At 69.2% G+C, this 57,671-nt stretch carries 46 protein-coding genes (1 of these 46 running past the window's edge); 12 read left to right on the forward strand and 34 right to left on the reverse strand.

The features are described from left to right. The 3 genes from ACTIE5_RS11180 to ACTIE5_RS11190 form a co-directional block, all read right to left on the reverse strand. Positions 1-1,248 (reverse strand): CsgG/HfaB family protein (locus ACTIE5_RS11180; RefSeq protein WP_439549776.1); only part of this gene is annotated, 1,248 nt, incomplete at its 3' end. A 149-nt stretch (positions 1,249-1,397) separates the two neighbouring features. Beyond that, the gene (locus ACTIE5_RS11185) at positions 1,398-1,856 is read right to left on the reverse strand and encodes a hypothetical protein (protein WP_439549777.1); all 459 of its coding nucleotides are present in this window, start codon (positions 1,854-1,856) and stop codon (positions 1,398-1,400) included. Next, positions 1,853-2,809 carry an OmpA family protein gene (locus ACTIE5_RS11190; RefSeq protein ID WP_439549778.1) on the reverse strand — a complete coding sequence of 319 codons (957 nt, stop codon included), beginning with the start codon at positions 2,807-2,809 and terminating at the stop codon, positions 1,853-1,855. Before ACTIE5_RS11190 ends, ACTIE5_RS11185 begins: the two co-directional genes overlap by 4 nt. 266 nt (positions 2,810-3,075) lie before the next feature. Between ACTIE5_RS11190 and ACTIE5_RS11195 the strand changes: the two genes are divergently transcribed. Continuing rightward, entirely contained in the window at positions 3,076-3,900 is an 825-nt protein-coding gene (locus ACTIE5_RS11195) for a glycosyltransferase family A protein (RefSeq protein WP_439549779.1), read from the forward strand. An 86-nt stretch (positions 3,901-3,986) separates the two neighbouring features. Here ACTIE5_RS11195 and ACTIE5_RS11200 read toward each other — a convergent pair whose 3' ends face one another. From ACTIE5_RS11200 to ACTIE5_RS11245, 10 genes are all read right to left on the reverse strand, one after another. Then, entirely contained in the window at positions 3,987-4,997 is a 1,011-nt protein-coding gene (locus ACTIE5_RS11200) for a tetratricopeptide repeat protein (protein WP_439549780.1), read from the reverse strand. An 81-nt stretch (positions 4,998-5,078) separates the two neighbouring features. Then, positions 5,079-6,857 (reverse strand): ATP-grasp fold amidoligase family protein, encoded by a 1,779-nt coding sequence (locus ACTIE5_RS11205; protein ID WP_439549781.1) that lies wholly within the window; start codon positions 6,855-6,857, stop codon positions 5,079-5,081. A gap of 65 nt (positions 6,858-6,922) precedes the next feature. Then, positions 6,923-8,041, reverse strand: a complete 1,119-nt coding sequence (locus ACTIE5_RS11210; protein WP_439549782.1) for a rhamnan synthesis F family protein — start codon at positions 8,039-8,041, stop codon at positions 6,923-6,925. A 38-nt stretch (positions 8,042-8,079) separates the two neighbouring features. Beyond that, positions 8,080-8,616 (reverse strand): helix-turn-helix domain-containing protein, encoded by a 537-nt coding sequence (locus ACTIE5_RS11215; RefSeq protein ID WP_439549783.1) that lies wholly within the window; start codon positions 8,614-8,616, stop codon positions 8,080-8,082. 37 nt (positions 8,617-8,653) lie between these two features. Continuing rightward, positions 8,654-9,766 carry a glycosyl hydrolase family 8 gene (locus ACTIE5_RS11220; RefSeq protein WP_439549784.1) on the reverse strand — a complete coding sequence of 371 codons (1,113 nt, stop codon included), beginning with the start codon at positions 9,764-9,766 and terminating at the stop codon, positions 8,654-8,656. A gap of 99 nt (positions 9,767-9,865) precedes the next feature. Beyond that, a complete protein-coding gene (locus ACTIE5_RS11225; protein WP_439549785.1) occupies positions 9,866-11,689 on the reverse strand; it encodes an ATP-binding protein in 1,824 nt (607 codons plus the stop codon). 307 nt (positions 11,690-11,996) lie between these two features. Beyond that, entirely contained in the window at positions 11,997-16,937 is a 4,941-nt protein-coding gene (locus ACTIE5_RS11230; protein WP_439549786.1) for a beta strand repeat-containing protein, read from the reverse strand. Between the two features lie 94 nt (positions 16,938-17,031). Next, complete coding sequence (locus tag ACTIE5_RS11235) at positions 17,032-19,689, reverse strand: beta strand repeat-containing protein (RefSeq protein WP_439549787.1); 2,658 nt, start codon at positions 19,687-19,689, stop codon at positions 17,032-17,034. A gap of 296 nt (positions 19,690-19,985) precedes the next feature. Continuing rightward, positions 19,986-22,169 (reverse strand): S8 family serine peptidase, encoded by a 2,184-nt coding sequence (locus ACTIE5_RS11240; protein ID WP_439549788.1) that lies wholly within the window; start codon positions 22,167-22,169, stop codon positions 19,986-19,988. A 336-nt stretch (positions 22,170-22,505) separates the two neighbouring features. After that, a complete protein-coding gene (locus ACTIE5_RS11245; RefSeq protein WP_439549789.1) occupies positions 22,506-23,264 on the reverse strand; it encodes a hypothetical protein in 759 nt (252 codons plus the stop codon). A 265-nt stretch (positions 23,265-23,529) separates the two neighbouring features. Here ACTIE5_RS11245 and ACTIE5_RS11250 point away from each other — a divergent pair, with 265 nt between their 5' ends. Genes ACTIE5_RS11250 through ACTIE5_RS11265 form a run of 4 tightly spaced genes read left to right on the forward strand, consistent with a single transcriptional unit; the run spans position 23,530 to position 27,839 of the window. Continuing rightward, positions 23,530-24,729, forward strand: a complete 1,200-nt coding sequence (locus ACTIE5_RS11250) for a response regulator (RefSeq protein ID WP_439549790.1) — start codon at positions 23,530-23,532, stop codon at positions 24,727-24,729. Continuing rightward, on the forward strand, positions 24,726-26,864 hold the full coding sequence (locus tag ACTIE5_RS11255) for an ATP-binding protein (RefSeq protein ID WP_439549791.1): 2,139 nt from the start codon (positions 24,726-24,728) through the stop codon (positions 26,862-26,864). The genes ACTIE5_RS11250 and ACTIE5_RS11255 overlap by 4 nt, the downstream gene beginning before the upstream one ends. Then, on the forward strand, positions 26,854-27,621 hold the full coding sequence (locus tag ACTIE5_RS11260) for a response regulator (RefSeq protein ID WP_439549792.1): 768 nt from the start codon (positions 26,854-26,856) through the stop codon (positions 27,619-27,621). Before ACTIE5_RS11255 ends, ACTIE5_RS11260 begins: the two co-directional genes overlap by 11 nt. Beyond that, positions 27,621-27,839: a hypothetical protein gene (locus ACTIE5_RS11265; protein WP_439549793.1), complete on the forward strand. Its 219-nt coding sequence runs from the start codon at positions 27,621-27,623 to the stop codon at positions 27,837-27,839. Before ACTIE5_RS11260 ends, ACTIE5_RS11265 begins: the two co-directional genes overlap by 1 nt. Here ACTIE5_RS11265 and ACTIE5_RS11270 read toward each other — a convergent pair. The 16 genes from ACTIE5_RS11270 to ACTIE5_RS11345 all read right to left on the reverse strand — a co-directional run bounded on the left by ACTIE5_RS11270 (position 27,836) and on the right by ACTIE5_RS11345 (position 46,409). Further along, entirely contained in the window at positions 27,836-28,564 is a 729-nt protein-coding gene (locus tag ACTIE5_RS11270; protein ID WP_439549794.1) for a chloramphenicol acetyltransferase, read from the reverse strand. The two genes, ACTIE5_RS11265 and ACTIE5_RS11270, sit on opposite strands and share 4 nt — an antisense overlap. Continuing rightward, positions 28,534-29,298 carry a phosphonate ABC transporter, permease protein PhnE gene (gene phnE / locus ACTIE5_RS11275; RefSeq protein ID WP_439549795.1) on the reverse strand — a complete coding sequence of 255 codons (765 nt, stop codon included), beginning with the start codon at positions 29,296-29,298 and terminating at the stop codon, positions 28,534-28,536. Before phnE (ACTIE5_RS11275) ends, ACTIE5_RS11270 begins: the two co-directional genes overlap by 31 nt. Beyond that, on the reverse strand, positions 29,295-30,158 hold the full coding sequence (gene phnE, locus ACTIE5_RS11280) for a phosphonate ABC transporter, permease protein PhnE (protein WP_439549796.1): 864 nt from the start codon (positions 30,156-30,158) through the stop codon (positions 29,295-29,297). Before phnE (ACTIE5_RS11280) ends, phnE (ACTIE5_RS11275) begins: the two co-directional genes overlap by 4 nt. Continuing rightward, positions 30,155-31,078, reverse strand: coding sequence for a phosphate/phosphite/phosphonate ABC transporter substrate-binding protein (phnD, locus tag ACTIE5_RS11285; RefSeq protein ID WP_439549797.1), 924 nt, complete (start codon positions 31,076-31,078; stop codon positions 30,155-30,157). Before phnD ends, phnE (ACTIE5_RS11280) begins: the two co-directional genes overlap by 4 nt. Positions 31,079-31,102: 24 nt before the next feature. Then, the gene (locus ACTIE5_RS11290; protein WP_439549798.1) at positions 31,103-32,485 is read right to left on the reverse strand and encodes an esterase-like activity of phytase family protein; all 1,383 of its coding nucleotides are present in this window, start codon (positions 32,483-32,485) and stop codon (positions 31,103-31,105) included. A 454-nt stretch (positions 32,486-32,939) separates the two neighbouring features. Next, positions 32,940-34,379, reverse strand: a complete 1,440-nt coding sequence (locus ACTIE5_RS11295; RefSeq protein WP_439549799.1) for an alkaline phosphatase family protein — start codon at positions 34,377-34,379, stop codon at positions 32,940-32,942. A 9-nt stretch (positions 34,380-34,388) separates the two neighbouring features. Next, on the reverse strand, positions 34,389-35,258 hold the full coding sequence (locus ACTIE5_RS11300) for an ABC transporter permease (protein ID WP_439549800.1): 870 nt from the start codon (positions 35,256-35,258) through the stop codon (positions 34,389-34,391). Between the two features lies 1 nt (position 35,259). Continuing rightward, positions 35,260-36,201, reverse strand: coding sequence for an ABC transporter permease (locus tag ACTIE5_RS11305; RefSeq protein WP_439549801.1), 942 nt, complete (start codon positions 36,199-36,201; stop codon positions 35,260-35,262). Between the two features lies 1 nt (position 36,202). Next, positions 36,203-37,198: an ABC transporter ATP-binding protein gene (locus ACTIE5_RS11310; protein ID WP_439549802.1), complete on the reverse strand. Its 996-nt coding sequence runs from the start codon at positions 37,196-37,198 to the stop codon at positions 36,203-36,205. Then, positions 37,195-38,175, reverse strand: coding sequence for an ABC transporter ATP-binding protein (locus ACTIE5_RS11315; RefSeq protein ID WP_439549803.1), 981 nt, complete (start codon positions 38,173-38,175; stop codon positions 37,195-37,197). Before ACTIE5_RS11315 ends, ACTIE5_RS11310 begins: the two co-directional genes overlap by 4 nt. Continuing rightward, on the reverse strand, positions 38,172-39,776 hold the full coding sequence (locus tag ACTIE5_RS11320; RefSeq protein ID WP_439549804.1) for an ABC transporter substrate-binding protein: 1,605 nt from the start codon (positions 39,774-39,776) through the stop codon (positions 38,172-38,174). Before ACTIE5_RS11320 ends, ACTIE5_RS11315 begins: the two co-directional genes overlap by 4 nt. A gap of 4 nt (positions 39,777-39,780) precedes the next feature. Beyond that, positions 39,781-41,406 (reverse strand): ABC transporter substrate-binding protein, encoded by a 1,626-nt coding sequence (locus ACTIE5_RS11325; RefSeq protein ID WP_439549805.1) that lies wholly within the window; start codon positions 41,404-41,406, stop codon positions 39,781-39,783. Between the two features lie 6 nt (positions 41,407-41,412). Further along, a complete protein-coding gene (gene pehA, locus ACTIE5_RS11330; protein WP_439549806.1) occupies positions 41,413-42,975 on the reverse strand; it encodes a phosphoric/sulfuric ester hydrolase PehA in 1,563 nt (520 codons plus the stop codon). A gap of 179 nt (positions 42,976-43,154) precedes the next feature. Next, a complete protein-coding gene (locus tag ACTIE5_RS11335; RefSeq protein ID WP_439549807.1) occupies positions 43,155-44,135 on the reverse strand; it encodes a tripartite tricarboxylate transporter substrate binding protein in 981 nt (326 codons plus the stop codon). Beyond that, positions 44,132-44,998 carry an amidohydrolase family protein gene (locus tag ACTIE5_RS11340; protein ID WP_092959641.1) on the reverse strand — a complete coding sequence of 289 codons (867 nt, stop codon included), beginning with the start codon at positions 44,996-44,998 and terminating at the stop codon, positions 44,132-44,134. Before ACTIE5_RS11340 ends, ACTIE5_RS11335 begins: the two co-directional genes overlap by 4 nt. 1 nt (position 44,999) lies before the next feature. Beyond that, positions 45,000-46,409: a phenylacetate--CoA ligase family protein gene (locus tag ACTIE5_RS11345; protein WP_439549808.1), complete on the reverse strand. Its 1,410-nt coding sequence runs from the start codon at positions 46,407-46,409 to the stop codon at positions 45,000-45,002. A gap of 101 nt (positions 46,410-46,510) precedes the next feature. Here ACTIE5_RS11345 and ACTIE5_RS11350 point away from each other — a divergent pair, with 101 nt between their 5' ends. After that, positions 46,511-47,284 carry an IclR family transcriptional regulator domain-containing protein gene (locus ACTIE5_RS11350; protein ID WP_439549809.1) on the forward strand — a complete coding sequence of 258 codons (774 nt, stop codon included), beginning with the start codon at positions 46,511-46,513 and terminating at the stop codon, positions 47,282-47,284. Between the two features lie 37 nt (positions 47,285-47,321). On the opposite strand, the gene ACTIE5_RS11355 is transcribed toward ACTIE5_RS11350, so the two are convergent. The 3 genes from ACTIE5_RS11355 to ACTIE5_RS11365 form a co-directional block, all read right to left on the reverse strand. After that, positions 47,322-48,797, reverse strand: coding sequence for a hypothetical protein (locus ACTIE5_RS11355; protein ID WP_439549810.1), 1,476 nt, complete (start codon positions 48,795-48,797; stop codon positions 47,322-47,324). A 137-nt stretch (positions 48,798-48,934) separates the two neighbouring features. Next, positions 48,935-49,594: an FCD domain-containing protein gene (locus ACTIE5_RS11360; RefSeq protein ID WP_439549811.1), complete on the reverse strand. Its 660-nt coding sequence runs from the start codon at positions 49,592-49,594 to the stop codon at positions 48,935-48,937. Continuing rightward, positions 49,591-50,313 (reverse strand): GntR family transcriptional regulator, encoded by a 723-nt coding sequence (locus ACTIE5_RS11365; protein ID WP_439549812.1) that lies wholly within the window; start codon positions 50,311-50,313, stop codon positions 49,591-49,593. Before ACTIE5_RS11365 ends, ACTIE5_RS11360 begins: the two co-directional genes overlap by 4 nt. A gap of 180 nt (positions 50,314-50,493) precedes the next feature. Here ACTIE5_RS11365 and dctP point away from each other — a divergent pair, with 180 nt between their 5' ends. Genes dctP through ACTIE5_RS11385 form a run of 4 tightly spaced genes read left to right on the forward strand, consistent with a single transcriptional unit; the run spans position 50,494 to position 53,713 of the window. Beyond that, positions 50,494-51,483: a TRAP transporter substrate-binding protein DctP gene (dctP, locus tag ACTIE5_RS11370; RefSeq protein WP_439549813.1), complete on the forward strand. Its 990-nt coding sequence runs from the start codon at positions 50,494-50,496 to the stop codon at positions 51,481-51,483. Between the two features lie 9 nt (positions 51,484-51,492). Continuing rightward, positions 51,493-51,966: a TRAP transporter small permease gene (locus tag ACTIE5_RS11375; RefSeq protein ID WP_439549814.1), complete on the forward strand. Its 474-nt coding sequence runs from the start codon at positions 51,493-51,495 to the stop codon at positions 51,964-51,966. Positions 51,967-51,968: 2 nt separating this feature from the next. Further along, positions 51,969-53,264: a TRAP transporter large permease gene (locus tag ACTIE5_RS11380; RefSeq protein WP_439549815.1), complete on the forward strand. Its 1,296-nt coding sequence runs from the start codon at positions 51,969-51,971 to the stop codon at positions 53,262-53,264. Positions 53,265-53,269: 5 nt separating this feature from the next. Then, entirely contained in the window at positions 53,270-53,713 is a 444-nt protein-coding gene (locus ACTIE5_RS11385) for a type II 3-dehydroquinate dehydratase (protein WP_439549816.1), read from the forward strand. A 4-nt stretch (positions 53,714-53,717) separates the two neighbouring features. On the opposite strand, the gene ACTIE5_RS11390 is transcribed toward ACTIE5_RS11385, so the two are convergent. After that, positions 53,718-54,668 carry a D-2-hydroxyacid dehydrogenase gene (locus ACTIE5_RS11390; protein ID WP_439549817.1) on the reverse strand — a complete coding sequence of 317 codons (951 nt, stop codon included), beginning with the start codon at positions 54,666-54,668 and terminating at the stop codon, positions 53,718-53,720. Continuing rightward, complete coding sequence (locus tag ACTIE5_RS11395; RefSeq protein WP_439549818.1) at positions 54,665-55,696, reverse strand: 5-methyltetrahydropteroyltriglutamate--homocysteine methyltransferase; 1,032 nt, start codon at positions 55,694-55,696, stop codon at positions 54,665-54,667. The genes ACTIE5_RS11390 and ACTIE5_RS11395 overlap by 4 nt, the downstream gene beginning before the upstream one ends. Before the next feature lie 206 nt (positions 55,697-55,902). Between ACTIE5_RS11395 and ACTIE5_RS11400 the strand changes: the two genes are divergently transcribed. Both ACTIE5_RS11400 and ACTIE5_RS11405 read left to right on the forward strand, forming a co-directional pair. Continuing rightward, positions 55,903-56,661: a GntR family transcriptional regulator gene (locus tag ACTIE5_RS11400; RefSeq protein WP_439549819.1), complete on the forward strand. Its 759-nt coding sequence runs from the start codon at positions 55,903-55,905 to the stop codon at positions 56,659-56,661. A 94-nt stretch (positions 56,662-56,755) separates the two neighbouring features. Beyond that, positions 56,756-57,671: the 5' portion of a Bug family tripartite tricarboxylate transporter substrate binding protein gene (locus ACTIE5_RS11405; protein ID WP_439549820.1), read on the forward strand. Its footprint extends 74 nt past the window's final position; 916 of the gene's 990 nt are visible here — the first part of the coding sequence; its start codon is at positions 56,756-56,758; its stop codon lies off the right edge, out of view.

Below are 57,671 nucleotides of genomic sequence, written 5' to 3' on the forward strand. Positions count from 1 at the left end.
GGGCGGTGGCGTGGCGGCCGTTGCCGTCGCGGCCGTTACCGTGGCGGGCGGTGGCGTGGCGGCCGTTGCCGTCGCGGCCGTTACCGTGGCGGGCGGTGGCGTGGCGGCCGTTGCCGCCGCGGCCGTTGCCGTGGCGGACGGTGGCGTGCCGGAAGCCGCAGGGCCGTTATGCGCTGGGCTGGCCGCCGTGCCGGCATCGTTAGCCGGGGCTGCGGCAAAGAGGCGTGCGATTGCGCTCATCAGCGACGGTCGCGCCACCTGCTCCGCAACCACCGTCCGCGCCGCCGCAGGCGGTGGCGGAATCGCGTCGGGCGGTGCGGCGCGCGACTGCTGCTGTGCCGCAGGGGGGGATTGCTGGGCGACAGGCTGCCCGGGGGCGGTCTGCTCGAACTGGAGGATGTCGGCAGGCGCAGGCGCGGCCGGGGACGCAGGCGCGGGAGCGGCCCCGGGAGTGGCGCCTGGGACGGCCGCGGGCGATGACGGGCGGCGCGGATCGCCTGCTTCCCGCGCATTGCTGCCCGGATCATAGCCCGGGACCAGCCTGTCGCAGGCCTCACTGCGTCCGAACAGCTCGGACAGGATGTCGTAGGCCCCAGTCTCAATCACCCAGCGCAGCGCCGCCTGGACCGGTTCGTTCTGCCGCTGGCCGATATTGGCCTCGAACAGCTCCGTCCGCGTGTTGCCAACCGACATATCGAGGAAGCGGAAGACGCCGACACCGACTTCCTGGCCGACAAGCTGCTTGCCGTAGGACCGCGCGAGCCGAACCTCGGTCGTCGTGGAACGCGTGACGACCAGGTCCACCGCGACCGAGACGCGGTAGCTCCGCCGGCCCGCGGTAACGCCGAATATCCCGGCTTCCTGCACGTCGCTGTAGATGTTGTAGTTGTATTCTGTAACGGCGCCACTGACGTAGAAGCTCGACCCCACGATCTCCCCCACCCGGACTGGCCGGAAGGGAAAGGTCGTGTCGCCCACTCGCGCCTCGCGCCCCTCACCGAGCCGCCGCGCCATCGCCTCACGCATCTCCCACTCCACCACGCCGATGGAGGTGCGGTTCACCAGCCGCGCGCCAGCGCGGCTCATCGCGACAAGCAGCATGAGGTCGGGACGCTGCGTCACCATGCGGCCGGCATTGTCACCCTCACCGAGCGACGCGCCCGTGCCATCCACGAGGTCCGCGATGCCGATGCGGATATCCTCCTGCCGCGCGAGCTGCGACCGCATGCAGGTCAGCGCCTCGCTCATCGGCGTGGTGTTCCGGTACGGCGCGGGCCCGTTGATGAGGGGGGCATTGTCGCGCGCCCTGACGGGCGCGCATGCCGCAAGCACCATGAGCAGAAAAATGCAGGTAGGCCGCCACATGTCCCGGTCAACCCGCCTGCCATGACCGATGTTCAACGAGCCACGACAGGGCGATTGGTCAGGGGCTGGCTGGCGGTGGTGCTGTCCGTTGTGTTGGTGGCCTGCTGCCGCGTGCCGGAGGAGGTCTGCCCGGCATTGAGCACATCGCCGACCGACACGGTGCTGCCGCTGCCCGGTACCGCCACATTGATGGTGCTGTTGTCGTAGTACTGCACGACGTTGTTCATCCCCGTGGTGGCCTGCGACCGCGTATCCAGGGACGACGCGCCGCTCGCGCCGCCGGAAATGCCGGCCTGCTGACGCGCCGTGAACTGCAGGGACAGGCTCTGCCGCGTAGCCTCGCGCGACAGCCTCGTATTCGTGTCCTGGCCGTGCACGCGGAAGGGCAGCCCACGCTGTTCGCCATACCCCTGCGCCAAGGCAGCATGCGGCTGGAAGCCCGCGCACAGCGCGAGGCACACCAACGCAGGGGCGAGACCGCGGGCGATCACCGGACCGATGCCGTGCGGTTTACGGCCCGGTCACTCGCAGCCGGCGCTTGGCCGGGCGTTCCGGCTGCCCCGCCCTCGAGGAAGACCTCGACCCGCCGGTTCACGGGCGCGGCCGGGAAGCGGGTATCGGCAGGCCGCGTCATGCCGAAGCTTTCGACGAGCACGCGGGACGCATCGATTCCCGATCGCTCGACGATGTAGTCGCGCACCGCCGCCGCCCGCCGCATGGCCAGCTCGAAGTTATAGCCCTGCCCGCCGCGCGGATCAGCGAAGCCGGCGATGCGCAGGTTGGTCCCAGGCGGCAGCCGCGGCGTCTGCCCCGCCTCCACCCGCGTGACGACGCGCAGATCGGCCAGAAATCCATCGAGGATCAGGCGCCACTCCGCCTTCAGGACGGCGCGATCCGTCTCGAACAGCACCCGCCCGACCGGAGGCGCGCCATCCAGCACAGGGATCGCGTTCACGGCAACAGGATAGAAGCCACCGCCCGGAAACAGGCGCATCGTGAACGAATCCGGACCGTCATAGCCGGGCGACGCGCGATACATCACCAGGGAGCGGTTCGACGACGTGAACAGCCGCACCTCGCCATTCGCCGGCGCCTCGACCATCAGATGCGTGTCGAAGCGACGCGCGGACGGGCTGTCAGGACCCGGCGGGGAGAGTGACGCCGCGACGCCCGAGACATGGTTGAGGAAGAATCCGCACCAAAGCCCCTCGTTGGTGGTCGTCATCGCCGTCTCGCGCCCGGTCGCGAGCTGGAAGGTCTCCGGCGCCGCCACGCGGCAAACAGAAGGTCGATCCGACGCCAGGCGCAGGGCCTCGGCCTCATCGCCAGGCTGAAGTGCGCCGCATGCCGCCAATCCAGTGGTCGCGACCAACAGCAAGGCGCGCCGCACCAGGGCGCCAGCGTTTCTGGAGGAGCGGCAATAGGCCCGCGAGTTTCGGCTCATTATCTTCGACCACCTGCGACCGTCATTCTTCTCGCCGCATTCTGACGCGCCTGAAGACCCACCTCCATGAGAGTCCTGTAGAGCATTCGTGGACCAATGCGCGCGGCGACGACGAGCATTGCCCGCCGCGTCGCAGCGCGCATATCGCTTTTCGGCCCACGAAGCGGCTCCACACGCCAGCACAAACAACGACAATACGCGGGCTATCCAGGCGAAGCGCGATTTCCTTCTATGGGCGTAGCAACTTCACGCTCTGGGATTGTTCCGTGTTCCCCACGCTCGACGCCCTGCCTGCCGAGGATTGCCTCGTCGCCGTCCTTGTTCTCGCCCCGCCGGGCACGCCCGCGTGGGAAGCCGCGCTCGGCTGCATAGCGCGGCAAACGCTGCTGCCTGCCGAGATCATCTTTGCCGTGCAGGACGTGGAAGGCTGTGGCGACCTTGTCCCTGCCAGCCTGTCCGCCTCTGTCGCCGTGCGACGTGTCGGCGTCCCGCATACCGACATCATGGGCTCGCGGCTCGCGCTGCTCTGCGACGAGGCCAGGAGTCCGCTGGTCGCCGTGTTCGACACGCATGATCGCTGGGGACCGGATTATCTCCGCGCCGCCCAGGATCGCTTCCACGAAGCGGATGCCGCCACCCTGGCGGCCATCGCCGTGCCCACCAGCGGCACAGAGGTTGCCCTGTCGTCGCGAGTCGAGGTGGAACTCGAGGATGCGCTGCAAGGCATTGGCGAGACCGCCCACGCCTTTGTCTATCGGCGGGAAGCGCTGGAACGGGTCGGCGGCTGGGACCCCAATCTCGGCCAGGCCGCCGCGTGGGATCTGCAGCTGCGCTTGCTCATCGAGTGGCGCATCGGTCTTCTGGCCGGCGACGCCGCCTGGCGCGACGGGCTGAGGGGCGGGATGCAGCCGGATGATCGCGCCGCCATCCGCAGCCGGATGCTTCGCCGCACCTTGCGCCGGTCGCCGGATCTGATCGGGTTGCTGATGCTGCGAGCCCAGGAGCCTGACACGTCCCTGCATCCGGTCGCCGACGGAAGTGGGGCTACGACGCGCGATCGTCGCGGGGTGTGGGCCGCTCGCCCCGCCTAGGCTGCACTGACAAGCGGCGCGCGGCGCCGCCTCCGCGGCACGCCACGCGCCTGGCCATCATGATGATCGGTAGGAATAACGCACCGTCATGCAGCGCCCTGCGCTCGCATGGCGGCATCCCGGTTCGCGATCGCCGCCGCGTGGGCGGGCTGCAGGCGCAGCGCGTGGTCATAGCTTGACAGCGCTTCCTCATGCCGGCCGAGCGCCTCCAGCACGTTCGCGTAGTTCACCAGGGACTGCAGGTGGCCCGGGGCCAAGCGCAAGGCGTCCTCCAGATCGATCAGCGCCGCCTGCAACTGGCCTGCGCCGTGCAGGGCTGCGCCGCGGCTCGACAGCAGATGCGGGGACGAGGGATCGATCGCGAGGGCCCTGTCGTAGCATTCGATCGCGGCCTCCACGGCGCCCATCGCCAGCAGGCAGTTGCCGCGATTGGCGTGCGCCTGCTGCATGTCGGGCGCGAGCGAGACAGCCGCATCGTATTCCGCCAGCGCATCCCCCACCCGCCCCAGCGCATGCAGCGCATTGCCGCGGTTCAGCCTGGCCCCCGCCAAGCCGGGTGCGCGCCGCAGCGCCTCATCGTAATCCGCCAACGCCGCGTCATGCTGGCCGCGATGGAGCCGCAGATCCGCCCGCGCGAGCCAGACCTCCGCCAGATCGGGCCGCAGGGCGACGGCCTGGTCGAGATCGGCGGCCATGTCCTCGATCGCCCCCGCCTGCTGCGCCAGATGCGCCCGGCGCAGCCACAGCCCGGCATCGCCAGGCGCCAGCCTGGCCGCGCGCCCCAGCGCCTGCCGTGCCGGCCTGTACTGCGCGAGCGCCGCGAAGGCCTCCGCCACCGCGCATTGCGCGGGAACGGATGCGGGGGCGAGCTGCGCGGCCTTGCGCACCACCTCCAGCGCCTTCTCGCCCAGCTGTCCACGCAGGCAAATGTGGCCCAGCAACAGCCAGGCGTCGTGCCGCCGCGGCGCATTGCCGATGATCGCCTCGCATAGCCGCGCCGCCTCGGCCAGCCGTCCCTGCTCGTAAAGCTGCTGCGCCTGCCGCAGGGCTTGCGCCACGGCATCGCTGCGCGTGCGGTGGGCTACGGAGCTTGCCATTGTATCATTCCCAATATCGTTTGTGTCATTAGGCGCGGCAGCGGCGGGCCAGGGCGGCGGGCACGGCAGTCCGGCGGCGCGTCACGGCCCGGCGCCCGCGCCGCTGGCGCAGGGCTCCAGAACCGGGCGCTGACCCTTGGCGGCCATGGTCCAGAGCCGCCCGAGCCGCTCATCCCAGGAGCGTGGCTGCCACATGGCGTTGCCGGCGTGGGAGTAGGCCGTCAGCTCACTCACGAGCAGGCCCGTACTCGTCAACATCAGGTCCACCCGAAGATGCGTGAATCCAGCGGCCAGCGTCTCCGCGATCGCGACGACGTCGCGGATCATCGCCAGATCGGGCTCGTAGCTCCCTACGCCGCCCTTCAGCCGGACCGGGATCGGCGATCCATCAGCGCCAAACCAGGAATCGCGCCGCGCGGGGGACAGCTTTCCACCCTCCAAAACGCGAATGAGCGCCACGCTGCCACCGAAGACGTAGACGTAGATCTCCGGCGGCGGTCCGCCGCCCGTCGCCTCCAGCAACGGCTCCGCCAGCAATCGCCGGGGAATGCCGCGATAGCCCCATTCGAAGGAGATATCGTAGTAGTCCACGGAAAGCCACGCCGCCGCCTGCGCCGCGAGCGCGGCCACATCCCTCGTGCTGCCGGCGCCGACCAGGGCCACCGGTCCGGAAGCGTGATTGGGCTTCAGGGCGAAGCGGGCCGGCAGCCGCGCCCAGTCGATCGCGGCGGCGTCGCTCCAGACACCCAGCAGCGGCACGGTGAAGCGATCACCGACCTTGTCGCGGATGAACTCCCGCACCGCCAGCTTGTCGCAGATCACCTTGAGGCGCGGATCCCGGTCGTGGAGGATGCGCGCGACGACATGCTCATTGAACGTCACGGGCGGATTGAGCCGCGGCGCCACCAGATGCGCCCGCCGGTAGCGCCGCACCATCTCCGCCCGCAGGAAATGCCGGCCCAGCACGGGCGCATCGCAGAGCGCCCGGCGCAGTGGCTGTGAGACAGGACGAAGGGCCCGATCCGCCTGCTGGCGCAGCGTCCTGCCGAGCCACCGGGCCACACGATCGCATTGCCACGCGACCGATTGCTGGGCTTTGGCGACCGCCGCCTCCCGGTCCTCCAGCATCCGCTGCCGGAGGAGATGCGGCATCGCCGCTGGTGGTGTTTCCGCTGCCCTCGGCCGCTTCCGCGCGCCCACGCGGACCGGCCAGTGATGGAAGGGCGACTGGCCATTGTCGATCGGCAGGATGCCGGGCCTGAGGCCGCGCCGGGCCAGAACGCCGTTGAGCGACAGCTGGTCCCGCCGGGAATACCGGTGGACATGGACCGCCCATGCCTCGGCAAGGTCGACCAGGTCCTTGCGATGGTGATGCCGCAGCAGCATGCCCGCCCACCAGGGCCGCTCCGCCAGCACGCCCGGCTCTGCCAGCAGCAGATGGTCGAACTGTTCGGCCACCTTGGCGCCATCGTCGAGGCCAAGGCGCATGACGGCGACGAACTCGTCGAGCAGCGTCTCCCGCCCGCTGTGACGAGCCAGGGTGAAGCCTGACTCGCGGTTATGCATGGCCCATAGCGCATCCGCCGGACGATCGAGGACGACGCTGTTGTCGATGTAGATCGAGCCGTCGAACTCCGGCAGGTAGCGGTGCGGGCGAATCTTGATGTCGCGCTGGCTCCGCACGGCATCCATCGCCAGCGGACGCTCCACGAGCCGGCACTCCCAGCTTGCGCTCCTGAGCGTCGGGGAATCGGTGAGGCAGATGAAGGGAAGCGATGAAGCCCTGGCCAGCGGCTGCTCGTTCAACGCTTCATAGTCACCCAGCAGCACCGTGTAGACGCAGATACGCTCTTCAGACATCACGCTTTCCGTTGAAGTTCCGGCCGTTCAGTGCCGCGGTCACGCCGCTTGCGGCCAGGGCACCGTCAGCGCACGCCCATGATGCGGAGGTGATCGACGATGAGCGCCGCGTCACCGTCCCCGACCAGGGCCCGCCATGCCGCCGACGGACCCGTCGCATCCGGCATGGCGCGCAGCAGGTCGCGCTTGAGGTAGGGGAAGCCGAGCTGCGCGACGAGCGGCCGCCAGAGATGGATGGTCGGATTGAGCGGCCAGTGCCGCCCCGTGCCCTCCTCCACGAAGCGGGATCCGAGTTCGCGCCGCGTCAGCGGATCGATGGCGCGGCACGCCGCGGCATAGTCGAAGACGGCGCCGCAGCAGATGCCGTCGGCGACCGCCCGTGCCGATAGCGCGATCTCCCCCTTCTGCACGATCCGCCATTTGCTGCGCGAATCGCGGAAGCCGAGGAGATGGCGGGCCACCGACGCGACCGTGCGTTCGCCGGCCGCCAGGAGGAGGTAGGATTGCAGATGCGGTCGCGGCGCGATGTTCTCCGTCATGCCGAACATCCCCTCACCGGCCCGCCGCCAGGCATCGACGATGGGGGTGAGCGGACGTATCGGGCCGAGCACGCTGTCATTAGCCAGCAGCAATTCACGGGGCATGCCGAAGCGGCGCGTGGCGATGGCGAAGGCATCCCGCCAGGCGCCGAAATCCCGTCCCGCATTGCCGCGCAGGATCAGCAGCGCCGCGTGTTCGGCAACCGCATCCCGGTCTGCCGCGGGTACCTTCGCATTCGAGACGAAGACGACCGTGAAGCCCTGATCCCGCCAAAGGGCCAGCTGCCGGCGCACCATCCCGGAGACACGTCCATCAGGCGACCAATGCAGGAACAGCGCGAGCGACGCGCCCGCATCCCTGGCGCGCCCCTCCTCCACGACCGGCCGCGCCGCACGCCGCGGCCAGGCGAGATCGAGGATGGCGGCGCCGGCGATCTCCGTCGCGACGGCCGCACCCCGGGCGATGAACCGCGCGGCCGATCGCGTGCCAAGGCCATGCAGCAGCCGCGGCATTACCGGACCGGCGGCGCGCAGCGGCATCACGCGATGCAACGGCGCGGCAAGGTCGATCTCCGCCGCGGCCCTGCCTCGCTCCGGCGCCAGCACAGGGCGCCACGCAGTGCGGTGCATCGAGGCAGTGGCCATCGGCATCGGCGCCTAGACCCGCACGCGGGACGACCCGGTCAATCGGCCATCGCGTAGGCGGGCTGGCTGTCACCCGCCTCGAACCGCGCCCGGCTGCAGCGCTGCTGGATGACGGCGTCGCGATGGCCTTCGTCCGGCAGTGCCTGCAACATGGTGGCCAGCGAACGCAGCGTCGCGCGGGCCTCCGTGGATACGATGGCGTTGAACAGGCCCATCATCTCCAGCCCTTCGGCGAGCTGCTGCGCCTCCTGCATCAGGTCACGGCTGGACAGCGATGCCTCCTCCTCCCGCACGCCGCGATCCAGATGCGATTCCAGTCCATGCATCAGCAGCGCCACGGATGTGCCGAGTGCCTGCGCGATCATGACCATCGACCCGACGGAGATGCGGTTGCGGCCCATCTCGTATTTCTGGATCTGCTGGAAGGTCATGCTCAAGTGCCGCGCCAGATCGTTCTGCGACATGTTCCTGAGGATGCGCAGACGCCGGATGCGCTGCCCCAACGCCACATCCAGGCTCTCGCTATAGGTCCGCCGACGCCGAGACAGCATCATCGGCTCGTTCGATCCATCCATCTGCCGGTCATCCCAAGACGTGTTGATAGCGATGCACTCATGTCGCCGATGCGCGGAGAGCGGCCGGCCCCAGGCCGGTTTCCCGGCCCACCACCTCGGCCAGCAGCGCCAGCGCGGAGTGGTAGTAGTTCAGCGGCTCTCCACCAGGTGGCGGCAGCCCGGCCGGCGACCTGCCCGCCGCGGCCAGCGTCAGCGACGCGATGGCGCGGATGCCAGGCCCGGCCGCGTAGGGCGACAGCCCGTCATTCGTCAGCGAACTCCACGCCGGCAGATAGGCGTGCGTCCTGTCGGTCCAGAAATCGGCGAAGGGATCGAGCATCACGGGCGTCCCGCGCCTCGACCACGCCAGGTACAGCGGCACGCGCACCGCGTCATAGCTGAAGCGCTCGCCACGGTTGGGCAGCATGCTCACCCGCCCGTCCTGCCGCGCCACGCGCACCCAGTCCGGCGTCAGCGCCCAGCGGCCGAAGCGCGCATCGAACAGCAGGCGCTCGCCATGATCTGCAAGACGGCTCCACGTCTCGTCTTCCAATGCGGAGGCGAGGTCATCAAGCGCGGCGAACACATAGTAGGACGGGTTCGCGACGACGAAGCGGTCATGCTCGAAGCCCCGCGCGCCCGGCAGCAGCACCAGCCGGCCGCCGACGCTGCGGAGGAGCAGCCGCCGGATATCCGCCGCCGCCGCGAAGGCGACGCCCTGCAGGCCATCGCGGGGCCACCGACGCGATGCCCGAAGCAGCGCCCAGACGAAGCAGAGATCCGCATCCGTCGCGTTGTTGGGATCATCCACGACGCCACCCGCATCGACACGCCAGCGCCACGCCAGCAGCCGGTCGGGCCGGACCGCAAGCCGCTGCCGAGTCCATGCCAGGATGCGTCCGAACGCCTCCCGGTCGTCATGATGCTCTGCCAGCAACAGGGCCCAGGCCTGGCCTTCGGAATGCGAGACCTCCGGCGCCGCGGGATCGACCACGCGCCCATCTTGCGACACGAAGCGGGATTTGAAGCCGCGCCACGTCAAAGACCCCGGCGGCGGCGTGCCCAAGCTCGCCCGCGGCCGCAGCAGCAGCGGCGCGGCGCACAGGGTCGCGGGCAGCAGGGAACGCCGTGGGACGCGTCCGTGATCGCGACGGCCTTCAGAATGGCTCATGCCTAAACCGTCGCGCAAAAGCGGCGCCGACGCATGCGGAGTCCTGTGGTTTATCGTTCAGCAGAAACAGCCGCCTGCGGCGTTTTGTGGAGCGGCGTGCTACGACGCGGCCTGGCCAGGCGCGACCTCTGGCTCGACTTGCGATGGCGCGGCTGGCAGCGTGATGGTGAAGACCGCGCCCTCCGCGTCGTTGCGCGCCTCGATGTAGCCGCCCATGTCCTTGATGAGGCCATGGCAGATGGACAGGCCGAGCCCGGTGCCCTTGTCCGGGCCCTTGGTGGTCACGAACGGCTCGAACAGCCGCGACAACACCTCCTCGGCGATCCCACCGCCGGTATCGGCGACCGACAGGCGCACCGTGTCATCCCGCCAGGCCGCCACCGCGATCCTGATCCGCCGCGTGGCCTCCGGCGGGCGCGCCGCCAGCGCGTCCCGCGCATTCAGCAGCAAGTTGGACACCACCTGTTCGATCAGCACCGCCTGGCCCTGGACGAAGAGCGGCCGGTCGAGCATCTCGATCTCCACCTCGATCCGCGCACCCCGCAGATTGCCGCGTACGAGTTCGAGCGCGGCCTCGACCGCCGTCATGACGCAGACGGGCTGGAAAGATTCCCCTCGCGCGCCGCGGGCGAAGCGGCGAAGGCCCTCGATCAGATCCGATGTCCGCTGCGTCTGCTCCACGATCCAGTCGAGCCGGTTCAGGGCTTCCGGCCCATCGCCCTGCCCGATCCTGATCTGCGCCAGCTCGGCAGCGAGCGAGATGCTCTGGAGGGGCTGGCGGATCTCATGGGCCAGGCCCGCGGCCATCTCGCCCAGCGACGCCAGCCGCGCGGCCGCCAAGGCGCGCGCCTCCGCCTGCCGCTCCCGGTCGATGTTGAGGTGGTAGCCGACAACTTCCGCGCCGCCGCAGGGCAGCACCTCCAGCAGCCTCGCCCTTGTGCGGATCCAGCTCCAGGACCCGTCCTTCCGCCTGATACGGAACTCCCACTCATGCTCGCCCCTCGCGACGGTCTGCCGGTAGTGCTCGGCGGGCGTCGCGCCCCCGTGGTCGGCGATCGCTTGCAGATCATGCATGCCCGCAAGATCGCCTACCGGCCAGCCGAGGACGGCGACGGTGTCGCCGCCCCGATAATCGCGCACGATGTGCAGCCCGTTGTCGTCCATTGTCACGCGGGACAGGAACACGATGGCCGGCAGCCCGGCGTGAAGCCGCTCAACCTCCCTGCGCCCGGCCTGCAGCGCGGCCTCGCGACGCCCGCTCTCCTCGATCGAGTCCCATTCACGAACCACCGCGAGCATGAGGAAGGGCAGCGTCGTGACATAGAGGGCGAGAAGCAGCCCCGGAGCACCGATGAGCACCGCCCCGGGCCGGTCAGGCATCCGCGGGAAGGTGATGGTGTAGAGAAAAACGGCAAGAAGGCTGAGTGCAACGATGCCGACCAGGACCGCCATGTCGAGCGCCGCCCGCACCCGGTGCCGGCGCCAGAACCAGAACAGGTCAACGACCGACCAGAGCAAAGGCCCGAAAGCCAGAGGCACAAAGACCGCCAGCCTGAGAGGCTGCAGGGCCATGACGCTGGGTATCAAGGAAGCCGCCAGCCAGATCGCCGACGGCACGCAAGCCATCCAGGCTGGCCTTGCAACGCCATTCAACCGGCCAGCCCCGAGCCAGACCAAGCTGACAGCGAGAATCTGAACCGTGTTGAGCAGGCCGAACACCATGGCTGGCGGGAACCTGCCCCACAGCAAGGGGCCGAACACCACCACAGCCTGAAGGAAACCCGCAGCCAGCCAAGCGCCCGGAACAGCCCTGGCCCGCCCCGGCAGGGCATAGTCGCTGTTGCGCAGCAAGAGCAGGCTGCCGATCAGGCCAGCAACACCTGCGGCAAACAGCATGGCCCTGGTTTCGAGAATGCTATCCACGCCATAGCCTCCCAGAACACGCGCGCCGAAGTGGAGGCGGAGAGTGGCGGCTATGTCGTAGCAACCAGCAAAAGCCCGGCAACTCGTCGTTCGCCAATCTAGTGGGGTTTTTTTGAAACCCTTCCCCACCGCCAATACGTGGCTACAGCCTGGCGCCCGGCAAGGCAATCACTGCCGGACGGCGACGATGGCTGCCGCGGTGCGAGAGCCAGCGCACAGCCCTTGGCGGCACGCGTTGGGGAGAAAAAGACACGGCACCCAACCCTTCTCGCCCTGTCGGGCACAGAATGGCGAGCGCCTTGCCGCATTACACCCAGACGATATCGGACGATGTGATGTCATAGGGCAGCCGGTAGATGGCCGGCGCCTCCGTGTCGGCAACCTTGTTGCCAAGGATATATTGATCCGGAGTGACCACCGCATCAGCGGAGTCCACATCATAGACCACCGTGCCACCAAAGCCCGTTATGATGATGTAGGTATCAACGGCAAGGTTCCCGATACCCTCGTTGCCGAAGATAACGGATGAAGCGGAGCCCGGGGCGAACCAATCATGGAAGCTGGAAGAGATGCCATCGGAGTCAAGCGCATTCCTGTTCAGCAGGATTGCGCCGTAGGTATCTTCGACGGCACCGCTGCCCAGGTACAGAGTCCGGGCGCTATTTTCAAAGATGTTCAGAAAGCCATAGTCAGTCGCGTCCGGACTGACATCGGTTCCGTTATCGACGAGGACGGCCGTCTTGCCGTTCACCAAGCTTGCACTGAGCGCGACCACACTGAAAACATCGATCTGCCCCGATGTCGCACTAGCGCCCACATTGCCTGCCAGATCGCTGTAGCTACCCGCTGTGAGCGAAATCGTGTGCCCGGTGGAGGCGGTACTGGCGGCTGGCGCATAGTCGGCAAGGCGCGTGGCGCCGCTGCCTGTCAGGTTCGAGAGCACGATATCGCCGCTACTCGTCGTTGCCTCTCCAACGCCGATCGAGACGCCGACCACGCCCTCGCTGAAATTGAATGTTGCCGTGCCCACGTTCCCGATCGTCAGGTAGGTATCGTCGATCGAGATGGTGGCGCTGGGTGCAATCGTGTCGGTGATGATGACGGCGCTGTTCACCGTGCTGAGATGTGGCGCGCTCGTCTCACTGTAGTTGCCCTGCGCATCGACCTGGCGGACGCGTATCTGCCCCGCGGCGAAGGTTGTGTTCGACGAGAGAGAGAAAGTCGCGACATTGGCGGCACCGGTCGTCCAGTTCACGCCGCCATCCTCGCTCCAGTACAGCCGACCGCCTGCTGCGAGCCCCGTGACCGTGATCTGCGGGTTGCTGGTGATACCGTCCGTGGTGCTGAAGCCGGTATCGGCCGTCAAGGCGAAGCTTACCGCCTGCGGCGCCCGGAAAGCCGGTAGCCAGAAGCTACCTTCATCAACGTCGCTGCCTGTTGTCGTCACATGCCCCAGCACCGTGATGTCGGCGGCCTGGATCGTATCATCTGTGCCGCTGTCATTGTAAAGGCCAACCCAGAAGCCATCGGTCGTCGCGGACTTGACGGAGAATGCCACGGCGCCGTCCACGAGGTTGGAGACGTTGAAAGCACCGTCGAGCGCGGCCGCGATGGCGGAGGCGAGGCCGCTGCCGTCGGGCACCGCGGAAGCGCCGACAACGAGCAATTCCGTGTTGGCGGAGAGTGCCTTCTCGTCTCCCGCCTCCCCGCTTTCAAAGAGCAAGTGCGCGGCATTGTTGTTGCGGTCCACGAAACCGTCGATGGCAATCCGGGCCGCCGAACTGAACGCGGTAACGATGTCATAACCGGTTGCATCACCTGCCGCCGCGCCATCCCCGGCCGCGAAGGCAACGCGGTCCGCATCGCTGCCACCGGCATCAATCGTATCCGCCCCCCCACCACCGGCGAGAGTATCGGCCCCGGCTTCGCCGCCGAGCCGGTCGGCCCCAGTGCCGCCCGTCAGGCGATCATCGCCATAGCCGCCATACAGCTCCGACGAGGCGTTGGAGGCGGCGATGGTGTCCGAATGCCCGCTGCCGGAAATCGAGAAACCCTCGGTCTGGTTGACGAGGGAGAAACTGACGCCCGCGGACGACCCGGCCGCGTCGATTGCCTCGATATTCGCCACCATCGTGTTCGTCGCAGCGGTCAGGCGATACGCGGTCTTGTCCGTGACCTGCAGCACGTCGAAGCCCGCGCCACCATCCACGGAGACCGGCGTCTCCACGCTGACGCGGAACACGGCCGACCGCGTGACGATGCCCGTCACCGGATCGGTCAGCGTGGCGTGGTAGCGCATCGTCGGATCGGCATAGCGGAAGATGTTGTCGCCGGAGACCGGGAGTCTGTTGCCAGCCGGGTCCTTATCCGTCTGGTCGGCAACCGAGGCATGCTGGTCGGCATCGGCCACGGTGAAGCTGCCGCCCAAGATGGTGGTTTGGCCGACGAGGCGAGCGCCGTCGTAGACCGTGACCGCCGCTCCATCATAGCGGCTCATGGGCGTAGTCGGGTTCGGATCGGAGATGGTGCCAGTAACCGACAGGACCGCTGGATTGGCCTGCGTGATCGTGCTCCCCGCCTGCGTGATCGTCTGGCCGCCCTGCACCTGGACGCTGCCAATGGTGGGGGTAGCCTTGGGCTTCGCGCCAACCACCCCGTAGTTGTGGATGTCCTGCAAGCCATCATAGGTACCGAAATCCGCGGCCGTCAGGTGACCATTCACCTCCGCCATCAGGATCGCCTCGGCATTCTCGACGAAATTGTCGTCGGAGTTGACCAGGAAGATGAAGGTCTCCTCGTCCGTGTACAGCGCCATGAAGGTGTTGATCGGGCCGGTATGCTGCGTGAACTCGATCAGCGGGATGTAGCCATCGCCCGCATCCTCGGCATCGAAGAAGTCGAAGAAGCGAATGCCGCCGTCCGGGTTCGACGCGCCATCTGTCGCCGCCGTCGAATCAGGGCGGGTAAGGCCCGTCCCGGTCAGGACATTGATCGCGAAGTCCAGGCTGGGGCCGGTATAGGCCGCGTTCTCGTGCTGGACGCCCCGCGCTATGGCGGTGCTGGCGATCAGGAAGCTCCCAGGCACGAGAAGCGCGTAGCCGAGGCCGGGCAGGACCGCGTTCAGGATGTAGCCAACCGCTATCATGGCAGCGCCGGAGATGTAGCTGGTGAGGGTAGCGTCCCCCCCCGCGTCCTTATGGGTCGCGTTGCTGTAGGCCGGCCCGCCACCATTGTCCGAGAGCCAGTAACCATAGATCTCATCATGCATGAAGTTCAGGCCGGGATCGTAGCCGTAGGCGGGCGTGTAAACACCAAAAGCGTTGCTGGCTGCCAGGCTGCCCGGCAAGGCACCGAACTGCTCCAGGATCCGCCAGTTGAGCAGGATCTTGTCCCCGGTCGCACTGTTCTGGTCAGAGAAGCCGCTGACGTAGTGCTTCATCGTCATCTGGAAGTCGTCGATACGGACCTCGTCATTCCCGCCACCGGCACCGCCGAGATTGATGAGGTTGAGGCCATCATTCCCGTAGAGCCGATCCACCCCGGGGCTGCCGTGGATCGTATCGTTCCCGGCCTGGCCGCGCGCCACGATGAGTCCGTCATTCACGACGGTGACGTCATTGTCTTCATTCACACCAGCGAAATAGACACCACCGAAGAGTGAGTCAGCGCCATCGCCATCCGTGTCACTGATCGCGACCGCAGCCTTCGCACGCAAGTCGATCACGTCGGCGCCGCCGAAATTCCCGGCCCCGACGCCATACAGGCCGCCGATCACGGCCGTACCGTTGGCCAGAACGCGCAGCGAATCGACACCGACCGTCGCCGTACCGGCATCCCAGTCCAGGATCACATCCGTGCCGGGCAGCGTGGTATTGCCGCTTGCATGAACGTTGCCGACGCCGAAGTAATCCGCGCCCACCCCGCCGGTCACCTGGTTGCCGGAGGCCGCGCTGGATGGCCTCGTGTCATAGGTTGAGGAACCGCCGAACAGATAATCCTTCGCGGCACCGCCTGTCAGGGTATCATTGCCCCCGAAGCCGTAGAGCGCGACCCGATCAGCGCCCGCGGTACCGGTGACGCCGGCCTTGGAGACCGATTCTCCCGCCGCCGTCCCCAGATAGACCCTGTTGAACTCGTTGTAGAGTTCCGTGGAGGTGTTGCGGACATAGAGCCGCAGTTTCCCGTCCAGTGCCGTCGCCTGCTCCACCACTGGCATGTCATGCGTGCCGTTCGTGGTGTGGGTCAACGACGACGTGCTGAAGACATGCTTTCCGTTGGCGTCCATGCGGTAGATGATGGACTGGCCTGCCCACAAATTGTTGGAGGTGTAGCGGATGAAGCCGAACTCGGCGAGGTTGAAGCTGTCCGTGAACGCGTCGAGGGTGCGGTCCGGCACGCCGCGATCGTCGCTCATCAGGTCGATATTGTCGAAGCCGATCCGGTCGCCGGCGTTGCGGAACATGGTGCCGGGCCGGATGATGACGGATTTCGGCGCGGCCCCATCCGCATGCCAGGATTCGGTCATCGCGATGTTCTCGACAGACCCGTAATTGTCAGGATCGGTCAGCCTGCCCGAAAGCTGGTCGCTGTTGTTGACCACGCGCATCAGCGGGTTCTGGGTCGTCAGGCTGCCAAAGCCGGTCTCGTTCGCCTTGCGGACGACGCCGGTGCCCTCCATCCGGATACGCATGCCGCTGTAGAGGCTGTAGGCGTCGATCTGCCCGCCCTCGAAGCGGATCAGCGACCAGTATTGGTCGCCGCCGATATCAGGGTGGTCCAGCAGCCGCGCCGTGTCCTCGCCGAGGCCCGCGAACAGCAGTGAATCGCGCGCGGCGCCGGTGTAGCCGATGATCTGGTTGCCGGTATCGATGTGGATCGACTGGAGGGATCCATTGGTCGTGAAGTTCAGCGGCGTGGTCAGGCGCAGATCGACATTCTGCCCGGCCAGCGCCTCGATGAACTCGGCCCCCTTCACATTGACGGTCCAGGTCCGCGATACGGTCGATCCGCCCGCCAGGCCGTTCGACAGCGTCAGCCGGTCCTGCAGCCTCGCGTCGCCGGAAGGGCTGGCGACATCGGCGCCCATGTCGAGCACGGGCGTCACATTCCGCTGCTCGTTCGGCAGGCCGACGATCGTCCAGTGTTCGCTCGCCCGCTGCGAGCCGGACACGACGCTGCTCCACGCCTTGTTCAGGAGTTCGTTGCCCGTCATGCGCCAGGAGAACAGGCTGGTGAGTGTCTGCGTCATTGGTCGGTTGTTCCCGCTCTCATCCGCGGGCCCGGCGTGAAAGCCGCGCAGGCCGCGTTCCTCATGGACGAAATCATCTATTCAGGCGGTGCGCTCAGCGCAGGCTGCTCGTCACGACATTGACGCTGCCCATCGCGACCTGCGTGGCCGTGATCCGCGCCGCGCCTGCATTCGCCTGGGCCAGCAAGCGGTTGGCGGAGAGCAGGTCCGTGCCCGCCGCCGCCACCTGGTTGAGGGTACCCGCGCCCAGCGCGCCCACCGAAAGGCTGTTGAGGGACTGGCCGCTGACCTGACGGCCATTCGCCAGGGTCGCATTCGCCGAAACCGGTCCCTGGCAGCAGGATATGGCCGTTGCCACCGCCAAATTTCCTGTGCCGGAAGCAAGGCCGCCCGACAGCTGGTTCAGGTTGCCGACCATGGTGCCGCCGGCCGTCACGGTATTCAGCGTGACACTGACGCCCTGCATGACGTTGCGTGCCGTCGCGTCGCCGGAACCGCCCAGCGCCGTCGCCTCCGCGATATTGGCGGGCCCCTGGCCCAGCCGCGTGCCGATGCTGCCCGGGGCGCTGCCGCTCGCCTGCTGGAGCGCGACCGGCGCAGCGGCGGCACCGATCGCGCCCGCCGCGTCGATGCGGTTGATCGTCAAGGAGACCTGCTGAAGCCCCGCTGACTGGTCGGACGTGCCGCCCAGCGTCACGGCGCCGCGGCCATTGGCGAAGGCGCTGGCGAGGTTGGTGGTCTCCATCGGCCCGGCCCCGGCGCCCATCACCGGCCCGGCCTGCCTGACGGTGCCCGACAGGGTGCCGCTGGAGACCGCATTGGCGACGAGGTTGATGTCCTGGCGATAATCCGTGAGCGTCGCCGTGCCGCTGCCCGAAGACAGGCCACTCGCCGCCTGCACCGTCTGCATCGGCACGGCGCTGTAGCCGCGCTGGATATCGAGGGAGGAGCCGAACCCGTCGATGGCACCCGCGACCTGGCTGATGATGCCCGCCGAACCGGTATCGACCGCGCCCGTCGTTGCCAACAGGTTCACAGCGCCCGTCGTCTGCTGCTGCGTGGCGCGGACCTCTGCATTGCCACCCAGGGCCGTCAGCGCGCGGATGTTGTTGGTATAGAGGCTGGCAGAAGGCCCGACGAGGAGGGAGTAGGGCCCCGCGCCGGCGGCTTCAGCCGTCGGGCCAGCGTAGGGATCGACCCGGGTGTAGCCCCCAAGGCCCGGTTCCTGCGAACCGACGATATGCGCGGCGCCAAAATCCATGCGCTGCTGCGATTGCGCAAAGCCGCCGCTGATCGCGCTTTGCGACTGGATCGTGTTGACGGTGGCGCGGTAGGCCTGCGCTGCCGCATTGATGGATGCCTGTCCCGCCTGCGTGCTGGCGATGGCGGAGTTCAGCGCCTGCGGACTGAAATAGAGCGTCTGGGCCGCACTGGTCAGCGAGGGATAGAGCGCCGCCGCCAGCCCCACCGTTCCCGACGCCTGGGAGAAACCGACCGATCCCCCGGTCGGCGCTGATCGGATCGCGACCGATCCTGCATCAATGGCGTTGAAGGACAGGTCGATCGCCTGTCCGACGCGGTCGATGGCGACGTCGGAAGCAGGCGGCGCTCCGTTGATCATCTGCGCGGGCAGGGTCACGCCCGGCTGCGGCAGTGATGCCACGCCGATCGAATCCGCGAAGCTCTCCCAGCGGGAATTCGCCAGCACGCCGGAATCCGGGACAAAGCCGCCGGCGGTGATTGTCGATGCACCGATCTGGTTGGTCACCAGGGGAATCACCGTATTCCCGCCCGCTGCGGCGACCATGCTTTGCTGTCCAGACAGCTGCGCATTGCCCGCCACGGCGTTACCGTCAGGACGCAGCGCAAGCTGGTTGACGGCGACGGACGCCACCTGCCCCAGCGCCCGCACCGTGGGATCGAGCCCAAGCCCGCCAAGATTGCCGCCGAAGGCCAGGGCGCGATTCGCCGCCTGGAAGGTGGTGTCCGTCGCGTTGAGCCCATCGGCCTTCTGCGCGAGGACCAGGTCGACATCCCCGGCGACGAGCGCCGTGTTGAACCGGTTGCCGGCGATTTGCGCGCCCGCATCGGCCCCCGAACCGCCGACGACCGTGGCGGCCCCGGTTCCCGCATAGGCGAGAAGCGTGTTGACCGCGCTCATGTTCAGGAAGCCCTGCTGCTGCCCGCTCTGCGCTACGCCGCCATTGGCCACCAGCCCTACCGGCAGCTGGTTGAGCGCCACCACCGTCCCGGGCGTGAAGGCCACGGCCACGGCGTTGCCGCTGTTCAGCGCGGTCTGCGATCCGCCGGCAAGCGCGGTGCCGTTGCCCTGCGCGAAGGGCGGCAGATAGCCATTCGCACCCGCCGCCGTCGGATCGCCGGTCGAGATCGCGACATTGGTGTTGCCCACGGTGAGGCTGGTGCGCCCGCTGAAGGCCTCCACGGCGCCCGGGACGGACAGGTCGGCGATGCGCGGCGATGCACCGGCGGACAGCAGGGTGTTGATCTCCACCGTGCGGGGGCCGCCGATCACGCCGGGCACCGCGCCGAGCAGCACGGGCGGCCCATCCCCGTTCGGGGCCTGCCCGATCACGTTCACCGCATTGACGCCCCGCTGGTCGAGCGAACTGCCCGCGAAGCCCGGCACGACACCCGCGGACAGCGCCACGGCAAGGTTCGGCGCATCCAGCCGCGTCTCGGCCTGCAATGGAACCAGCGGCGCCGCGCCGCTGGCCGCGAAGGCGGCCGTCAAGGCAGGATCAAGGTTATTGAGGTTGACGACCATCTGCGCGACCGCCGGCGCACCCCCCAGAGGCAGCAGCAGGAGCGGCAAGCTTCCATAGGCAAGCCCACGCGCCGATCGCGGGATCTTCGGGATCGATGGTGCCATGGTGGACTTGGTGTACCCTCTGAGTGGTGGAGGCGCAGGACGCGGCAGGGAGTTAAGCGGGGTTAATCCTACGACGCGGACGGCGACCGCGCGCGCGGAGTTGCGCCGCCTCGCGTCGAGTATCGTGTCGGTCTGTCGATCACCGGGTCATCCGGACGCTAGGCGATGACGGCGTCGCCGAGGCCGAGCCCGATCCCGGCCAGGCGCAGAAAGGCCTGCGGCGCCGCGGTGGAGGATGCGCCATCCATGTCGAGCATCAGACGCGTCTCGTCCGCATCCTCGACCACGGACAGCCAGCCATCGGCGAAGGGGCGGCTGCCGCGATATCCGATGCCCGCCAGCAGATCGCCGAGGTCCAGCCGATCCTCGGCCGTGAAGTCGCGAATGATGTCGCCGCCATCCGCCAACCGTGCGTAGGCAAAGACATCCGCGCCCTCTCCGCCCCACAATTCATCAGCCCCGCGGCCGCCGGTCAGCCGGTTCGCCACCGCATTGCCCATCAGCGTGTCGGCACCGTCGCCAGCAATCGCCGCCTCGATCCAGCTGCCGACGGCGATGGCAAGGCGCTGGCCGAGAACCAACCCCTCGCCGCCTGGCGCCAGATCCACCAGGACCGGTGCGGTGATGGCAGCCAGATTAAGCGTGTCGAAGCCGCCATCCTCATCACCGAGCACGGATCGCGCCGCGGCGCTGCCGAGCCCGGCATAATCGTCGGTGTAGACATAGGTGTCGTTCGCGCCGGCGGTATCGCCGATGAAGTCCAGGCGCCAGCTGTTGACGATGCCGGTCTGGCCCTTGGCCGCGTCGCGCACCTCCAGCGTCCAGGCGCCACCGACCGTCTCGCCCCAGAAATGCACGCTATCCATGGTGAACTTGATGCTGGTGAGCGTGCTGCCGAGCACCGACGCGGCGCTGACCCCCGGGCGGTCCACCAGGGTGCTGGTCGTGCCGAGCGGCGAGAGCAGGCTGATGACAAGGTCGCCGATGCGACCGTGATTGATGTCGAGCGTGACCTCGACGCGATCGATCTGCATGGCCTTGGGCTGCACCATCACCTGGCCTGTGACGGTCTGCAGGTCCCGGATGACGAGGCGCGAGGTCGAGGCAGCGGAGGCGGTCACCATGGTGGAATAGGTGGACAAGGCATCCCAGCTTTCCGCCAGGCGGACCGCGGCATGGGCATCGACCAGGCCGAAGCCGTAATCCGTGTTGAAGGTCAGCCCGCCGCCATTCCAGTCGGTGGCACCATTGGTCCGCGCGCCGATCTCGAACGGTGCGACCCGGTTGGCGGAATAGGCAAGGATCTGCTGCACGTCGCGATAGCCGAGGCCGCGATTGGCTTCCAGCATCAGCGCGACCACGCCGCTGACGACCGGCGCCGCGGCGGAGGTTCCACTCAGCGCCGTATAGTCGCCCCGGTCGAAGCCGGCACTGCCGACAAGGTCGGTCGTCAGGATGCCGACACCCGGCGCGGCGACCAGCACGGCGGCGCCCCCCGTGCTGAAGGCGGCGATCGCGCCGGCCTGGTCGGTCGCGGCAACCGCGATGACATGGGGCGAATTCTGGAAGTCGTGGAAATTCACGTCATCGCCACGCGCCCCGCCATTGCCGGCCGCGAAGACGAAGTTGCTGCCCAGCCCGCCGCGGCCCAGGCGCACCGCGTCCTGGATCGCCTGCCCATGGGCCCTGAAGGCCGCGCCGGCGAAGCTGTCGCTGAAGAAGGTCGTGAACTGCCAGCTGTTGTTCACCACGTCGAAGTCGCGGCTCGCCGTCAGCGCACCCAGGATCTCGGTGGTCGAGGAGCGCGCCCCGAAGCTGACGCGCAACCCCGCCAGCTCGGCACCCGGCGCGACCCCCGCGCCGCCGAGGGCGTTATCCGCCTGGGCGCCGATGATGCCGGCGACGGCGGTGCCATGCCCCTCCCGCGCGCCGACCGGAGCGGCATCCAGGTCGCGGCCGACGAAATCACGGTCTATCGCCGTCCTGTAGCTCGCCACCAGGTCCTTGTGCGTATACTGCACGCCCTCGTCGATGATCGCGATCCGGATCGCGCGGCCCGAATAATCGGCCCAGACCCCGCTGGCATCGATCCCCGCGTCATCGCTCCTCAGATGCCATTGCTGGGCATAGAGCGGCCCGCCCGGGACGAGGGTGGCAGAGGCAGAAGGCGAGGCCGACGCCTGCCCGGGCCACGACAGCGAGCCGCCCAGAAGCAAGGCCAGGCCGGGTTGGCCGGAGACGTGACTGTCGATGCGGCTCGTCGCCAAGCCCCACGGCGCATCCCAGCCATCCCGCAGGGGGCTGGAGGAGAAGCCATCGCCACGTCCCGCAAGCGAAAGCATCGTCTATGTCCGATTCAGGATGGCGGCGGCCACGAAAGGCGGAGGAAGCCTAGGGGGGGGCGTTAAGAGGGATCCCAATCGTCCACGGAGCTACGCGACAGCATGCCGGCGACACCGGCGAACGCTGCGGCCATGGCGGCCGGGACGGCGCGCAGCGCGCCGCCCATCCGCCGCGGCAGGCGGGCGAGCGAGGGCGGCTCCGCGATCTCCGTGAGCAGGTCGCGGACCTCAGCGTGGCGACGTTCCAGTTCGCAGGCTCCGCAGGCGCACAGGGACGCGCCGACAGGCCATGCCCAGGGGCCTTTACTGGCCGTCCTCGATGCGCCGACGCCCATGTCAGGCACCCACCCCTCGGCCGAGCGCGGCATCGACCGTCCAGCCCCGCTGCAGGCGCTTGCACAGCGTCGCATAGGCGACGCCGATCGAATCGGCGGCCTCCTTCAATGTCATGGTGGCCGCGCCCACCTTGATGACGCGCCGCGCGATGCCCCGGCGTCGCCGCTGGGTGGACCACAAGCAATTGATCGGGGAGTAGGCGCGCGTTTCATCGCGCCGCACCAGCGAATGCGCCGGGGACGGACGCCTGCCCATGTCACGCAGGAACGCGACGAAGCCGATGCCGTCCCCCTGGCACCAACGCGCACAGACGCGCGCGCCACCACGACGGTGCAGCACGCTCTGCCACACTTCGTATTCCGGCAGGCGCGCCGTCCCCGTCTTGCCGCCATGCCTGGTCGTGCGGCTGCGCGTCTCATCGTCCCGCAGGCATCCGCAGCTCGCGGTATGGCCGCGCTTGAGCGAATCATCCCGAACGGTCACGGATCGGCCGCACACGCATTCGCAGCACCAGCGCCGACGGGACACGCGGCCGCGCCAGACATACGGCTCATCCTCGTGCAGCACGGTGAGCCGCCCGAAGCGCAGCCCCGCATGAACGACAGGCGACGCCGTTTCCGCGGCAGGCATCCGCCGCGGCGGATGCGGGGCGATTCCGACAGCTTTCACCAACAAGGCCAGTTTCCATCCACAAAGCCAGTACGGCGGTACGGTGTGCATGGCTGGACGCCGGATCACCACGAGACGTTTGTTGATCAAAGTGCATTCTGGCGCACCGGCGGCAGGCGGCAGGCGGGGCGCCAGCCCACGCCAGCACCGCGCAACTCGGGAGATCCGCCATGGACACAGATGTCGACCAAAATCGACAGAACGGGAACTTTCCTTTCGTGTATACTGCACCCATACCTTTCGCTCTGCGTTCGGCGCCGGTCTTGGCCGCGGCGCCAGGGCGACAACCACTGCCGGAACACGCATGGATCGCTGCCACCCAGACGATGAGCCGGGACGATCCCCGCGCTTTCGCGTGCTCGTCGTTGATGACGAGCCGGCGGTGGTGACGCAGCTCAGCGACGGCCTCGGCGTGCTCGGCTACGACGTGCTGCAGGCATCCAGCGTGCAGGCAGCGCTGGCGACACTGGCATCCGATCCCGCCATCACCGTCGTTGTCAGCGATGTGCGGATGCCGGAATCGGATGGGCTCGGCCTGGCCCGCCAGATCATGAAAGAACGCCGCGATTCCGATGCGGTAGAGGTCGTGTTGATCACCGGCCATGCGACGATCGAGGATGCCGCCGCCGCCGTGCGCGCCCGCGCGGTCGATTTCCTGCGCAAGCCCTTCAGGCTGCGGGAGGCGGGGGATGCCGTCGCCAGGGCGAATGCCCGCGCGACGGCCCGCCGCCACAAGATCGTCCTGCAGCAGCAGGTGGAGATGAAGCTGCGCGCCATGGATGCCAGGCCGATTGATGCCAGGCCGATCGATGATAGCTCGGCTGGGCCTGAAGCAGCCACGTGCGGCAGTTGTGGCGATGGCGCGGCCAGGCTGATCCCGCAGGACGGGGAGAATGCCCAACGCCGCGAGATGCGCGCCATCTCCCACGCTCTGCGGACGCCCCTCGTCGCGATCGTCGGCGGCACCGACCTGCTGACGCGGGATGCGGAGCCGTCCGATGCCCGCACCCATGAACATCTCGACCTGCTGCGCGACGGCATCAAGGATGCCATTGCCGCGGTGGCGCTGGTGGAGGAGCTGAAGCAGTTCGATTCAGCGCCGCCGGTGGCGGAGCCCGTCGATGTCGATGCGGCGGCGATGCTTGATGCCGTGTTGTGCCGTCTGCAGGCGGAGGGAATCTTCGGGAACCTGGCCGTGCTGCCGGCCGCCCCCGGCGCAGCCTGGCTGCGCTTTCGCAGGGACGACCTCCGGCGGCTGATCGCACACTGCCTGCTTGCCGTGACGGAATGGGCGGCGCCGCGGTCTCGGCTGCGCATCGAATGGACGCAGCCCACGCCCTCCACCGCAGCGCTGTCCATTCACGTCGCCCCGCCAGGCGGCGGCGGGCCGGAAGCGGCCGCGCCGGCCTCCGCATTGGCACGGACGCAGGAAGGGCTGCGCTTCTCGATCGCGGAGCGGCTGGCATCCCGCAACAACGCGATCCTGCGATCCGATGGCGGCGCCGACGGGCGGATGAGCATCGTCCTGCACGCGCCACGCGGCGCCGGCGTGTGACCGCCCCTCCACCGACCCTGCATCGCCTGGGACGAGACGGCGCAATCCTGGTCATCCTCGCCGCCAGCCTCCTCATCCTCGTGACGCTGCTGGCCGTCGAGCGGCGGGAGAGGTCGGATTTCGTGGAACGGGGATCGGCCGCCGCGCGCGCCCATGCGGCAACCGCGGCCGCCAACCTCGCCCGGCTGGTGGAGCTGATCGGGCTTGTCCATTCGCTCGCGGAAGGGGGGCAACTCGGCAATGCGCAGGCCGATGGCATGGTGGTGGCCCTCATCGGGCGGCACCTGCGGACCATCGCGGCGGAGGAGCATTTCGGGGTACGCCAGGTCGCCGTGACGGACCGGCACGGCATCCTCACCTGGACGACGGTGCCCGTCGCCGCGCCGCTCGACCTTAGCGACCGGGAACACATCCACGTGCCGCTGGGTGGCCATGCCGGGCTCTTCGTCAGCGCGCCGCTGGTCGGCCGCGCATCGGGGCAGCCCAGCGTGCAGTTTGCGCGGGCGCTGCGCCAGCAGGACCGGACGCCCGACGGTGTCCTCATCGTGTCGATCGATCCCGCGATGCTCGCGACCATGCTCCGGCGCTCACTCGGCACCGCCGCCGCCGGCGCCACGCTGGCGCGGGATGATGGCACGGAACTGGTACGCGTGCCGGTCGCGGCGACGCCGCCCCTGGTGCCCGCCTTCCCGTCCGTGATGGACGGCTGGCTCCCGCCCTCACCGGGCCTGAGCGTCCAGGCGGATGCGCTGACGCTGTTCAGCGCCGTGCTTCCGGTACCCGGCGCACCGCTTCACGTCTCGGTCACGCTCGACGCCTCCGCCGAATGCGCTGCGCTCGCGGCCGACCACTGGGTCCGGCGACTGGTGGTCGCGTTGCTGGTTATCGCGCCGGTGATACCGCTTCAGCTACTCCGCCTGAGAATCCGCCGGCGGGCGGAGGAGGAGGAGCGGCGGCGCGCGCTGGCACTCGCTGCCCAGGCCGAGCAGTCGCGGACGGAGCTGGTGCATTTCCTGGATGCCCTTCCCGGCGCCGCCTATCAGGGCCGGATCACCGCAGGCGGCACGTTCGAATGCGTCTATGTCGGCCAGGCCATCAACCGGCTGCTCGGCAGCGCCGTCGATCCATTCCAGGACCAGCGCGCCTTCGCCGCCCTGCTGGATGAGGAAGCTGCCGACGCGCGCGACGCCTTCCTCGACGTTGTCCTGCGGTCAGGCGGCGAGGCGATCGAGTATCGCTTCCTCCGCCCCGACGGCCACCAGGTCTGGCTGCGGGAGCATTGCCGCGTGGTCGGCGAAGTGCCCGGCCATGGCGCGGAGGTGGTCGGCTTCATCAGCGACGTGACCCGGGATCGGGAGGTGCGGATCAACGCCATGACCGCGGCACGGCTCGCGACGGTGGGAGAGATGGCGACCGGCGTTGCGCATGAACTCAACCAGCCCGCCGCCGTCATCGGGCTCGCCGCCGATGTCGCGGTGCTGGAGATGCAGGCGCAGCCGCCCGGCTTCCTGGCCTCGGTGGAGGGGCGCCTCGCCGTGATCCAGGACCAGATCGGCCGTCTGCGGCGGATCGTTGACCATTTTCAGCTCTTCGGCCGCCCGGATGCCGGCGCGCCGGAGCCCGTCAACCTGGCCACCGCGATCGAGGGCAGCCTCGGCATCGTCGGCGGCGCCCTGCGCAACGCCGGCATCGAGGTTGAGGTTGCTCTCCCTCCGGACGGGCCGGATGTCATGGCGCGCCTGATCCCGCTGGAACAAGCGCTGGTCCAGCTTCTGCTGAATGCGCGCGAAGCCATCGTCGCGCATGGCGCGACACCGCGCCAGGTGAGCATCGGCACGCATCCGCTGCCGGGCCAGGACGCACTCGCGCTCTTGATCCGCGATACCGGCCCGGGCATGACGGAAGCCGCCCTCGAACGCGCCTTCGAGCCCTTCTTCACGACCAGGACGCCGGGCCATGGCACGGGCCTCGGGCTTTCGGTCGTCTATTCGACGATCAAGGGTTTCGGCGGATCCATCATGCTGGCGAACGGCCCCGCCGGCGGCCTGGAAGTCAGGATCACCCTCCCCACCGCGCCCCCGCCACCCGCCCCCCGGCCGGCAGGCGGGGACATGGAGCTGCCCGATGGTTCATAGCGCGCTGACCATGGAACCGACGCGCATCCTCCTCGTGGATGACGATGTCGCCTTCTGCGACCAGGCTTCCGCCTATCTGACCCAGCACGGCTGCGCGGTACTGGCGCTGACGGATCCCGCCGGCCTGGCGGGAGCCCTCGCGGAGTTCAGGCCGCAACTGCTCCTCCTCGACCAGCGGCTTGGCACCGTGAGCGGCACCGAGGTGCTGAAGCGGCTCCGGGACGGCGCCGCCATCCCCTGCATCATCGTCACCGGATGCTCCGATCCCTTCGACCGCATCGTCAACCTTGAGCTCGGCGCCGATGACGAGGTCGAGAAATCGATCGCGCCGCGGGAATTGATCGCGCGCATCCGCGGCGTGCTGCGCCGTTCGGCGCCGAACGGCGCTGAAACGCCGGGCGGCGGTCCCGCGCCCGCCCTGGCGGAGGCTCCACGCGGCGCGAACCCCGTCCGGGGCAGGCAGGGCTGGCGCTTCGATACGGGGCGGCGGCTGCTGCTGCGGCCGGACGGGTCCAGCTGCGGCCTGACGACTGCGGAATATGAGACCTTTCGCGTGCTGCACGACGCCATGGGGCAGACGGTCGCCCGCGCCGAACTCAGCCTGCGCGTCTTCCAGCGGCCATGGCGGGCGAATGACAGGGGCATCGACACGGTGATCAAGAAGCTGCGGCACAAGATCGAACCCGACAACGCCGACCCCCAATCCATCAAGACTGTCCGCCAGGTCGGCTACGTCTTCGTCGGCTTTCCCGCGTGATGCCGGACTTCATCGAGCAGCAGGGGCGGGCGTCGAGCCGATCGATCGACATCCACCGCCTGTCGCAGCACCTGGCCATCATGAGCATGGCGGCAGAGCTGGCGGAAATGGCGCTGCGACGCAACGATGCCGAGGAGGCGCTGCTGCGGGTCGAGGTCGTACTGGCCGAGATCGAGCGGCTGAGGGAGCTCACCGGGCCGGTGAAGGGCGCGCGCTAGCCGCTGGCATCGCCCGCCATGGGATTGCCACGCCCCAGACGGCCGGGCGCCGCATAGGTCGGGTCGTGGCGGCGGCAGAATGCCTCCACCGGATCGGTCCGCATGGCCGCCAGCCCAGCCGCCAGCTTCTCCCGCGGCCAGTCCCACCAGGCGATGCGCAGCAGGCTCGCCCGCTCCGCCTCCGCAAAGCGGAAGCGCAGCACGCGGCCGGGATTGCCGACGACGATGGCGAAGGGCGGCACATCCTTCGTCACCATCGCGCCGGCGCCGATGGCAGCCCCCGTGCCGATGCTGATGCCGGGCAGCACGATGACGCCGTGGCCGAGCCAGACATCGTTGCCCAGCGCGACGCGCTTCTGCCGCCGCCAGTCGAAGAAGCCGGCCTCATCCTCCCCCAGCCCATAGGCGCTGGCGCGGTATGTCACATGGCTCAGCGCCACGCGGTCCAACGGGTGGTTGCCGGGGTTGATCCGCACATGGCTGGCGATGGAACAGAAGCGGCCGATGGTCGCGTAGATGATCTGGCTGTCGTGGACGACGTAGGAATAGTCGCCGAACTCCGTCTCCGCGACCGTGCTGCGGGCGCCGATCTCCGTGTAGATGCCCAGCCGGCTGTCGCGGACCTTCGCGGTTTCGTGGATGAAGGGCTCAAGCCCAAGTTTCTTCGTCGTGCTACCCGGGTCCTGGTACCGGGTCAGGCGCGGATCATTCTCAGCCTCAGCCAACGGCTCGCTCCATCAATGACGGCGACAGTGACAAGGATGAGCAGCACGATGAAGGCTGCTTCGTCCCAGTTGTTCAGGCGGATGCGGTCGCCGAGGGCGAGACCGATGCCGCCGGCGCCCACCACGCCCAGGATGGTGGCGCTGCGGGTGTTGCTTTCGAAGGTGTAGAGGGTTTGCGAGAGCATCAGCGGCGCCACCTGCGGGATCAGCCCGAAGCGGATGGCATGCAGGCGCGATCCGCCGCTGGCGCGTACCCCTTCCACCTGGCGCCGGTCGGCGGATTCCAGCGCCTCGGAGAACACCTTGGCCAACAGGCCGATATCGGGCACGGCCAGTGCCAGGATGCCGGCAAAGGGCCCCATGCCGACGGCCGAGACGAAGATCAGTGCCCAGACCAGGCTGTCGATGCCGCGCAGCCCGTCATAGCTGCGCCGCACGGTGAAGCGCATCAGCGTGCTGGTCACCACATTGCCCGCACCCAGGAAGCAGAGCGGCAAGGCGACGAGGACAGCCAGCAGCGTGCCGAAGAAGGCCATGGCCACCGTCTCGGCCAGGCTGTGCAGCAATTCGGCCAGCGCCCCGCCGGGGGAAGGTGGCCACATCAGCGTCAGCAGCCAGCCAAGCTTGCCGAATCCCTCCCAGATGCGCGCGGGCGACGCGTCGATGCGCCAAAGCCCCACCAGGAGCAGCAGGAAACCGCCGGCAAAGAGGAGCTGGGTGCGCGAAAGGGTCATGGTGCCCGGAGGCTGTCAGCGCCGATGATCCGGTGGCGCAGCTTTGTGGTCAGCGCATCGATCAGCGTCACGGTCACCAGGATGAGCACGATGATCGCCGAGATGTCCGGATATTCGAACTGACGCACCGCGAGGTAGAGCTCCTCCCCAATGCCGCCGGCACCGACGATGCCGAGCACGCTGGCCTCGCGCACATTGATCTCGAAGCGCAGCAAGCCGAACGACAGTACGCCGGGCAGGGATTGCGGCAGCACGCCGAAGCGCATGCACTCCGCCCAACTGCCGCCCGCAGCACGAACCGCCTCGACGCTGCGCAGATCGGCATTCTCATGCACCTCGGCGAACAGCTTGCCCAGGGCACCGAAGGTGTGCAGCGCCACGGCCAGGACGCCGGCGAAGGGACCGAGCCCGAACGCGTAGACGAAGATCAGGGCGAAGACCAGCGTCGGCACGGTGCGCGCGAATTCGGCCGTGCGGCGCGCGATCAGCACAGCCCAGGGCGGGGCGAGGGTGGCTGCCGCCGGGAAGCTCAGCAGCAGCGCGGCGGCACCACCCACCACCGTGCCGACATAGGCGATCAGGATCGTGTCCAGCAGCAGCCCAAGCCAGACATCAACGCCCCACATCCACTCGGCCAGATCGGCGCCGAGTGAGTCCATGCGCAGTGTCGGCACGGTGCGCGCGATGTAGTCGGCCGCGCGCGGCAGGCCGGCCAGCAGCCGTGCCGCATCGACCTGTCCCACCCAGGCAGCCAGCCAGGTGGCGGCAAGGAAGGCGATCGACCAGAGCAGCGTTCGCCGCCGCCCGGCCTGGCGTTCCTGCTGCCAGCGGGCGGCGACAGCCTGGACGGTCAGGCTCAAGACCGGTTGCGCCGCTGCGCCTGGTTCTGCTCCGTCATCGCGATGAGGTCGGCGTAATCCTCATGCCGGGCGGGAACGATGCGGGCGGTGTTGGTGCTGATCTGCGCCAGTACCTCCGGCGCTTCCACATGCAGGTTCAGCATCATCCGCACGAAGGCGGCGCGCAGACCCTCCGGCACGCCGGCGCGGGTGACGGTGGGCGAATTCGGGATCAGCGGGCTGCGCCAGATGATGCGCGTGGTGCCCGGCTGGATCATGCCCTTCTCGACCATGCGCTGGATGTTGCCGGACTGCTCATTGTTCCAGAAGGTTGCGGCGGCATCGAAGGTGCCGTTCAGCACGGCGATGACACTCTGCTCATGGTTGCCCGAAAAGCCGGTGCGGCTGAAATGGCGGGCGGGGTCGACGCCTTCCTTGCGCATGAAATAGCCCGGCGCGGCGAAGCCCGATGCCGAGTTGGGATCCGCGAAGGCAAAGGACCGGCCGCGCAGATCGGCCAGCGACTGGAAGGGGCTGTCGGCCTTCACGAAGATGACGGAGTAATAGCCCTCGGCACCGTCATTAGCCTGGTGGCGCAGCAGCGGGATCACACCCTCGCCCATGGCGCGGCGGGCCAGCGCATAAGCCGCCGGGCCAAGATGGGCGAATTCGAGCTGTTCGGAACGCAGCGCCTCGACCACCGCGGCATAGTCGGTGCCGCGGAAGATGCGCATGGGCACGCCAAGCGTGCGCTCGGCATGCACCGAAAGCCCCTGCAGGCGGGCAATCGCATCGCGCTCATTCTCGGAACCGATGACGCCGTAGCGCAATTCGCGGAAACGGCTGCGCCAATCCGCCTGCGCCTGTGCGCCGCGGGTCTGGATCAAGGGCGTGGCAAGCAGGCTGGCGCTGGCGAGCAGACCCATGCGGCGGCTGAGCATGATGGCTGTCCTTCTACGGGCTGTTCAGCGCGCGCGCAGCAATTCGGGCACGCGCAGCAGGATCAGCTCGTTCGAGTCGGCCTGGAAGAACTGCCGGCCGGCGCTGAACGGCAGGTTGTTGTCGTTGCCGACGATGATGTGGTCCGCATCCACCATCGCCACATCCTCGATCGTAAAGAAGGGGAAGGTGAAGCGGTCCCGCGGCGCGTTCGCCGGCAAGTCGCCGCGTATCCGCGCCAGGCCCTCAGTGTCCCGGATCGCCATCAGGTCGATATGGCCGATCTTGCGGACGAAGCCCTCGGCATCGGTCTGCGCCAAGTCGATGAGATAGACGCGCTTGAACCGCGCCGGCAGCGGGAAGCAGGGCGCCGCCGCGGTGGGCTGCACGCCCTGGGCGCAGGCGAGGCCCGGGTCACCCTCGCCATTGTCACGCTCGATCACCAGGGCGCGCGTGGCATCGATGAAGTTGAAGTCACCGATGGCCGTGGCGCCGGCTTCCAGGCGGTAGCGCAGGCTGCGCCCGGTCCAGGCTTGGCGGGCGATGCTGTATTCCAGCAGGCGCAGAAACTGGCCTTCCGGCTGGTCCGAACCGGCGGCGAACAGCGGCTGTTCCAGCAGGCCCCACAGCGTCTGCCCATCCGGCGTCAGGGCCATGCCCTCATACCCGCCGGACCGGCGAACCCGATAGGGAACGCCCGCGGTGGGGGAGGCAGCGACCTGCAGCGCGGCATGGTCCGGGGACCGCAGCGGCTGGCCGTCCAGCATGGTCTCCACCACGCGCTGCACCACGCCCGCGGCATCGACCTGGATCAGGTAGGGGCCGAATTCGTCGCCGAACCAGAAGCCGCCCTCGACAGGCTGGATGCTCTCCAGGTCGAAATCCGCACCGGTGAGGTAGCGGCGCTCCGTGCCCTCATAGGCAATGCGGAAGGGGATGCGGCGATGCGGATCGGACAGGAAGGTGGTCTGTTCGATCGCCACCTGGCCGGTACGGAAATCCGGGCGAACCTTGTGGAACATCAACAGCGCATCGGGGCTGTTGCGGCGGTTGCCGAAGCCATTGTCGGTCAGCACCCAGTAGGCACCGGGCTCGCCCGCCACCGGCTTGATGCCGGAGAAGCCCTGCACGGGCTGGCCGATGAAGGGGAAGGCGATGCCGGTCGGGCGGCTGCCATGCATCGGGCCGGTATCGCCCATCACGGCGCCCGGACGATCGATGCGGAGGTTGCCGGGGCCCGCGAACTTGCCGGAGACCAGCGCATCCCGCGGCGCATCGGCCGGCGGCACCGCCATGGTGAAGGCGGGCAGGATGGCATGGCCGGCGAGCGTCGCTTCGAAGCGCTGGTCGGCGATCGCGGCGGGTGCCAGCCCGATCAGGGCGGTAGCGGCAAGCAGAAGGGCGCGCATCGTGTCGTGTCCATACCCGGATGTCGTGCCGGGGCTTTAGACAGGGTGCATTGCCATCGCTTGACGGTGTCGTGACGTTGTCGTGGCGTCAGGGGTCGTAGCGTCAGGGGCTGCCCTGCCAGGGCGGGCCATCGACCAGGCGATCGATCCAGCCGCGCGCCTCCGCCATCAGCGGGGCGCGTCCATCAGGCACGCTGTTGCGCAGCAGGAGGAGCGGCACGCACGGCGTTGCCGTGGCCTCCGCGCGGCTGACCCGGATGGTCCAGCCGCGCTTGCGGCGCCACGCGCGGACGCAATGCCCGCGATAATGCGAGGCACCAGCCTCGCAACCCTGGCCCATCCGCACGCACTCCGCATCCCCATCGCAGGGTCATCCGCGGGTGCGGCCGGCGCAACGGCTGGCCGTGACAGCGTGATGACCGTTCGTTGAAGATCCGGTGACAATTGACCTGGTTCAGCCGCAGCGTCGCAAGGCGGTGGGGTAGAGCCTCCCCTCCGGCGTCGCGCGCATCGCCTCCAGCACGAAGCCACCGGGCAGGGATACCCTCTCCCGCAGCGGCAGGGCATCCGCCGCCGCGTCCCAGCCCGCCAGCAGCGGCCGGCCCTCCATGCCCTGCTGGTCGAGGCCCATCAGGTGCAGGATGGTGGGCACGATGTCCGTCAAATCCGCCGGCATCTGCGCCACGGCGCCATCCCGGAACGGCCCGCCCTGCATCACCAGCACGGTCGCCAGTTCGGACCGGTGCAGCCCGCCATGCATGCCGCCGCCCTCCGGCACATCCGGCGCGTCGAAGGGCGCGAAGCCGGGCAGCCCCCATTCATCGGACGCCTCGCTGCCCGCGAAGGTGACGACGAGGTCCGCGCTGCGGCGGTGCCCGCTGCCGAGCAGGGAGAGCGGAACCGCCTGCCCCTGCGGCAGGATCGCGGGATCGCGCGCCAGCAGCGGCCCGGCCCAGTCCTGTTCCGCCAGGAAGGCCGCCACCTGCGGCGCCAGCGACGGATCGCGAAACCACAGCCCCGGCGCCGCCGCGGGCGCGACCGCGATGTCGATGCCCTCCCCCAGCCCCGCGCCGGCCCGGAAGCCCGCGCGGCACAGTTCGTCGCGCAGCGACAGCTTGCCGCGGCCCGTAACGTGGCCGTGGTCGGACAGCACGATGATGGCGATGTCCTCGGCATCCGGCTGCGCATCGCGCCAGGCGACGATCTCGCCCAGCACATCATCAGCTGCACGCAGGCCCGCCTGCGCCTCCGCCGACCGCAGGCCGCCCCAGTGGAAGGCGATGTCGGGCTCCGAGAGCCACAGCAGCGTGACATCGGGGCGGTGTTCGGGCAGCACGATCTCCAGCATCACGCGGGCGGCGTGGTGCAGGCGGGGCAGGTTCGGCACGGCGTGCGGCGGCGTGGGGCCGAGGCGATCCCGTACCAGCCGCGCCGTCTCCCCCTCCTCATCCTCCACATTCCACCGGAAACTGCCGAGGCGTTCGGCCGCGGGATGCAGCAGCCGCGCGGCGCCCGCGGTGCCGGCGCTGACCAGGGCGAAGGACAGGCCATGCGGCGCCAGCCGCTCCGCCAGGCTCGGCCGTTCCAACGGGCTTTCGGCGCCCTGGGCCATTCCCTGGGCCATCGCCAGCACATCGGCCACCAGTTTCGTGCGCAGCAGCCGGTCCGGCGCCACGCCGGCGTCGAACAGCGTATTGGCCACCATGCCATGCCCGCCCGGCCGGCACCCCGTGATGAGGGACGGCGTGGCAACACGCGTCTCGCTCGGGAACACGCTGCGCGCATTGGCGAAGCGTGTGCCCGATGCAGCCAGCGCCGCCAGATGCGGCGTGGCGGCAGCCGAAACCATGTCCGGCCGCAACCCATCGAGGGCCACCAGGATGAAGCGGGTCATGCGAGAGGCCTATCGGAGCGTGGGGTCGAGCCGGTCCCGCAGCCAGTCGCCGATGAGGGAGACGGACAGCGTGGTCAGCACGATGGTGAAGGCGGGGGAGAGCAGGATCCAGGGCGCGCGTGTCAGATACTCCCTCCCATAGCCCACCATGGAGCCGAGCGAGGTCGAGGGCGGCTGCACGCCGAGGCCGAGGAAGGACAGGCCGCTTTCCAGCAGGATGATCTCCGGGAAGGCCAGCGTCATCGACACGATGAGGGTGGAGGCGATGTTCGGCAGCACGTGCCGCCCATAGATCCGCCAGGGTGAGGCACCCAACTGCCGCACCGCCGCCGCATAGCCCTGCGACCCCGCGCTGATGGCCAGGCCCCGCGCGATACGGGCGTAGCGTTCCCAGGCATGCAGGCCCAGCAGGCAGATGAACAGCACCATCGAATTGCCGAAGAAGGCCAGCACCGCCAGCGCCAGGATCAGGAAGGGCAGGCTGGCGGAGAAATCCACCAGCGCCAGCACCACCTGTTCCACGAAACCCCGGAAATGCGCAGCGAGGAAGCCGAGCGTGGTGCCGATCAGCGCGCCGATGATGGTGGCGCCGAAGGCGATCAGCAGGCTCATCCGGATCGAATAGATCAGCCGCGCCAGCACATCGCGGCCGAGTTCGTCGGTGCCCAGCGGATGCAGCCAGGTGCCACCCATGAAGGCCGGCGGCGCCAGGCGGTTGCGCAGGTCGAGCGCGGTATAGGCATAGGGGCTGACCACATCGGCCAGCACCGCCGTCAGCAGCATCAGCGTCAGCCAGGCCAGGCCGAACAGCACCATCGGCGGCGGCAGGGCGCGTTTCGCAAGCGGCGCCGCAGTGATGGGCAGGGTTGCGTCGGACATGTCAGGCCATCCCCGCGGCGCGCTTCGGCCGGTTGCGCAGCCTCGGATCGAGCAGCCCATAGAGCAGATCGACGATGAGGTTGGACGTCACCATCGTGATCGCCACCAGCAGGAGCACGCATTGCACCACCGCCAGGTCACGGTTCGCGACCGCCACGACGAGAAGGCGGCCGACGCCGGGCCAGGAGAAGACGCTCTCCACTACGACGGCGCCGGCGATCAGGCTGCCCACCATGAAGCCCACGATGGTGACGGTGGGGATGGCGGCGTTGGGCAGCGCATGGCCCCAGACGACGGACCGCCACGGCACGCCCTTGGCGCTGGCGGTGCGGATATAGGGCTGGCCCAGCACCTCCAGCATGGCGCTGCGGGTGAAGCGCGCCAGCACCGCGGCGCCGCCGACACCCAGCGTGATGATGGGCAGGATCGCATGCCGCCAGCTGTCCTGCCCGCCGGAGGGCAGCCACCCCAGCTGCACCGCGAAGACCAGCACCAGCAGCAGGCCGAGCACGAAGGACGGCACCGTGAAGCCTGCCACCGCCAGCATCATCACCGCGCGGTCAATGAAGGAATTGCGGTGCAGCGCGGCGGTGATCCCCGCGGGAATGCCAAGCCCGACCTTGATGGCCAGCGCGGGCAAGGTCAGCGCCAGCGTCGCTGGAATCCGCTCCGCCACCAGCACGATGGCATCACGCCCGTCGCGCATGGAACGTCCGAGATCACCCTGCAGGATCGCGCCGAAGTAGTGAAAATACTGGATCCAGACGGGCTGATCGAGGCCCCAGGCCGCGCGGAAGGCGTCCACCGCCTCCGGCGGCGCATCCGCGCCCATGATGATCTGCGCGGGGTCGCCGGACAGTCGCAGGACGACGAAGGCGAAGGTGACGACCATCACGATGGTGACGGCGGCACGCAGCAGGCGGGTGCCCAGGAAGCGGATCATCTCAGGCGGCCTTCTTCGTGACGGCAGGGGCCACATCGCCATGGGCGACATGGCAGGCGACAAGCCGCCCATCCGCGCGGCGCGGCTTCAATACCGGCGCTTCCCGCGCGCAGAAGGCGGTCGCGACCGGGCAGCGCGGGTGGAAGGCGCAACCGCTCGGCCGGTCCGCGGGGTTCGGCGGATCGCCCTGCAGCACGATGCGGCTTCCCGCTCGGCCGGGATTCGGAATGGCGGAGACCAGCGCCTGCGCATAGGGATGCGCGGGGTCGTGGAGTACCGCATCGGGCTCCCCTTCCTCGACAATGGTGCCGAGATACATCACCGCGACGCGGTGGCTCACCTGCCGCACCGCGCGCAGATCGTGGCTGATGAACAGGATGCCGAGGCCGAGGCGTTCCTGCTGGTCCAGCAGCAGGTTCATCACCTGCGCCTGGATCGAGACATCGAGCGCGCTGATCGGTTCGTCGCAGACCAGCAGCGCGGGTTCCGTCGCCAGAGCCCGCGCCAGCACCGCGCGCTGCCGCTGGCCGCCGGAGAGTTCATGCGGGTAGCGCGCGGCCTGGTCCGGCCGCAGCCCGACCGCGCGCAGCGCCTCGATCGCACGCGCGGGGCGGTCCTTCGCCTCCCCGATGTTGTGGATGTCGAGCGGTTCCTGCACCTGCGCACCGATCGGCAGGCGGCGATCCAGCGCGCCAAGCGGGTCCTGGAACACCATCTGCATGCGCGACCGCAGCACGCGCCAGGCGGGGGTGCCGGGCGGCGGCATGGGCTTGTCCTGGAAGGAGACGCTGCCGGCATCCGGCGCCTCCAGCCCCAGCACAAGGCGGCCCGTGGTGGATTTCCCGCAGCCGGATTCACCGACCAGGCCGAGCGTGCGGCCACGTTCGACGGAGAGAGAGACGCCATCGACGGCGCGGACCTCCACGCTGCGTCCCATGAGCCCGCGCCGCATGGCATAGCGGCGCACCAGGCCCTTGGCCTCCAGCATCGGCGTCATGCGGTGACGGTTTCCTTCAGCAGGCCCATGGCGGTGGCGCGGATGCAGGCGGCCTGGTGGCCCGATTCGAGATCGATGGCATCCGGCACGGCCAGGTCGCAGGCCGGGGAGCGTTCCGCGCAGCGCGGCGCGAAGGCGCAGCCCTTAGGCATGGCCCAGGGTTCCGGCACGCTGCCGCCGATGGCCGCCAGGCGGCGCCGGGGCCCGTCCAGCGGCGGCAGCGCGCCGAGCAGGCCGCGCGTGTAGGGATGGGTCGGCGCCGCGAACAGCCGCGCCACGGGTGCCTGTTCGACGATGCGCCCGGCATACATGACGCAGACGCGGTCGCAGCTATCCGCCACCACGCCAAGATCGTGGGAGATCAGCACCAGCGCCATGCCGGTATCGCGCCGCAGATCCTGCAGCAGCGTCAGGATCTGCGCCTGGATCGTCACATCCAGCGCCGTGGTCGGTTCGTCCGCCACCAGCAATTCAGGGCGTCCCGCCAGCGCGATCGCGATCATCACGCGCTGGTTCTGCCCACCGGAGAGTTCATGCGGCCAGGCATCCAGCCTCCGCGCGGCGTCGGGGATGCCGACCTGATCGAACAGCCGCTTCGCTTCCGCCCGCGCCGCCGCGCCGCGCATCCCGCGATGCAGGCGCAGCGCCTCCTCCACCTGCCGCCCGATGCGGATCACGGGGTTCAGGCTGCTGGCGGGGTCCTGGAAGATCATCGCGATGCGACCGCCGCGCACGCCATCCAGCGTGGCGGGGGCGGCACCGAGCAGTTCCTGCCCCTGCAGCGTCGCGCTGCCCGTGACGCGCGCCTTGCCCGGCAGCAGGCCGAGGGCGGCGAGCCAGGTCACGGATTTCCCGCAGCCGGATTCGCCGACCAGCCCCACCGCCTCGCCCGCCGCCACATCCAGGTCGATGCCGCGCAGCGCGTACTGCCCATCGAAGCTGACGCGCAGGTTCCGCAGCGAGACCAGCGCCGTCACGCCGCGAAGTTCCGGCTGCGGAAATCCATCTGGAAGGACTGCCCCGGCGCCCAGCCGATATCCCGCCGCTTCGCCGTGAGGTTCACGGATTGATGCAGGACCGTATAGGCAGGGTCCTCGCGCTCCGCGATCTCCAGCATCCGGCGGAAGGTGCTACGGCGCTGGGCGGGATCCGTGCCGGTCTCCAGGGCCTGTGACAGGCGGCCGAATTCCTCGTTCCGCCATTCATTGATCTGCCATTGCTGGCCTTCCGGCCCATGCGCGGCGACGATGGAGGAGACGGGGTCGTTGAAGCTGGCGCTGCCCGACCAGTCCCGCACGCCGCGCTGACCATCCCGCGACAGGACCTGCGGGAAGTTCTCCCGCATCTCGATCACCACATTCAGGCCGACGGCACGCCAGCCTTCGACGAGGATCTGCGCGGTCGGCACCTGGTTCGTGTAGTAGCCGTTCAGCAGGCGATAGGGGATCGGCTCGCCGCGATAGCCGGCTTCGCGCAGCAGCCGGCGCGCCTCCGCAGGATCGAAGCGAGGCGCGGACCAGTCGGCGTGGTACATCGGGCCGTAGAATTCGAATTGCAGGCCCTTCGGCACCGGCGCGCGGCCGCCCCACAGCGCCTGGGTGATGGCATCGCGATCGATGCTGTGCGTGAAGGCGCGGCGCACGCGCGCATCGCGGAGATGCGGGTGGTTCTTGTCGAAGACGGTCAGGCGATGGTTCATGATCGGCCCGCCGACAACCTCATGCCGCGCGCTGCGCTGCACCGTGCCGATCTGGTCGGGCGGCATGTCGCAGGCGAAATCGGCTTCGCCGGACAGCAGCGCGTTGATGCGCGACGAGACCTCCGGAACTTCAAGGAAGCGCAGGCGCCGCACCGGCGGCCGGCCGCCCCAGTAGTCGTCGAAGGCTTCCAGCACGAGCGAATGGTCGGGGCGGAACTCCGCCACGCGGAAGGGGCCGGTGCCGATGGGGCGGCGCGCCCATTCCAGCCATGATGCGCTGCGTTCAAAGGCATCGCGGGACAGCACCATCGCCACGTTGCGGCTGATGCGGCCTTCCAGCGTCACATCCGGCACGCGGTTGTGGAAGCGGATGGTGCGGGCATCGACGATCTCGATGCGGTCCAGGCCCGGGAATGTCCGGCGCGCGACGGCCAGCGCCTCCGGCGGCGGCGTGCGGCCCTGGGTCTGGCCAGGCACGCTGCCGAACAGGTTGCGCGCCTGCTCCACCGCCAGGTTCCAGCCCATGCGTTCGGGGCTGAAGGTGAAGGCGACATCCTCCGCCGTCATGGTGCGGCCATCATGGAACAGCACGCCCTGCCGCAGCGTGAGTTCCAGCGTACGGTCATCGATCCGCCGCCAGGATTCCGCAAGCCCCGGGCGCAGCGAGAGGTCACCGCTCCAGGACTGGTCGACCAGCGTCTCCGCATAGGAATTCCAGGTGCGGCTGCCGACGTTGGATTGCTCCCGCAGCGTCTCCAGCGTGTTGGTGTTGGCGATCTTCTGCACGGCGATGGTGATCACCGGGCGCTGGTCGGATTGCGCGAGCGCGGGTGCTGCCAGCAGCGTCGGCGTGGCGAGGAGAAGGCGGCGCGTCAGCATCGGATCAGGCCCCCCAATTGCCCTGACGGAAATCCATCGCGAAGGCGGGGCTCGCCTTCCAGCGGATATCGCGGCGCTTGGCGGTGAAAGTCGCGTTCTGGTGGATGACGGTGTAGGCGGGGTCCTCGCGCTCCGCGATCTCCAGCATCCGGCGAAAGGCCGCGCGGCGGCGGGCGCGGTCCGTCCCCGTCTCAAGCTCCACCGACAGGCGGTTCAATTCGTCGTTGCTGTATTCGCCGACCTGCTGCTGCTGGCCGTTCGGGCCGTGCTGCGCCACCAGCGAGGACACCGGATCGTTGAAGGGGGCGCTGTTCGACCAGTCCCGGATCGCGCGCGTCGGCGTGCGTTCCAGGATCTGCGACCAGTTCTCCTTCATCTCGATCTGGATGTTGAGGCCGACGGCGCGCCACATCTCCACCATCACCTGCGCGGTCGCGTTCTGCTTGGTGTAGTAGTTGTTCAGCAGGCGATAGGGGATCGGCTCACCGCGATAGCCTGCCTCCCGCAGCAGGCGCCGCGCTTCCGCGGGGTCATAGGCAGGCACGTCCCAATCCGCATGGAACATCTGGTCGTAATAGGGCCATTGCAGGCCCTTCGGCACCTCGGTGCGGCCAGCCCAGAGGCTCTCCACGATCGCCTTGCGGTCCATCGAATGGGTGATGGCGCGGCGCACCCGGGCATCGCGCAGCTGGGCGTGGTTCTTGTCGAAGCAGATGAGGCGATGGTTGAGGATGGTGCCGCCCTGCACTTCGAAGGCACGGTTGCGCTCGATCCCGGGGATCTGGTCCGGCGGGATGTCGCAGGCGAAGTGGTAGTCGCCAGCCAGAAGGCCATTGATGCGGGAGGAGACTTCGGGAACCTCCACGAAGCGGATCTGGCGCAGCGGCGGGCGGCCGCCCCAGTAATCATCATGCGCCACCAGCAGCAGCGACCGGTCGGCCTGGAATTCCTGCACGCGATAGGGGCCGGTGGTGACGGGCTTGCGCGCCCAGTCGAGCCAGGAGGAAGCGGCTTCGAAGGCGCGGCGGCTGACGATCTCGCTGCCATAGCGCGAAAGGCGGCCTTCCAGCGTCACGTCGGGCGTCGCGTTGTGGAAGCGGACCGTCATGCGGTCCACCGCCTCCACCCGTTCCAGCGCCGGCCAGGCGCGGCGTGCCACGGCGGGCACTTCCGGGGGCAGTTCCTTGCCGGGGCGCGGCGCGGGCATCCCCTCCCCGATCGGGATGGTGCGGCCATGCGCGGTCGCCAGCGTCTCCCCGAACATGCGTTCGCGGGAGAAGGAGAAGACGACATCATCGGCCGTCATCTCATCGCCATTGTGGAAGCGCACGCCGGGGCGGAGCTTGAGTTCGATCACGCTGTCGGAGATGCGGCGCCATTCCGTGGCGAGCCCCGGCACCGGGCCGAGGCCGCCCAGCCAGTCGCGCCCGATCAGCCCTTCCCAGATCGAGGAGAAGAAGATCCGCTCCCCGACATTCGACTGTTCCCGCAGCACTTCGAGCGTGTTGGAGTTGCTGATCTTCTGGACCGCGATGGTGATGGATTGCCGCTGGTCCGCCTGCGCGATGGCGAAGCGCGGCAGGACGAGCGCGGGCGTGGCGAGCAGCAGGCGGCGCGGGATCATCGGCATGGCTCCTTATTCGGCGGCTTCGTGCGTGGCGGCGGCCAAGGGGGCTGCTGGCGGGGTGGGCTTGCGCTCCTCCAGCCCCTGCGGCGTCGCGCGGAAGTGGGTCAGCGTGCGTTCGGCGTGGCGCATGCGCAGCGACAGCGCCTTCTGCGCGTAGTCGCGCACCAGGCCGGCATGGGCGGGATCGTCGGCCAGGTTCTCGAACTGGTGCGGATCGCGTTCCAGGTCGAAGAACAGCGGCGGCAGCGCGGCGAAGTGGACGTATTTGTAGTCCGCATCCTGCACGACGCAGAGGCTGCTCTCATCCATCGACAGGCCGAGCTCGCCCTCGGGCTTCGAGTAGTGGACGTCGCGGAAATCGTATTCGTAGTGCAACACGTCGCGCCAATCCGCGGGCTTGTCGCCCGCGATCACGGGCAGCAGCGACCGGCCATCGACGCTGCGCGGCGCCTCGCCACCCAGCCATTCCAGGATGGTCGGCATCACGTCGACGCTTTCCGTGAAGCTGGCATCGATCTCCCCGGCGCGATGCGCGCCACCGGCGCCCTTCACCACCAGCGGGATGCGGAAGCTCTCGTCGAAATAGCCGACCTTGCCGAGCAGCCAATGATCACCGAGCTGCTCCCCGTGGTCGGAGGTGAAGATGATGGTGGTGTCATCCCACTGCCCGGTTTCCTCGAGGTAGGAGAAGACGCGGCCGAGGCAGTCATCGATCTCCGTCATCAGCCCCGCATAGGTCGCGCGCATCTGGCGGATGGCGAATTCGTCGAGGCCCGTGGCCACGCCGCCCGCCCCGTGGAAGAAGCTGCCCTGGCGGATGCCGCGGAGGTAGTGGCGCAGCATCGGGTGCTGCGCGGCCTCCTCCTCCCACATGTCGCGCCGCACCGGCGCGGGCATGTCGGCCGGGTCGTACATCGTGTTGTAGGGCGCGGGCGCGATGAAGGGGGGATGCGGGCGGTAGTAGCCGAGGTGGAGGAACCAGGGCTTATCGCCCTTGCCCTTGAGGTAGGTGAGCGCCTTTTCCGTGAAGAAGGTGCTGTCGGACAATTCGGCGGGGATGCGGCAGGGACGGTTGGTGGCGCCGGGCACGGCGTCCTCGCCTTCCGGCAGCCAGATATCCTCGCGCTTCGCGGGAAGTTCGTAGCCCTGGTGGGCCAGCCAGCCGAAATAGCCATCCATGTTCGGCTCGAAGGCACCGACGCTGCGGAACCCGTCCATCAGGTCGCCCAGCGTGGTGAAGCGCGGGTCCTTCGGGCCGCTTTCGCGGGGATCGGGCGTGGTCGTGGTGTAGCCGATCAGCGCGGGATCGTAGCCGATCAGGCGAAGCTGCTTGCCGAGGTTGGTGTGGCGCGCATCCAGCGGCACGGTGTTCTGCACCGCGCGGTGGTTCATCAGATAGAGGCCGGTCAGCAGGCTGGCCCGCGCGGGGCCGCAGGGAACCGCCGTGGTGACATGGTTGCGGAAGGTCACGCCTTCGCGGCACAGCCGGTCCAGGTTCGGCGTCCGCAGAAAATCCGCGCCGAGATGCGGCACGAAATCCGCGCGCCACTGGTCGACGACGATGAGAAGCACGTTGCGCCGCTGCCGCATGAAAATCCGCCCTGCCCTGACGGGCACGGCTTAGCGGCCAAGGGCGACCGTCGCGTGACAGATCGGCGGCGCCTTCGTTAAACCCCCCCCGCGCGGCAGCGCGGGATGGCGAGCCTGAGGCGGATCGCTGCGGCGCGATCCGCGCTCCCGCAGGGGCGGCGCTATTCCGGCTTCACGCCGGCATCCCGCACCACCCGCCGCCACTTCGCCACATCCTCCTCCAGGAAGCGGGTGAAATCCTGCGGCGATCCGCCGCCGATATCGGCGCCGAGTTCGCGCATCCGGTTGGCGATGATGGGCTGGGCCAGGGCGTCGCGGGCATCGGTGGCGAGGCGCTGCACCACCGCATCGGGTGTCCGCGCCGGTGCCATCAGCCCGACCCAGGATGTCGCGTCATAGCCCGGCAGGGTTTCCGCGATGGCCGGCACATCGGGCACCATCGACGACCGTTCCCGCCCCGTGACGCCCAGCGCCCGAAGCTGGCCGCGCTGAACATGGGGCAGGACGGTTGTCATGTTGTCGAACATCATGCTGACGCGCCCGGCCAGCAGGTCCGTCACCGCCGGGGCGCTGCCGCGATAGGGCACATGCGTCATCTGCGTGCCCGTCATCAGCTTGAACAACTCCCCCGCCAGGTGGACGGAGGATCCGATGCCGCTGCTGGCGAAGGTCAGGCTGTCCGGCGCCCGGCGCAGCAGGGCCACGAGTTCCGCGATGCTGTTCGCGGGGACGGAGGGATGCACGACGAGCATGTTGGGGAAGCTCGCCACCAGCAGGATCGGCGCGAAGTCCCGCAGCGTGTCGTAGCCCACATCGGGCCGGACGGCGGTCAGCACGGAATTCACGCTGGCCGTGCCCATCAGGATGGTGTGGCCATCGGCCGGCGCCCGCGCCACGGCCTGGGCGCCGATCGCCCCGGTCGCGCCGGCGCGGTTCTCCACGATCACGGGCTGGCCGAGGGAGCGGGTCATGGGCTCCACCAGCAGCCGCGCCATCAGGTCCGTGGCGCCGCCCGGCGGGAAGGGCACCACGATCTGCACCTGGCGGGCCGGAAAGGCCGCCTGCGCCCGCGCGCCGGGTGGCGCGCCCAGCACGCCCGCCGCGGCGGCCAGGACGCTTCGCCGCTTCATGGCATCGTTCATGTCGTTGTTTCCCCCAGGCCGAAATAGGCTTCCGCGTTGCGGTGCAGGACCTTCGCCAGGATGTCGTCGGCGAAGCCCATGGAGAGCCAGTCCGCCTTCAGCTTGGCATGGCGCAGCACCGGGAAATCACAGCCGAACATCACGCGGTCCTGAAGCCAGGTGGCGATGGCCTTGCGGAGTTCGGGCGAATAGCGCTTCGGCCCCCAGCCATGCAGCTCATAGCTGACATTCGGCTTGTGCCGCAGGATCGCCAGCATCTCGTCCTGCCAGGGGTAGGCGGGGCGCGCGGCCAGGATCTTCAGCTTCGGATAGCGCGAGGCGACATTGTCGATGTGCCGGGGATGGCCGTGGTCGAGTTCGATCCCATCGCCGCCCGGCAGGCCCTGGCCGATGCCCGTCAGGCCCGTCAGGATCATCACCGGCGTGCCATGCGCCTGCGCCGCCTGGTAGAAAACGTCCCAGCGCGGATCGCTTGCCGGCACGCCCGTGACCTGGCCGTTCACGCCGATGCCGACGAAGCCCGCGCCGGCGCCCAGCGCCCGCTCGAACTCCTTGATGCTCTCATAGCCACGGCGCGGATCGAATTGCAGCCAATGTCCCGCGATGGCGTCGGGGCGGCGGCGCGCAAGGTCGAAGGCGTAGTCGTTCTCCGCCCGCATCTCCTCGATCGGCCAGAACTTCGGATAGGACAGGTCGAGGATCGCGCGCGTCTCGTGCCGGACGAATTCGTCGCACATGCCGTCCTCGGTGAAATACTCCACCTCCGTGCCCCAGATCGCCTGCTGCCGCGCCAGCGCCTCCGGCGTGCGGAACAAATAGCCGCGCTTCGTGCCCCAGTGGGAATGGGCGTCCAGCATCCGCATGTCAGGCTTCCTGCATCGCGCGGCGGTCGATCAGCCGGCGAATCTTCGAGGTGGTATCGAGGCCCGTGAGCGGAGCAAGAGTGCCGCGCGGCACCACCTCCACCTCAAGCCGCACGGACAAGGCTTCCTTGAAGCGGCCCGCGAGGTCCGCCGCGAAGGCATCCGCGGCAACGTCAGCGCCCGTCGCCTCCACACGCACGACCATGCGTTCCCCGCGCTCCAGCACGCAGAGGAATTCGCCATTGCCGCGCGGATCGGCCGCGACGAGCGCACCGATCGCCTCGGGGAACACGTTCACGCCGCGCAGCTTCACCATCCCATCCGCGCGGCCGCGGATGCCGGTGATGCGGCGATGCGTGCTGCCGCAGGCGCAGCGGCCCGGCGCGAAGCTGGTGATGTCGTTGGTGTCGAAGCGGATCATCGGCGCGACATGCTTGAAGAAGGTCGTGACGATGGCGCTGCCCTCCTCGCCTTCCGCCACCAGGCGGCGCGTGTCGTCCTCCTCGGGCAGGCCCAGCACCTCGACCGCGAAGCAATCCTCGAAGACATGCATGCCGCTCTTCTCGGCGCAGTCCACGGCGACACTGCCGAATTCGTTCATCCCGTAGGTGTCGTAGACATCGGCGCCCCACAGCTCCTCCAGCGCGCCGCGATCCTCGACCCCGAGATGGGTGATCAGCCCCTTGATGCCGAAGCCCCGCGGGTCGAGGCCGAGCTCGTCCCGCGCTACCAGCGCCATGTGGCGGAGATAGGCGGGAAAGCCGATGAGGTGCGTGACCCCCCAGGCGCGCATCAGCTCGATCTGCCGGCGCGTCGGCGTCTGCGCGCCCGACCCCGTCATGATCGGCACCGCGCCCGTGTATTTCTGAATCCCCTCCCGCACCAGCAGCCCGCCATTCGGCAGGCCGAGCGACAGCGTGACCTGGAGGCGGTCGAAGGGACGCACCCCCTGCATGAACAAGCGGCGCCCGGTGACGATATTCATCACCTCCCGGTCCCTCGGCGCGAACATCATCGGCCGCGGCAGGCCCGTGGTGCCGCCGGAGGTCTGGAACACCAGCGGCAGTGCCGCATCCGTCGCCGGGTCCACGCCGAAATAATCGGGCCAGAAGGGGTCGCGCTCCAGGCTTTCCCGCATGTCATGGACCGAGAAGGTCGGGATCAGCTTCAGGTCGTCGAGCGAACGGATATCGCCGGGCTGCATCCCCACGGCCGACCAGCGGCGCCCGTAGAAGGGCACCTGCCAGGCGCGTTCCATCTGCTTCAGGAAGGCCGCTTCCCGCCGCGCGCGCAGCGCCTCCTCCGGCAGGGTCCAGACCGTGTCGAAGAATTCGGGCGCCGGCGGGAATTCCTGGCACAGCGCGTCCAGGTCGATGGCCTCGTGGTAGCGCGGCGGCACGCGAGCGGACATCCATCACCTCCCTGCACGCCCCCGACCGGGACTGGCGTAGCCCCCCAATTTGTGCGATTACCGCACATGAAGGGCGTATTGCGCACAACACTGGAATCCCCATGCCGCAGCGTCAAGACCAGCCGGCCGATGGCGACTATGTGCAGAGCCTCGACCGCGGCCTGGCCGTCATCCGCGCCTTCGGGGCGAACCGGCCGCGGCTGACGCTGTCGGAAGCCGCGGCGCAGGCGGGCATCAGCCGGGCCGCGGCGCGGCGGCTGCTGCTGACGCTCCAGGCCCTCGGCTATGTCGGCAGCGAGGATGGGAAGCATTTCGCGCTGCGCCCCGCGGTGCTCGACCTCGGCTATGCCTACCTCGCTTCCCAGCCCTGGTGGCGGGAGGCACAGCGCCATATCGGCCCGCTGGCGGCGCGGCTTGGCCATCCCTGCGCGGTCGGCGTGCTGGATGGGGCGGAGGTCGTCTACGTGGCCTATGCCGCGCCGAACCCCGTGGCGGGGCTGGACCGGTCCGTGGGCACCCGCCTGCCGGCCCATGCCACCGCCATCGGGCGCGTGCTGCTGGCGGGGCTGGAGCCCGCGCAGGTGGCAGCGCTGCTCGGGCCCGGGCCGCTCGATGCCTTCACGCCCTTCACCCGCGTCGCGGTGCCGGACCTGCTGGACGGGCTGGCTGCGGTGCGGCAGGCCGGCGCCTGCCTGGTGGACCAGGAATTGCGGCTCGGCCTTCGTTCCCTCGGCGTGCCGATCATGGGGCGGGACGGGCGCATCCGCGCGGGCCTGAGCATGAGCTTCGGCCTGATGGACAAGCCGGATGAGGCCGCGATGCGCGCCGCCCTGGCCACGGCCGCCGCGCAGATCGGGCAGGCCGTGGCCGGGTAGCCGGGGGGCGCCTCAGGCGCCGGGGTTGTCGCGCGCCTCAGGCGCCGGGATCGTAATCCAGCGGGGGCGCATCCTCCCACGCCGCGGGGGCGGCGGCCCAATCGGCCGGCGCTTCCTCCGCGAACAGGGCCGCTGCATCGGCGGCGGAGACGCCCTCGGCCTCCCCGCGCTCCAGCACATAGGCGTGGCCCCTGGCCGCCCCGGTTGCCGGCACCACGAACAGGATTCCGCCCTCGACCAGGGCTTCATTCAGCACCCCGACCAGATCCTCCAACTCCATGTCCACCGCGCCGTCCGCGATGGACAGGGCCACGACGCCACCCTCCGCCCCCGCGATAAGGGCGCTGCCGGTGCCGATGCCGGCCAGGTGCGCGGCCAGGGCCGCCAGCAGCACCTCGTTCACCTCCGGCTCCTCCTCGCCCTCCTCCTCGTCGCCCGGCCCCTCATCCGGAAGCGCGAGCCTGGCGCGGCGCAGCAGGTCCAGCGCGCGCGCCAGCGGCAGCGGGGCCGAGGCCTGCCCGCCGCCGGCGGCCTCGGCCATGATCGCCTCCCACCGGTCGAGCCGCGCGGCCGTCTCCTCCTCATCCGGCCACTCCCCCTCGGGATCCACCGGCACGGTCAGGCCCAGCAGGCAGACATCGCGCTCCTGCGCCGGCGCCGGCGGGATCGGCGGCTCCTGCCCGTTGACCAACGCCTCAGCGGCCTCCCGCAGATCGGAGGGACGCAGCCGCGCGATGGCGGAGGTCGCGATCCAGAAGGGCGCCAGGATCATCCGCGAGAAGGCGGGGTCGATCGCGACCTCCGTCAGCGCCGCCTGCAGCGTCGCCGGGATGGCGGGATCGCGCGGCGCGTCGCCGCTGCGCAGCACGGGGCTGACGAACAGCGCCGCCAGGCGCTCCTCCCCCGCTTCGCCTACCACATGCGTCGCCGCCGAAAATTCGATCGCGCGGCGGGCATAGGCGTAGTCCTGCGGCTCCAGCATCGATTCCACCACGCCGAGCGCCCCATCCAGGCGCTGGGAGAGCAGTTCCTCCGTCAGCAGGTCGATCTGGTCCTCATCCGCCTCCGGGTCGGTCGCCCAGCGCGCGATGCGCGCGGCCAGGGTCCGGCCGGTGGAGGGCTTGCGCGGCGCCTCGCGCAGGTCCGCGGCCCGCAGCCCCAGCGCCCGCAGCGCCGCGTCGCCGGACAGCGCATCCGCAGGCTCCCCAGGGTAGGCAGCGAAATCCGCGCCTTCCCCCTGCGCCGCCATCCAGGCGCGCATCGGCGCGGCGCGCAGGACATGCACCGCGACATCGAAGCCATGCCGGTGCAAGGCCCGCGCGATGGCACGGGCCATCCTTGCGTGATCCCCATTGTCGATCCGCGCCGCGACCGGATGCGCGAGGCGGAACGCCTCCTCATCGGCATAGAGGTTCACCGGCACCTCGTCCCGATCCGCGCCATGGGCCAGGTCCAGCGTGGCCGTCACCGCGGCGACGATCGCCTCCGCCTTCTCGATCTCGGAGCTGGACATGGGCGTGTGGTTCCTTCGATGCCGCCGGCGGCAAGGTTGCTGCCGCTGCGCGGCGGGGGTTGCTGCCGCTGCGCGGCGGGGGTTGCCGCCGCGATTACGGCGGATGCGCGGCCCCGCCAAGGGCCGGCGCCCAGCCCCTACAGGAACCCGCTGGCCAAAGCGTGGTTCACGCCGCCCAGGATATGGGCATCCAGGATGCACCGCGCGGCCGCCGCATCGCGCCGCAGCGCGGCATCCCGCAGCGCCGCATGTTCCCCGGCGGCGATCGCGCCGCGAAAGCCCAGCGCCCGGTTCTGGTAGCGCTGGTAGCGGTCGAACATCGCGCCATGCATCGCCATCAGCGTGCGCGATCCGCAGGCGGCGATAAGGCTCTGGTGGAACTGGGCATCGAAGGCGCGCCAGCCATCCAGCGCCGCCCCATCCCCCGCCAGCAGCCGTTCCTCCATCAGCGCCAGCTTGTGATGCGCGGCAACCACCCGCGCCTCCCACTCCACATCGCCGGCGCGGAAGGATTGTTCCATCGCATGGCCTTCCAGCAGCAGGCGGAGGCTCGCCAGCTCCCGCAACTCGGTGGGCGAGAAGGGGGCCACCTCGAAGCCACGCTGGCCTTCGGCGATCACCAGGCGTTCCGCCACCAGGCGGGACAGCGTCTCCCGCAGCGTGCCGACGCCGGCATCATAGGCATCGCGCAGCGCGTCCAGCTTCAGCTTGCGGCCCGGTCCCAGCGTGCCGCGCAGGATGTCGGCGCGGATCAGGCGATAGGCGCGCTCCCCCGCGGTTTCCGGCGCCGCCGTCATGCCGTCTTCGCCTGGCGGCGCCGCGGCGTTGCGGCGAAGGGCGCCAGCGCGCCACCATTCAGCACCTGGTCCACGCAGCCCGCGACATGCGCTTCCAGGATGCGGCCGGCCTGTTCGGCATCCCGCCGCAGCGCGCAATCCAGCAATTGCGCGTGCTGCCCGGCCGCGACGGCACCGCGGAACACGACGGCCACCATCTGGTAGCGGAGGTAGCGGTCATAGGCCGCGGCATGGCTTTCCATCAGCACGGCGCTGCCACAGGCCTCGATCAAGGCCTGGTGGAAGTCGCGGTCGCAACGCTTCCACAGCGCGGTGTCCGCGGCCTCCCCGGCCAGCAGGCGGCGTTCCAGCACGGAAAGCTTGTGGTGCGCCCCCACCACCCGCCCTTCCCAGTCCAGATCGCCCGCGGCGAAGGACAGCGCGATGGCGTGCCGTTCCAGCAGCAGGCGCAGATCCGCGATCTCGCAGAAATCCGCGGCCGAGACCGGGGCGACGGTGAAGCCGCGCTGGCCTTCCGCCACCACCAGATCCTCGCTCGCCAGGCGGTTCAGCGCCTCCCTCAGCGTGCCGACGCCGAAGCCGTAGTCCCGCCGCAACAGGTCGAGGCCGAGCTTCTGCCCCGGCCGCAGCCGGCCCAGCACGATATCGGCGCGCAGCCGGCGATAGGCGGCATCGCCGCCCGCCTCCCCATCCCCGATGCTGCCGGCGCTGCGGATCACCGCGCTCGTCCCTCCCTGGCCGACGCAGTATTGGCCACCGGTTTGCGTGCCGCAACATCGGACGAAAGACAGAATCTCCGATATCGGCGGAAATCACGCTTGATCGCTCGTTTCGCCGCCACTAGCCTCCCGCCCGTATGCCGCTGGGCGGCCAAGACGACCGAGGGAAGGAAGAACGCCATGTCATCGATCATCGGGCGCCGGACGCTGCTGGCCACCGCCGCCGCGCTGGCCACCGCGCCGGTCCTGTCGGCCCGCGCGCAGCAGCGCCGCCGGGTCCGCTTCACCGCCGTCTTCTCCGACCAGGACATCCGCGCCGATGCGATGAAGGGCTTCCAGCGCGACCTGGCGGCCGATTTCGACATCGAGCTTCACCTGAACGCCACGCTGTTCCGCCAGGGCACGGAACTGGTCGCGATCCAGCGCGGCAATGTGGAGATGGCGAATCTGGCGCCGCAGGATTTCTCCCGCCAGATCCCCGCCTGGTCCGTGATGGCGTCCGCCTACCTGTTCCGCGACGTCGACCACATGACCAAGGTCTTCGCCAGCCCGATCGGCGACGACTTCAAGCGCATGGCGCGGGAACAGCTGAACGTGCATGTGCTCGGCCCGCTCTATTTCGGCACGCGCCATGTGAACCTGAAGCCGCGCACCCGCATCACGACGCCGGCCGACATGCGCGGCATCAAGCTGCGCATGCCGCCCGGGGAGACCTGGCAGTTCCTGGGCGAGGCGCTGGGCGCCAACCCCACGCCGGTCGCCTTCGCGGAGCTCTATACCGCGCTGCAATCCGGCACGGTGGATGGCCAGGACAACCCGCTGCCGACCAGCCGGACCATGCGGTTCCATGAGGTGACGACGCAGTTCGTGCTGACCAGCCACCTGGTCGCCTATGACCTGCTCTCCGTCTCCACCCGGGTGTGGGACGCGCTGACGCCCGCGCAGCGCACCGCGATGCAGGCCGCCGCCGACAAGGCCATCGCGGAGAGCAGCCGCCGCCACGTGGCGCAGGAGCAGGAGATGCTGGACTTCTTCCGCGCCCAGGGGCTGGAGGTCTATGCGCCCAACGTCGATGCCTTCCGGGCGGAAGCGCAGCGCCGCTACCTCGCCTCCACCCAGTCGCAGGGCTGGCCGGCGGGGATCCTCGACCGCATCAACGCGATCCGCTGATCGCGCCCCATGGTCAACTGGCTCGGCCGCCGGGCGGAGGATGTTCTCTCCGCCCTGCTGGTGGCGATGTTCATCGCCTTCCTGCTGCAGATCGTCACGCGCTACGTGCTGAACGCACCGCTGAGCTGGACGGCCGAGCTTTCGACGCTGTGCTGGGTCTGGGGCATCCTCTGGGGCGCCGGCCTGGTGCTGCGGGATGAGGAGGAGATCCGCTTCGACGTCATCTATGGCGCCATGAAGCCCGCGGTGAAGCGCGTGGCGGATGCCGTCACCGGCACCGCCGTGGTCGCGATCTTCACCTGGTCGCTGCCCGCGGTGGTGGACTACGTCACCTTCATGAAGGTGGAGAAGACCGCCTATCTCGGGCTGCGCTTCGACCTCGTCTTCTCCGTCTATGTCATCTTTGCCGTCGCGCAGATCGTGCGCCATGCGATGATCGTCTGGCGGTCCGTCACCGGGCACGGCCTGGCGCGGGCGGCCTGACCATGCTCTCCCCCTTCGCGCTCACCCTCATCACCCTGCTCGGCCTCTCCTGCCTCGGCCTGCCGATCGGCATCGCCATGATCTGCGCCTCCATCGTCTATCTCGGCGCCTCGGGCCAGGACATGTCGATCGCGGCCGAACAGGTGCTGAACGGGCTGAACGGCAGCTACGTGCTGCTGGCCGTGCCGCTCTTCATCTTCTCCGCCGGCATGATGAATGCGGGCAGCCTGACGGACCGGCTGCTGCGCTTCTGCGACCTGCTCGTGGGCCGCTTCCGCGGCGGGCTCGGCCACGTCAACATCGTGCAGAGCGTGATCTTCGCGGGCATGTCGGGTTCCGCCGTCGCCGATGCCGCCGGCAGCGGCAAGGTGCAGATCGACATGATGACGAAGGGCGGCGTCTACACGCCGAGCTACGCCGCCGCGCTGACCGCCGTCACCGCCGTGATCGGCCCGATCATCCCGCCTTCCATCCCGATGGTGCTCTACGCGCTCGTCGCCGATGCCTCCATCGGCTACCTGTTCCTGGGCGGCATCATCCCGGGGCTGCTGATGGCCCTGTCGCAGATGGGCATCAACAGCTGGATGGCGCATCGCCACGGCTTCCCGACATCGGCCGCCGTGCCGATGCGCGAAGTGCCGCGCCTGACGATGGAGGCGCTGCCGGCGCTGATGATGCCGGTCATCCTGCTGGGCGGCATCTATGGCGGCGTGATGACGCCGACAGAGGCCGCGGCCGTCGCCGCCGCCTATACCTGGATGATCGCCGCCCTGTTCTACCGCAGCCTGACCCTGCGCCAGACCTGGTCCGCCGTGGTGGACAGCGCGCGGTCCACCGCCGCCATCGGCATGCTGATCGCCGGCGCGCTCGCGCTGAACTACGTCATCACCAGCGAGAACGTGCCCAACACCGTGCGCGGCATCCTGGCGGGATGGGAATTGTCCCAGTGGCAGTTCCTGCTGCTGGTGAACGTCATCCTGCTGGTGCTGGGCTGCCTGATGGAAGGCAGCACCATCCTGCTGATCGTGGTGCCCGTGCTGGTTCCCGCCGCCCAGGCGCTGGGCGTGGACATGGTGCATTTCGGCGTCATGGTCGTCGTGAACATCATGATCGGCCTGGTGACGCCGCCCTACGGGCTGCTGCTGTTCATCGTCGCCAAGCTGTCGAACCAGCCGCTGATGGCCGTGGTGCGGGACACGCTGCCCTTCCTGATGGCCATGGTCGCGGCGCTCGCCCTCATCACCTATGTCCCCGAACTCGTGCTCTGGCTGCCGCGGCAGCTCGGCTACCAAGGCTGAACGCGATGACCCGCACCCTGCATGTGCTGAACGGTCCCAACCTCGACCGCCTGGGCAAGCGCGAACCCGAGATCTACGGTCGCACCACGCTCGCGGAGATCGAGGCGCTGTGCCGCGATGCGGCCGGCAGCGATGCGCTGGTGTTCCGCCAGACCAACTACGAGGGCCAGCTGGTCGAGTGGATCCACGACGCCATCGACAGCGACGCCGCCGGCCTGGTGATCAACCCCGCCGGGCTCAGCTTCCGCTCCATCCCGCTGGTCGATGCGCTGCGGATGTTCCCGCGCCCGATCGTGGAGTTGCACATCTCCAACATCCATCGCCGCGACGCGCTGCACCAGCATTCGCTGGTCTCCACCGTGGCCACGGCCGTGATCGCGGGCCTCGGCGCGCGCGGCTACGCCACCGCGATCCGGTCGGTGCGGGAGATGCTGGACGAGGCCGGCTGAGGGACTACGCCGCGCCCCGCCGCTGCACGAGGTTGCGCAGTCCGGACGGCCCCTTCTCCCGCCACGCGATCAGGTTCTCCGCCACCGCCGGCAGCGCCTGCTGCATGTAGATGTCGCTCACGCCGCCGACATGCGGCGTGACGATGACGTTCGGCAGCGCCCAGAGCGGGCTTTCCGTCGGCAGGGGCTCGGTCGCGAAGACATCGAGCCCGGCGCCGGCGATCCGCCCCTCGGCCAGGCAGGAGGCCAGCGCGGCCTCATCCACCACCGCGCCGCGGGCGATGTTGATGAGGAAGGCGTCGGGCCGCATCGCCGCCAGCACGGTGGCATCCACGATGTGGCGCGTCTCCGCCGCATAGGGCACCAGCACCACCAGGAAATCGGCGCGGGAGGCCGCTTCCGCCAGGCGGTCGCGCGGCAGGATCGCGTCGAAATGCGGCACGCTGTCCCGGCCGTTGGAGACGCCGATGACGGTCATGCCGAATAGCCGGCAGCGTTCCGCCAGATGCTCCGCGATGGCGCCGACGCCGAGGATCACGGTGGTGCGCCCCTGCAGCAGCCGCTGCGGCCTGCGGTCCCACACCCGCGCCGCCTGGCGTTCCAGCACGCCGCGCATGTCGCGCAGCAGCGACAGCATCATGAGGAAGGCGAGTTCCGCCATCTGCGGCCCCTGGATGCCGCGCATGGCCGTGACCAGCACATCCGGCCGCAATTCGGGCAGCGCCTCCAGATGGTCAGTCCCCGCCGTCAGCGCCTGGATCCAGCGCAGCCGGGGTGCGGCCGCCAGCACCCGGCCCGGGATGGCGTGGGCGAGGCCGATGATGACCTCCACCTCCGCCGCCGCCCGCATCATCCCCTCCCCGCCATCGGCGAGGACGTAGTCATACCCCGGCGCCGCGGCCGAGAGGGCGTCGAGCGAGAGGTCCACCCCCTCGCCGAACACCAGAACCTTCACGCGATCTCGCGCCGCACGATCGCCGCGCCATCGGCCAGCGCCTTGAGCTTGGCGAAGGCGGTCTCCCGCGACAGGTACTTCATGCCGCAATCCGGCGCCGGCACGATCCGCTCCGGCGGCAGCACCTTCATCGCCTCACGGATACGGCCTGCCACCACCTCCGCCGTCTCGACCTCCGTCGTGCCGAGGTCGATGACGCCGACCATCACCGTCTTGCCCGGCAGATCGCGCAGGATGCCGAGGTCGAGCTTCGGCTGCGCCGCCTCGATCGAGATCTGCTGCGCATTCGCCGCGGACAATTCGGGCAGGAAGGAATAGCCGGTGGGCTTGCTGCTCACCATCGCGGCGTAGCCGAAGCACAGATGGATCGCGGTCGTGCCCTCGATCCCTTCCAGCGCCCGGTTGATGGCGGCGATGGCGAAGCGGCGCGCGCGGTCCGGGAAGGCTTGCATCCAGGGCTCATCCAGCTGGATCACATCGGCGCCGGCGGCCTTCAGCTCCCGGATCTCCTCGTTCAGCGCGGCGGCGAAATCCATCGCCACCTCGGCCTCGTCGCCATAGAACTCGTTCTTGCACTGCGCGGTCATGGTGAAGGGGCCGGGCAGCGTGATCTTCACCTGGCGGTCCGTGTTCGCCCGCGCGAAGGCGACGTCGCGCACCTCCACCGCGCGGATGCGGCGGATGCGGCCGACGATGCGCGGGACCAGCGTCGGCTTGCCGGTACGGCCGATGATCTCGCCCGGCACCACATGCTCGATCCCCTCCAGCGCGCAGGAGAAGTGGTTGGAATAGCTTTCCCGCCGGATCTCGCCATCGGTGATGATGTCGATGCCCGCGCGTTCCATGTCGCGCATGGCGATCACGGTCGCGTCATCCTGCGCCTGTTCCAGGCGCGGCTCCTCGATCCGCCAGATATCGGGGGTACGGATGCGCGGCACCAGGCGGCTGCGCAGCCTCTCATGGTCCACGAGCCAGGCCGGCTGCGGGTAGCTGCCGACGACGGTGGTGGGCAGCAGCGTCTGGCTCATGCCTTGATCCTCACTGGTCGCCGGCACCGCTGCCGGCAGCGTGTCTGGCCGCCGGCACTGCCGACGGCGTGTCTGGCCGCCGGCGCTGCCGACGGCGTGTCTAGCCGCCGGCGCTGCCGGCTTGGGCGTCGGGGACGCCGATGCCCGTCAAATATCGTTTTTCGTTTGACCGGGGAAGCGGGTTTCGCCAATCCTCCGGCATGGCCATGAGCCCCCCTCGCACCACCCCGGTCGCCATCGCCCTGCCGGGCGTGGAGGAAGCCCGGACCCTGACCACGGCGGTGCATGGCCGGCTGCGCGACGACCTCATCGCCTGCCGCATCAGGCCCGGGGAGAAGTTGCTGATCGGCCTGCTGGCCCAGCGCTTCAAGGTCAGCGCCGCCATCATCCGCGAAGCCCTCTCCCGCCTCCTCGCCGACGGGTTGGTGGTGGCGGAGGACCAGCGCGGCTTCCGCGCCAGCCCGCTCACCCTGCCCGATCTGCGCGACCTGGCGGAGACGCGGGCCGAGATCGAATGCCTGGCACTCCGCCGCTCCATGGCCCGCGGCGACGCGGCGTGGCGCGATGAACTGCAGGCTTCCTGGACCGCGCTCCGCACCAGCCGCCACCCCCTGCCCGCGGACGGCGCGGAGGCCCATGATTCCTGGTCCGCCCTGCATGCCCGCTTCCACGCCGCCCTCGTCGGTGCCTGTGGGCTCGACTGGCTGATGCGCTTCCGCACCACGCTCTATGAGCAGAGCGAGCGCTACCGCCGCATGTCGCGCCTGGTGCGCGGCCTGTCGCGCGACGTGCAGGCCGAACACGGGCAGATCGTGAAGGCCGTGCAGGATGGCCTGGTGGAGGATGCCGTCGCGCTCCTCGCCGCCCATCTGCGCCGCACGGCGGAGGATATCGAGGCCGCCGCCCGCAACCAGGGGCTCGGCGACGCCATCGCCCCGCTCAGCCGCTGGGGCCAGGGCGCCTAGCAGCACCACCGGCGAAATATCGATTTTCGCTTGACGCTCCCTGCCACGCGTGAAAGCGTCTCCGCCACAAGAAGACCAATGCGGAGGAAGTCCCATGCGAGGCATCACGCGCCGCTTCCTGCTGGGCGCGGCAGGCAGCACGGCCGCCATCGCGCCAGCCCTGGTGCCGGCCTGGGCCCAACCAGCCTACCCCACCCGCGCCGTCAGCCTGGTCTCCCCTGCCGCGCCGGGCAGCCAGACCGACATCTTCTCCCGCACCCTCGCCGCCCCCCTCGCCCAGCGCCTCGGCAGGCCCGTGGTGGTGGAGAACAGGCCCGGCGCGGGCGGCATCGTCGGCACGCTGGCGACGGTGCGCGCGGCCCCCGACGGCCACACCATTCTCTACGCCTCCAACAGCGGGTTCCTCATCTCCCCCCACCTGCGCCGGCCCCCGCCCTACAACACGCCGCGGGACCTGATGCCGATCGCGATCACGCTGAGCGGCCCTTCCGTCATCGTCGTCAACCAGAACGTCGCCGCCACCACCATCGGCGACTTCGTCACGGAGCTGCGCGCCAATCCGGGCAAGTACAACCTCGGCAGCCATGGCGTCGGCGCCTTCAGCCACGTGGCCATGGAGATGTTCATGGCGCAGACGCGCACTGAAATGGTGCACCTGCCCTATAATGGTGGCGGCCCGCTCGGCGCGGCCTTCCTGTCGGGCGACGTCCATGTCGCACTTCTGGACGTGCTGACCGCCAGGCCGCTGATCGCCTCCGGCCGCGGCCGCGTGCTCGCCACCGTCGGCGAAAGGCGGTCGCCCATCTTCCCCGATGCGCCGCTGGTGTCGGAAACCGTGGCCCCCGGCCTCGCCATGGATTTCTGGCTCGGCCTGCTGGCCCCCGCCGGCACGCCGATCGAGATCGTGGAGCGCCTGCACAACGAGATCAACGCCATCACGATGGGCGCGGAAGGCCGGGCCCGCGCGGCGGAGGTCTCCATGCTGACCGACCCGCTGCCCCTGCCCGCGC

Source organism: Falsiroseomonas sp., from assembly GCF_051859025.1.
In the GTDB taxonomy this organism is placed as follows: domain Bacteria; phylum Pseudomonadota; class Alphaproteobacteria; order Acetobacterales; family Acetobacteraceae; genus Falsiroseomonas.

Excerpts from the sequence above, each read along its gene's own strand:
- ACTIE5_RS11190 (WP_439549778.1), bottom strand. The coding sequence starts at position 2,809 with ATGAGCCGAAACTCGCGGGCCTATTGCCGCTCCTCCAGAAACGCTGGC.
- ACTIE5_RS11200 (WP_439549780.1), bottom strand. The coding sequence starts at position 4,997 with ATGGCAAGCTCCGTAGCCCACCGCACGCGCAGCGATGCCGTGGCGCAA.
- ACTIE5_RS11205 (WP_439549781.1), bottom strand. The coding sequence starts at position 6,857 with ATGTCTGAAGAGCGTATCTGCGTCTACACGGTGCTGCTGGGTGACTAT.
- ACTIE5_RS11210 (WP_439549782.1), bottom strand. The coding sequence starts at position 8,041 with ATGGCCACTGCCTCGATGCACCGCACTGCGTGGCGCCCTGTGCTGGCG.
- ACTIE5_RS11215 (WP_439549783.1), bottom strand. The coding sequence starts at position 8,616 with ATGGATGGATCGAACGAGCCGATGATGCTGTCTCGGCGTCGGCGGACC.
- ACTIE5_RS11220 (WP_439549784.1), bottom strand. The coding sequence starts at position 9,766 with ATGAGCCATTCTGAAGGCCGTCGCGATCACGGACGCGTCCCACGGCGT.
- ACTIE5_RS11230 (WP_439549786.1), bottom strand. The coding sequence starts at position 16,937 with ATGACGCAGACACTCACCAGCCTGTTCTCCTGGCGCATGACGGGCAAC.
- ACTIE5_RS11240 (WP_439549788.1), bottom strand. The coding sequence starts at position 22,169 with ATGCTTTCGCTTGCGGGACGTGGCGATGGCTTCTCCTCCAGCCCCCTG.
- ACTIE5_RS11260 (WP_439549792.1), top strand. The coding sequence starts at position 26,854 with ATGGTTCATAGCGCGCTGACCATGGAACCGACGCGCATCCTCCTCGTG.
- ACTIE5_RS11265 (WP_439549793.1), top strand. The coding sequence starts at position 27,621 with ATGCCGGACTTCATCGAGCAGCAGGGGCGGGCGTCGAGCCGATCGATC.
- phnE (WP_439549795.1), bottom strand. The coding sequence starts at position 29,298 with ATGACCCTTTCGCGCACCCAGCTCCTCTTTGCCGGCGGTTTCCTGCTG.
- phnD (WP_439549797.1), bottom strand. The coding sequence starts at position 31,078 with ATGCTCAGCCGCCGCATGGGTCTGCTCGCCAGCGCCAGCCTGCTTGCC.
- ACTIE5_RS11290 (WP_439549798.1), bottom strand. The coding sequence starts at position 32,485 with ATGCGCGCCCTTCTGCTTGCCGCTACCGCCCTGATCGGGCTGGCACCC.
- ACTIE5_RS11295 (WP_439549799.1), bottom strand. The coding sequence starts at position 34,379 with ATGACCCGCTTCATCCTGGTGGCCCTCGATGGGTTGCGGCCGGACATG.
- ACTIE5_RS11300 (WP_439549800.1), bottom strand. The coding sequence starts at position 35,258 with ATGTCCGACGCAACCCTGCCCATCACTGCGGCGCCGCTTGCGAAACGC.
- ACTIE5_RS11305 (WP_439549801.1), bottom strand. The coding sequence starts at position 36,201 with ATGATCCGCTTCCTGGGCACCCGCCTGCTGCGTGCCGCCGTCACCATC.
- ACTIE5_RS11310 (WP_439549802.1), bottom strand. The coding sequence starts at position 37,198 with ATGACGCCGATGCTGGAGGCCAAGGGCCTGGTGCGCCGCTATGCCATG.
- ACTIE5_RS11320 (WP_439549804.1), bottom strand. The coding sequence starts at position 39,776 with ATGCTGACGCGCCGCCTTCTCCTCGCCACGCCGACGCTGCTGGCAGCA.
- ACTIE5_RS11325 (WP_439549805.1), bottom strand. The coding sequence starts at position 41,406 with ATGCCGATGATCCCGCGCCGCCTGCTGCTCGCCACGCCCGCGCTCGTC.
- ACTIE5_RS11335 (WP_439549807.1), bottom strand. The coding sequence starts at position 44,135 with ATGAACGATGCCATGAAGCGGCGAAGCGTCCTGGCCGCCGCGGCGGGC.
- ACTIE5_RS11340 (WP_092959641.1), bottom strand. The coding sequence starts at position 44,998 with ATGCGGATGCTGGACGCCCATTCCCACTGGGGCACGAAGCGCGGCTAT.
- ACTIE5_RS11345 (WP_439549808.1), bottom strand. The coding sequence starts at position 46,409 with ATGTCCGCTCGCGTGCCGCCGCGCTACCACGAGGCCATCGACCTGGAC.
- ACTIE5_RS11350 (WP_439549809.1), top strand. The coding sequence starts at position 46,511 with ATGCCGCAGCGTCAAGACCAGCCGGCCGATGGCGACTATGTGCAGAGC.
- ACTIE5_RS11355 (WP_439549810.1), bottom strand. The coding sequence starts at position 48,797 with ATGTCCAGCTCCGAGATCGAGAAGGCGGAGGCGATCGTCGCCGCGGTG.
- ACTIE5_RS11360 (WP_439549811.1), bottom strand. The coding sequence starts at position 49,594 with ATGACGGCGGCGCCGGAAACCGCGGGGGAGCGCGCCTATCGCCTGATC.
- dctP (WP_439549813.1), top strand. The coding sequence starts at position 50,494 with ATGTCATCGATCATCGGGCGCCGGACGCTGCTGGCCACCGCCGCCGCG.
- ACTIE5_RS11375 (WP_439549814.1), top strand. The coding sequence starts at position 51,493 with ATGGTCAACTGGCTCGGCCGCCGGGCGGAGGATGTTCTCTCCGCCCTG.
- ACTIE5_RS11380 (WP_439549815.1), top strand. The coding sequence starts at position 51,969 with ATGCTCTCCCCCTTCGCGCTCACCCTCATCACCCTGCTCGGCCTCTCC.
- ACTIE5_RS11385 (WP_439549816.1), top strand. The coding sequence starts at position 53,270 with ATGACCCGCACCCTGCATGTGCTGAACGGTCCCAACCTCGACCGCCTG.
- ACTIE5_RS11395 (WP_439549818.1), bottom strand. The coding sequence starts at position 55,696 with ATGAGCCAGACGCTGCTGCCCACCACCGTCGTCGGCAGCTACCCGCAG.
- ACTIE5_RS11400 (WP_439549819.1), top strand. The coding sequence starts at position 55,903 with ATGAGCCCCCCTCGCACCACCCCGGTCGCCATCGCCCTGCCGGGCGTG.